This window comes from Paenibacillus eucommiae (assembly GCF_017874215.1).
In the GTDB taxonomy this organism is placed as follows: Bacteria; Bacillota; Bacilli; order Paenibacillales; family NBRC-103111; genus Paenibacillus_AI; species Paenibacillus_AI eucommiae.
The window spans coordinates 1-57,066 of record NZ_JAGGLB010000050.1 but is presented as its reverse complement, the minus strand read 5'-3'; the positions used below and the strand labels follow the sequence as shown (position 1 = coordinate 57,066).

Sequence of the window (57,066 nt, the reverse complement as noted above, 5' to 3'; positions counted from 1 at the left end):
TTCGACGCTCCTTAAACAAAAACTTCCTCTTCTTTCCTCTTTGACTTCTGCTTATCGCGGACAATTTTCCTTTTAGCCTACCTAAGTAGTAACTGAAAAACATCGCTAAAGTAAAAGTTCTTTTCCTCAAAGGTCGCCGCATAGCCTATTTCTCACATGAATGTTTTCATGCCAAAAAAGGCTGCCACGACAACGGATAAACCCGCTTCGGGACAGCCTGATGACAAGCATGTTAAAACCTGGTTCTAGTTGGCGGCAGCGGCTTTCTTGTGATCAGCCATTCGTTCGATGGATGGTGTCATCAGCTCTTTGATTTTATCGAGCAGCTGCTGCTTGGAAATGCCTTTGGCTGCGGCAATTTCTGTGAGAGATTTGCCTGCTTTCAGCTCAGAGATCAGCTGATCTTTGCTGATGCCCAGAAATTGGGCAAGCTCCTCAGAGCTCGGGTGAAAACCGAAGCGCTCACCTCTGGAGCCTTGCTCATGCCTGTTAGGCAGCCCCTTATCATTTAAAAGAAATTTTAAATGAGCAGGCATGCGCTGCTTTATACTTTTGGCTTTATCGGCATCCAGCTTTCCGCTTTTCACTGCGCTGTCGATTTTGTCGTTACGCAGCTTAAGCAGCTTCGCCGTTATATCTGCTTCGCTGATTCCTTTTTCCTTCGCAACATCAACGATGCTTTTCCCTTGCTTCAACGAATCCTCTAATGCCTGCTTATCCATGCCGAGGATTGAAGCAGCTTCGTCCAGAATCGGAAAGCCATGACTGGATTTCCTGTCTTCGTCATTAGCACGGCGCTGCTTATGTAAAGCGTTGCCGGGATCCTGCAAATGCTCACTCGCCTGCTGCTGGGTTTGCACTTTGCTTGCCGCGGCCGCATAGGATTGCTTGGCTGCATAAAGCGAGCTGCCTCCGAGCATTAAGGAGAGAGCGATCGAGCTGATAACCAGCTTTTTGGTGTATGCTGTAGTGTTCATAGAGAGCCTCCTTTCAAGTAAGGGTAGGGTTGTACTCCCGTAGTTTACACAAAAATACTTAATTTTACTTTAAGTAAATATTAAGCTCAGATAAATTTCTTGAATAATGAATAGATCAGGCAGAATCCCGGGCGAGTACATATAGCGGGAGCAGCGTTTCGAATGTATGTTTCACCAGATCCTCAAGTTTGGCACCATCTTGTAAAACTGCATCATCTGCATGGATATTAAGCCCCACCAGAAATTCATTCTTCTTCACATCGCGAAACTTTTGCAGGGACTGTATCCATGCTTGCTTATCCAGCTTACCTACGGAAATCGTATCTTTTTTCATATGATCAAAGGAAAGTACAAAGGAATCCGGCAATGATTTTCTGATAGCAGGCAGTTTTTTCAAATAGGTGTCCGCGATGGCTTGTTTATTTGGCAATTCATAAATAAGCGCGAGCCAAATGAAAACCCGATCGTCAAAAAGTCCAACCTGAAAGTGCGGGAACTGCTTGTAACCCCGTTTATTTGGGCAAATGGCAAGCCACGTATCGACAGGCGGGTTGACCTTTCTTCTGGCATGCTTCGCAATATGAAGGTGCATCTCGCTGCCGGAAAGCAAGGATAATTCATTGCACAGCGCATCACCAAGCACTTTAAATTTGGGTTGAATCCGTTCGCGGATAGCTTCCATTCTTGCATCAAGACCTTCGATATGGAAGGTATCAAAATCTTTTTGTGTAAAGCCTTCAAAGCTCATAGGTTATTCCCTCTCTAACTGTATTGTCCTCGTCTTTATTCTAATGGAATTATGCAAGACCTGCAATTTAGAACGCATTCAGACATGTTTCGACAAAATCTATTATGTTTTTTTGATTAATTTATGGAAAAAAGCAGGAAATTGCTAATTCTCAGAGAATTTTATTTGCAGAGAATAAGATTGCGGAAAGGTAGCGGATAGAATGAAGCATGTAAAGTGGAAACGTATTATTGTACTCGGCACCATCATGATTTTTTGTTTTACAGCAGGAGTTTATGCGCAGAATATCATAGAGCAGGTACGTGCGTATTTGCGAACTGATTTTAACCTAGTGGTAAATGGGGATAAAGTGGTGCTCGGCAATCCGATCCTGATTTACAACGACAGCAGCTACCTGCCTCTTAATGAGCTGGCTGGCTATCTGGGAGCTAATGTAAGCTGGAAGGGAGATACAAAAACCATTTATCTCAACAGCCGGATCAACCCCGAGCAGCCTGTTCAGAATGAAAATGTGGATTATGATGAAATTAAGATGATGAGTCCCTATGCAAGCACGCTCACTTACTTGGGATCAGAATACCCGATGCTCATCAATAGAACGAACAAGATTTACTACCGCTTGAGAGATGTTGACCGAATGGGAATTGATACGAATGGCCTGCGCAAAGCAAGGGAGCTTTATACGCAGGAGCTTTATGTCAGTGAGACGGAGCTGAGCACGCGCTGGAAGGAGAAGCCGAAAATGGGCTATGGTACTCCTGGCGTCGTTGTGGCCGGGGAGAAGGATTTAAAGAAGATTGAAGTACTAAGGTCCCATGTGGAAGCGTTAAGAAATGTTGTAGTAGATAATAAAAGCTTCTATCGCCAGCCTATCATTATCGATGCCCTGCCCGCGGAAAACGAATATCAATATTTGCTGATGCAAAATAATGTTTTGTTTACTATGCACATCAAGCTATCCAAGCAAAAGGATGGGAATTATGCACTTAGCAGCTATTCCATGGAGAATATAGAAATAAAGGTGACCGGCAAATAGTAAAAAGAGATCACGATTTAAATCCTATCAGGTTTTATAATCATGCCTTCGCTCAGGAGCAGCTCCTGGGCGCTTTTCTTTTTTTTGAGAGGATGGAATTTTCCGTGTTTTTTCCAGGTTTTTATTGGGTTCCAAGGCTCCAGGACAAGCCCTGCATATTTTTATATAAGAAGCTTAAAAAAATATCAATAATCCAAGTTGCTAAAACATAGAATTCATAATAAGATAAAGATAAGTCAATAAGTTGTCTGAATATTTAGTTAAATGGTAAAAAAGATCGACAATGAAGGATGATTCAGATTTTCAGATTATGGAGGGGATTGCCGTGAGTAGAAGTCATGAAGTCGAGTATTGCAACCTAGAGTTACGATTTGATCGCCGGCTAATCCGGAATTTCATCAAGGCGCTGATTCAGGAAGGCTATTCCCTTTATTGGAGTGAAAGCGAGCAGCAATTTATTATTTCCATACGTACAGGCCGCAAGCTCATTAAATTAAAGTTTGAACGGATTGGTGAAAAATACAAAATTGTCGGTGATTATTCATTTAAGGATGAGAAGCTTGCAGAAATGATGGAGAAGATGATTGGTGATACCCGCGGACATGCCGTGGTCAAGCGGTTTAAGGACCGTCAAATTTTGATAGAGAACATCATGTTTGGTGAGATCATTCGCATGGTTGAGATAACAGGGATTGAGCACAAGGTACTCTACCAGAAGGAGCCTGTCGTGACGGTTGAAGAGGTTATGCAAGCGTTGCGATCCAAGCGTCCTGACGAACGGATTCCGGTCTTGAGACTTGAGCTGGATTACGAGCTTTCTAATCTGCAGGATGCGATTGTAGCAAATGATGAAGCGGCCGCACAGGCCAGCAAGACGAAGCTATTCGAGTTAAGGCATGAAATGCTTTTATTGGAGATGTGATGATGACCAATCATATAGGCTTTTGAAGAGAGACGTACGTTATACTACGGGCTCTCTTTTTGCATGTAAATCCGGGCGAAAATGTTATTGTTAACGTGTGCATGGATGTGCTATGATAAGTGTAGAGGTGAAGGTATGAGTGTCACGATTAAAGATATTGCCAAGCTCGCAGGCGTTTCCCATACTACGGTTTCCAGGGCGCTTAATGATAGTCCACTAATTAGCATGGAGACAAAGCTGCGGATTCGGGCTATCGCTCAGGAATTGAACTATACACCGAATTTTAGTGCGAAAAGCTTGGTGCTTGACCGTTCGTATAATCTCGGTTTATTTTTTACGACGCTTAGCGAGGGCACCTCAGCAGGCTTTTTTTATGAAGCGATACGCGGTGTCAACACCGTCATAAGAGACCGCTATCATTTGATTGTCAAAGGAATCGACGATTACAGAAGCTTTCAGGCGATAACACGCAAAAGCTTTGACGGCATCGTTGTCGTGAGTCAGAGCAGGGATGATCAGCCATTTATTGACCATGCGGTCGCGGCCCAGATTCCTGTTGCTGTGTTGAACCGTGAGGTTGAAGACAAAGGCATATTGAATATTATGTCGGATGAAGAACAGGGCGCTTTTCAGGCAGCAACCTATTTAATCGATCAGGGACACAGGCGGATCGCCTTGATAGAAGGTAGGAAGGGCTTTAAATCTGCACAAAACAGGAAGGAAGGCTTTCTCCAGGCGATGCGGCAGCGGGGTATAACAGTGAAGAATGAGTACTTGATGCCAGGCATGTATGATCTGCAAAGCGGTTTTATTTCGATGAAACAGCTTCTGGAGCTGGCGGAGCCTCCAACCGCTGTATTTTGCTGCAACGACGAGATGGCGCTTGGAGCGATCAAAGCGATAACGGACAAGGGCTTGCAGGTTCCGAAGGACCTGTCTGTTATGGGATTTGACGATACGGTTTTCTCCGCCTTTGTGACACCTGCACTAACAACGGTGAGACGTCCGATTGAGCTTATTGCCAGAGAAGGCGCGATCCGATTATTAACAAATATCGAGCAGAAGGAGCAGGATCATGAGCCTGTTTATTTGAAAACAGAGCTAATTATCCGCGATTCCGTCCGAAAAATAAATTAGGAGGCAAACAAACGTATGGGCATCATCCAAGAACTGTTAAAAGACATACCCGTTCCACCTGTTATCAAAATCCGTCAAAAATTTGACGCTTCCATCCTTGAGCATCCGGAAGAGATTCTTAAGCTTGAGCTTCAAAAGCCTGGCGCCATGGATCAAATTCGTCCCGGCCAGCAAGTAGCTGTTGCAGTGGGGAGCAGAGGTGTCGCCAATATCGCGCTTTTTACGAAGACAACCATTGATGCGATAAAAGCAGCAGGCGCACACCCGTTTCTAGTGCCTTGCATGGGCAGCCATGGAGGCGCTACAGCTGAAGGGCAGACGGGCGTTCTACATCATCTTGGCATCACAGATGAAGCCATGGGAGCGCCAATCCGTTCGTCTATGGAGGTTATCCAGATCGACAGCTTGTCTAACGGGCTTCCGGTTTATGTGGATAAGATCGCCGCAGAGGCGGATGCCATCGTAGTCATTAACCGGGTCAAGCCTCATACAGCTTTCCGCGGTAAGATCGAGAGCGGAATTATGAAGATGATCGCGATAGGGCTTGGCAAGCAAAAGGGGGCAGAAGCCTGTCATCAGCTAGGTTTTAAATATATGGCCGTTAATGTGCGGCAGATGGCCAATCTGATGATGAAGAAGCTGCCCATTGTTTTTGGCATAGCGCTTGTTGAGAATGCCTACGACCAGACTTGCAGGGTAGAGGTCCTTCCTGCCGATCAGATTGAAGCTCGTGAAGAAGTATTGCTGGAAGAGGCGAAGGCGAGGCTCCCCAAAATTTTATTCGACAACCTCGATGTGCTTGTTATTGATTATATAGGCAAGAACATTAGCGGCGATGGCATGGATCCGAATGTAACGGGGCGATATCCGACGCCTTATGCACATGGAGGTCCTGATGTGGCTAAGATGGTTGTGCTTGATCTAACGGAGGAAACCGACGGAAATGCCAATGGCGTTGGTACTGCTGATTTCACAACCAAACGCCTGGTTGACAAAACAAACCTGGAGGCTACTTATGCCAATGGCTTAACCTCTACCGTCTGTGCTCCAACGAAAATAGCAACAACACTGGACAGCGATCTTCTTGCTATCAAAGCGGCGGTGAAAACCTGCAATATTCTTGATTACACCAAGTGTAAGCTAGTGAGGATTCAAGACACCCTGCATCTGGGGGAAATCGAGATTTCAGTGAATTTACTGGAGGAAGCGCTGGGGCATCCAGATATTGAAGTGCTGACTGAAGCTTATGAGCTATCATTCGATGCAGAAGGGAATATTAGCAAATGATTCTTGCCGTTGATATCGGGACAACCAGCACCAAGACCTTGCTGTTTAACAGAGATGGGAAGGTAACTGCCTCCCACTCCATTGAGTACCCGCTCCTTACTCCTGCTCCTGACAGGGCTGAGCAGGATCCGGAGGAGATTTTTCAGGCTGTTGTTAAGGGGGTAGGGGCAGTTGTACAAAAGTCGGGTTTCCAGCAGCAGCAGCTTTTATGCGTATCATTCAGCTCCGCTATGCACAGCCTGATTGCTGTAGATAGAGACCTAACGCCGCTGACCCCTTGTATCACATGGGCAGATAACCGCAGTGTCGATTATGTCGCAGGACTAAAGTCGAGCGGTTTGGGCCAGGCCATTTACGCCCGTACGGGCACCCCAATACATCCCATGTCACCTCTGCTAAAGCTGATGTGGTTTCAGGACCATGAGCCTGAGCTGATAAAGCGGGCCCACAAATTTATCGGTATTAAGGAATTTGTATTTGCCAAGCTGTTTAACCGTTTTGTGATTGATCATTCACTAGCAAGTGCGACAGGGCTGTTCAACCTGCAGCGGCTAGATTGGGATGAAGAAGCGCTGCATACGGCAGGGGTGAGCCGTGAACAGTTGTCAGAGCCTGTTCCGACCACCTATGCAATCACGGGTCTTGAAGCATCGTATGCGCAGGAGATGGGACTTGCTGCAGCAACGCCATTTATCGTTGGGGCGTCGGATGGAGTACTGGCTAATCTGGGCATTGGAGCCACCGAGCCGGGGACGTATTCGGTCACCATAGGCACCAGCGGGGCCGTTCGTGCTGTTGTGAAAGAGCCGATTACGGATCCGCAGGGCAGACTGTTCTGCTATGCACTCAAAGAGGATTTCTGGGTCGTGGGTGGCCCGATTAATAACGGCGGGATTATGTTTCGCTGGGTGCGCGATCAACTGGCGACGCTGGAAGCAGAGGAGGGACGCCGTCTAGGCATAGATCCTTATGATTATCTGACACAGCTCGCCACTGAAGTGCCTGCGGGATCGGACGGTTTGTTATTCCTGCCGCTCCTTGCCGGTGAGAGAGCCCCATATTGGAATGCCAATGCCCGGGGTGTGTTTTTTGGACTTTCTTTATATCACAACAAGAAGCATATGATCCGTGCTGTTCTAGAGGGTGTAATGTACAGGATTCATTCTGTCGTTTCTGCGCTCGAAGAAATTACACCGCCGGCTAAGGAAGTACGCGCATCCGGGGGATTTGCAAGGTCTGAGTTTTGGCGGCAAGTTTTGGCTGATGTCATCGATACGCCGGTAACCGTGCCGGATTCCATCGAAAGCTCAGGAATTGGAGCTGCTCTGCTCGGTCTGCTGGCTATGGGGGAGATTGAGGATTTCAGTGAAGCCCATAACTGGATTCGCATAGAGGCTTCTCATGAAACGAATCAAGCGAATCATCGCATTTATGAGCAATTGACAACTATTTATAGGAACGTATATGATCATTTGAAAGATGATTTTGATGCAATCTCCTATTTTCAGCAAGCCCATCCCCCAGAGGCAAAGGCAAATTCCAATTCCTAAAACAAAGAGAAAAGGACTGATATTCAATGAACTTATTCGACTTAAAGGGAAAAACAGCGGTTGTCGTAGGTGGAAACAGCACGCTCGGCGGAGCTATGGCCGTTGCGCTGGGTGGTCATGGAGCGGATGTGGCGATTGTTGGCCGTAATCAGGAGAAATGCGAACAGGTCAGGGCACTTGTAGAGGAAGCGGGCGGCAGCGCTAAATGCTTTCAAGCGGACGCCACGAAGCAAGAGGATTTACAGCAGGTGCTGCAGGACATACTTGCTTGGACAGGAAACATTGATATTCTAATGAACTGCCCTGGTAAAAATAGTACGACGCCTTTCTTTGACATTTCCATGGAAGAATGGGATTCTATTATGGAGGTTAATCTTAAGAGCGTCGTCTTAGCCTGCCAAATTTTTGGGAAGCATATGGTTGAGCAGGATAGAGGGGGGAGTATTATTAATATCTCTTCTGTTTCTTCCGATCCGCCGCTCTCGCGCGTATTCACTTATTCCGCTTCCAAAGCAGCTGTAAACAACGTTACGCAGTTTTTGGCACGGGAGTTCGCACCAAGCCGGGTAAGAGTCAATGCCATTATCCCGGGATTTTTTCCTGCTGAGCAGAACCGTAAAATACTGCAGCCTGAGCGCGTCGAATCGATCATGAAGCATACGCCAATGAATCGCTTCGGTGTTCCTGAGGAGCTGCAGGGAGCGGCTGTATTTCTGGCTTCCGAACAGGCTTCCAGCTTCGTCACCGGAGCTATGATCCGGGTGGACGGCGGCTTCGGCGCCATGACGATTTAACATTTATTTTGCACAAGAAAGGGAGTTTAGAGAAATCATGACCAAACAACAAATTGGAGTAGTAGGTCTTGCTGTTATGGGTAAAAACCTCGCGCTTAATATTGAGAGCAGGGGCTTTAGCGTATCTGTGTTTAACCGTTCACCGCAAAAAACCCAGGAGCTTGTAGAAGAATTTCCACAGAAAAAGCTGGTGGGTACATACAGTATAGAAGAGTTTGTGGAATCACTTGAGGTTCCGCGCAAAATTTTAATTATGGTGAAGGCCGGCAATGCCACGGATGATACCATTGATCAATTGATTCCTTTTTTAACCAAAGGAGATATTTTGATCGATGGCGGCAATGCCTTTTTCCCGGACACACAGCGCCGCAACAAGGAGCTTGAGGCGAAGGGCATTCGCTTTATTGGTACTGGCGTTTCGGGCGGAGAGGAAGGCGCCTTGAAGGGACCGTCCATCATGCCGGGCGGCCAACGGGACGCGTATGAGCTTGTAGAGCCGATTCTGACTGCTATTTCTGCGAAAGTGGGCGGTGATCCTTGCTGCACCTATATCGGACCAGATGGAGCAGGACATTACGTGAAGATGGTGCATAATGGTATTGAATACGGGGATATGCAGCTTATTTGTGAAGCTTATCAGCTGTTGAAGGATGTGCTGAATGTTAGCACAGAAGAGCTTTACGATATTTTTACGGAATGGAACAACGGTGAGCTTGACAGCTACCTGATCGAAATCACCAAGGATATTTTTACGAAATACGATGAAGAGACCGGTAAGCCAATGGTCGATGTTATTCTCGATTCCGCAGGCCAAAAGGGTACTGGTAAGTGGACGAGCCAAAGCGCGCTTGATCTTGGGGTGCCATTATCCATCATTACGGAGTCCGTGTTCTCACGCTTCCTCTCCGCTATGAAAGAAGAGCGTGTGGCTGCCAGCAAGGTGCTTGAGGGACCTCAAACCGAGGCTTTCTCTGGTGATCGCGAAGCTTTTATTGAAGCTGTCAGAAAGGCGCTTTACGCCAGCAAAATATGCTCCTATGCACAGGGCTTTGCTCAAATGAGAGCAGCCTCTGAAGAATATAACTGGGACTTGAACTACGGCAGTATCGCTATGATCTTCAGAGGCGGATGCATTATTCGTGCCAGATTCCTGCAAAATATCAAGGAAGCTTATGATCAGGATGCGGGACTTAAGAACTTACTGCTTGATAACTACTTTAAAGAGATTGTTGGCAGCTATCAATCAGCCTGGAGAGAAGTCATCGCGACCGCCGTTACCCGTGGAATTCCGGTTCCCGCTTTCGCATCTGCGCTTGCCTACTATGACAGCTATCGTACGGAAAGATTGCCTGCCAATCTGCTGCAAGCGCAGCGCGATTATTTCGGTGCCCATACTTTCCAGCGTGTAGACAAAGAAGGCTCCTTCCACTACAACTGGCTGGAGCTCGACAACTAATTTCAGCCGGATAAATAGCTAGCTTTGAATACCGTATGCGGCTTCTCGAAGCCACATTTTCAACCGGTCGGCTTCTTGATCGAAGCCGTTTCTGCGGTGAATGAGCATCATCGCCACTTCGGCAAAATAGTGAAAGTTTTTCATTAAGCGTGGCTGAGCAAGACCTAGTAATTGCGGGTCTTCTTCAGCCACCTTTTTCTTAATAAACTCAAGTATCCAGATGACATCATCTTTGCAAAGCTGGTAGCTTGGATGAAGAATTCGTTCTAATCTGCCTTGGTGAGGGCTCTGGTATAGACGAGTTGGGTTCAAAGCTATCATCTCTCCTTATCATACTCGCGATTATTTCCCTATGTTTCATCTTTACTACGTTATCTGTAATTTATTCACAAAAGGTAGCGATTTATTTAAAGGCTGTATTCAGGGAAGAGGAGCTTATGGTATGATATGAAAAGTTTACAACGATAGGTTTGGTGAAAAAACATGGAATCGCACAGGCATAATGTCGTTTTAATCGGATTTATGGGAACAGGGAAATCAACAGTCGGGAAATTTCTGGCCAAGCAGCTTAACTGGAGCTTTACCGATACAGATGCAATGATCGAACAAAAGGAACAGATGACTATTGCCGAGATGTTCGAAGCTCGTGGTGAAGCGTATTTCCGTTCCCTAGAAACTAAGACCATAGAGGAGTTATTGGCCGAAGAGCACCAGGTGCTGGCAACGGGCGGTGGAGCTGTCCTTGCTGAGAAGAACCGCTCCTGCATGTTGAAGAACGGCTTTGTTGTAGCTTTTATTGCATCTCCTGAAGCAATTATTCGTAGAGTAAGCAGCGATCAAAGCCGTCCTCTCCTGCAGGGTAATTTGGACGAGCGTGTTCATTCTCTATTGGAACAGCGTAAACAGGCTTATGATTTTGCTCATATGACGATTGATACTTCCGAGCTGTCACCTGAAAGAATAGCCCGGATTATTATGAAGCGGTTGAAGGCGATACAGTTGAAGGCTATGCCATAATTCAGCACCTATTCAGCCCACTCAAGCATCCCGCCAGTCATATTCTTTAAGCCCTTGTAACCGAGGCTTTCTAGATAATTAAGTGCTTTACCACTGCGATTGCCACTGCGGCATACAAGAATGATTTCTTCTCCGTTTTGCTTAATTTCAGTGTGCCGGTCAGGCAGTTCTCCGAGTGGGATGTGCTGTGCTCCTGCGATCATGCCGGCTGCAACTTCGTCATCTTCACGCACATCAACGATAGTAAGCTCTTCACCTTTGGCAAGGCGGTCTTTAATTTCTTGGGGAAGTATTAGTTCCATGATTGCAAGCCTCCTTCGTCTTTGTCTCAATTTAGGGCCTAGCCCTCTTAAAAGTCTATCATAGGTTTCATTTTGCAGTAAAGCATTCAGCTTCTAGTAAAGCTATCAATCATTGTAATAAACATATACAACAATATCAGGAAGCATATCGTTAATTATATACTTTCTGGCACTTTAGGCAAACGCGTTTGTCCTTAAACAATCGTTCAAAAGAGGATAACGTCAGCCGCTACCTTGGAAGGGAGATACAAGTCATGAAAGCCATAGTAAAACCAAGCAATCAGCTTCAAGGGGAAATCAATGCCCTGTCCTCCAAAAACTATACGACCCGTTATTTGTTAATCGCAGCATTAGCAGAAGGAACCAGCACTATTTATTACCCTGCGCATAGTGAGGATAGCGATGCTATGAGACGCTGCATACGCGATCTTGGGGCTATTGTAGAGGAAGATGAGGAGAAAATTGTAATAACAGGCTTTGGCAAGCACCCTAAGCATGTCTCTGAGCTTAATGTGGGCAATGCCGGAGCTGTTCTTCGATTTTTGATGTCTATAGCGGCATTTTGCCCTGATGTAACCTTTGTCAATACGTATCCACAATCATTAGGTAAACGTCCGCATCATGATTTAATTCAATCTTTGGAACAAATGGGTATTCAGCTACAACATCAGGACGGTCGTTTGCCGATAACTATTAAAGGGGGCAAGCCCCGGGGAGGGAAAATCCAGGTTTCTGGCAACGTCAGCTCCCAATTTCTTAGCTCTTTGCTGTTTATGACGCCACTGCTGGAAGAAGACAGTGAAATCGAAGTACTGCATGATTTGAAGTCGAAGGTCATTATCGGACAAACATTGGAGGTGTTGGAGCAAGCAGGAATTATTATTCATGCCAGCGAAGATTTAATGCATTATAAAATTCCTGGCAGACAAGCCTATCAAGCCAAAGAGTACGTAGTTCAAGGCGATTATCCGGGTTCGGCAGCAATTCTTGCAGCCGCGGCAGTTACAAACTCAGATGTAAAGGTTTTGCGTTTGGAAACCGATAGTAAACAAGGGGAGAAAGCCTGTGTCGATGTTCTCAAGGCTATGAATGTGAATCTGACGCATGAGAACGGAACGGTTCATGTACAGAGCAACGGCACGTTAAAAGCTGGAGAGTTCGATGGGGATCATTTCACGGATGCCGTTCTGGCTATGGTTGCAGCAGCTGTTTTTGCTGAAGGTACATCACGGTTTTACAATGTGGAGAATCTCCGTTACAAAGAATGTGATCGGATCACGGATTTCCTTAACGAGCTTCGCAAGGCAGGTGCCGACGTGGAGGAGCGTCAGAGCGAAATTATCGTTCATGGTCGTCCACAAGGCGTAGAGGGTGGCGTAGAGATTAATGCTCATTTTGACCATCGCGTTATTATGGCATTAAGCGTTGTCGGGCTGCGTTCCGCACAAGGTCTTGTCATTCATGATGCCCATCATGTGGCTAAATCCTACCCGCAATTTTTTGATCATTTAAAATCGATTGGAGCCCATGTTGAACTTGTAGAAGATTAGGGCTTCATAAGGCTTAAAGCATTTAATATTATGAACGGGTGATGCAGCATGACTATACTATGGCAGGGGCTAAAGGTGACTTTCGGCTTTCTTTTGATCGCAGGATTAGTGTTTGCCAGCGGGGTTTTTACGATGCTGTTGTATGCTAAGTTTAAAGGTGAGGACGCCTTCCTGTTTTATCAGAATCCCAATATGCCTCTAGCAGCAGTATCTCAAACGGTTGCACCTTTGCCAGTATCCACATCAGCGCCAACACCTTTGCCAATCAAGAAAAAGCCGGAGTCGGCGATGATCGAAGCTCCAGCCATTATGCAGCATCCTGAGCTTCCTGCAGGCTGCGAAATTACAAGTCTGGCTATGCTGCTGCAGTTTGCAGGCATAGAGAAAAGTAAAATGGAGCTTGCCGCAGAAATGCCAAAGGATGAAACGAAAGCCGTCTTACATGCAAACGGCTCGATTAAGTATTGGGGTAATCCGAATGTTGGTTTTGTGGGAGATGTAACTAGAAAAGGAATGGGCTTCGGGATTTATCACGCAGGTTTATTTCCGCTGCTTAAGAGCTATATGCCCACTGCTGTTGATTTGACTAACAAATCGTTTGAGTCTTACGAGCAGCATGTTGCTGATGGTATTCCAATTGTGGTGTGGACAACAATTAATTATAAGCTCCCTACCAAGATGGTATCCTGGGAAACATCGCTAGGAAAAATCGAAACAACTTTTTCCGAACATGCGGTTCTGTTAGTAGGGTATGATAAAAACAATGTGTACTTGAACGACCCTACTAATGGCAAAAAGGCTTTTGCGGTCAATAAAGAGCAATTTATCCAAACCTGGGAAGCAATGGGGAAACAAGGGATTACCTATAATAAATAGAGGAGGCTTTAATGTGGCACATGAAAATCCGTCTCGGGAATATATTAAACAAATGTTGGCATTAGCTGGGAACATTGCAGTAGTAGGTCTTTCAGATAATCCGGAGAGAACCTCGTATATGGTTGCCAAAGCCATGCAAGATCGCGGTTACCGCATCATTCCTGTTAATCCGAATGCAGATGTGATACTTGGGGAGCCATGCTATCCTTCGTTATCAGCTATTCCGGATCCTGTTGATATTGTCAATGTGTTCCGGCGGGCGGATCAAGTCGTGCCGATAGCCGAAGAAGCGGTGAAGATTAAAGCCAAGGTGTTCTGGCTGCAGCTTGATATTATTAATGAAGAAGCCGCGGCAGTTGCCAAGCAGGGCGGCCTTGATGTCATCATGGACCGCTGCATTAAAGTAGAGGATGCTATTCTAAATCCAAGAAATAAATAAGGATCGATGAAAACCGCCAATGGGGATTCCCAGTGGGCGGTTTTTTTTTTTTTTTGAAAATTACTCCTGAGGAGCGATAAAACAAATTTGACAATTCATCTCCAGCAGCAGCCCGCCCTTCCGCCGAAATGAGCGCTTGTCCCAACGAAATGAGCGTGAGCTCCACGGAAGGGAGTTGAGCTCCACTTAACGATGTTTTTCATTGTTAAAACAAGTGTTTCCAGGTAATACGCCACGTTAATGATGTTTTTCATCGTTAAATGAGGGACGCTACCAACTCTAGGGGTATAAATGGGATTTTAACGATGATTTTCATCGTTAAAGTTCGTTAAAGTAGCAGATCCTCCAGTTGCGCACCTTAGTGGCGTGGACGCCCATCCAACCAGTGCCTGTACCCGCTAGGAAATCTCCACTAACCAAGAGAAAGTCCCTTAAAGATTTATTCCACCCACCACATCCATTCCAATCAAGGGAATAAATCTTTAACAGCGGCTGGAGCCCACAGCCATTCCCTCCGCAACGCTCCAAAATCACGATCACGCATATCAAAGGTCGCCGTAAGGCTTTTATTTTATTCCAGCAGCTACCATAAATAATTAATCGAATAGCCGGAGAGAATATTAGAGTCTTCAAAACGGAGGCGCAAGTATAAAAGAATTTAAAGGAGGATTTACAAGCATGTATAGCAACTCAAACAATTTCGGTTCTTCTTCCTTTGGAATGGGATCCCAAAACCAAGGTTTTCAAAAGTCCTATCAGCCTGTAGGAAACGTTCAATCCTTTTATGGTCAGAACGCGATTCAAGGCAACCAAGGGTACGGACAACAACAACCTTCCCAGTCTTTCCACACAGCAAACTATCGCGGCAACCAAGCTGGCCACGATAATTACCTGCGTTCCGATTCCCAAACTCCTGCACAACAGCAAGGTTTTCAAGGTGGATATTCCTCCTACGGGAACAGCAATGCCAATACTGGGATGAATACTTCCAGTCAATTCGGGTTCTCGCAATCCCCTTATAATTTCCGCAGCAGCAATCAAATGAGCAGCCAAGCTGGAAATCAACAATACAATCAAGCTTCCCCAGAAGCTTTCCACACAGCTAACTACCGCGGCAATCAAATCGGCCACGACAGCTACTTGCGTTCCGACTCGCAAACACCTGCACAACAACAAATGGGTGGTTTTCAAGGCGGATATAACACACAAGGATTCCAAGCTCAACAAGGATTTCAACAAGGATCCCAACAAGGATCTCAACAAGGCTACAACACTGGCATTAATAACAATGCTCAACAATTCGGTTTCAATTCTGCCTATTAAGATCGGCTAGATTGTGAAGAAACCTGAAGAAACGGACTCCTAAAAAAGGGTCCGTTTTTTTATTTTTGACAAAAGTCCAAACAAGCTTTACGATTTGAATAGAGAGGGGGTAGCATTTGTTTGAACTGGATGGGAAATTTGCAGCAGCTTGGTCGTTCCTTAATGCTGCCCACAATAGCGCTGCCTGTTGCCGCTATACTGCTGCGTCTTGGTGATCTTCCCTGGGAGGCCATACATGCATCCAAGCTAGGAGAATTACTTGTACTTGCAGGAAACACTATATTTTATTATCTTCCGATCATTTTTGCTGTGGGAGTAGCGCTGGGCTTGACAGAAAGTGCTGGAATTGCCGGCATGTCTGCTATGCTTGGCTACTTTATGTTTACAAGCCTTGTCCAGCATGAGCTTGGTGATCAGTTTCAGTTAGGTGTATCTGGAGGCATACTGATTGGACTGCTTGCAGCTATCATTCACCATCGGTATAAGGAATTCAAGCTTCCGGAATATATTCAATTCTTCGGCGGACCACGGATCGTCCCCTTTATTATGGGTTTAACTACATTGATCGTTTCCTATATCATGATCGGTGTCGGCCCACTTTTGCAAATAGGGATGGAGAAGTTCTCCGGCTGGCTGCTGGGATTAGGCGGTTTTGGCTCCTTTTTATATGGAATTGCCCATCGTCTGCTTGTTCCTTCAGGCCTGCATCACATTTTAAATAATTTTTTCTGGTTTCAGTTGGGTGAATATGACGCAGGGGACGGAGTTATGGTTTACGGCGATTTACCGCGCTATTTCGCGGGGGACCCGCAAGCGGGTATTTATATGGCCGGCTTATATCCCATCATGATGTTCGCTTTACCGGCGATTGCCTTCGCCATCGTTCATGAAGCGCGAGAAGATTTAAAGCCGAAGATCAAGGCAACCTTTCTTGTTGCAGCATTAGCCTCTTTTTTAACTGGTGTTTCCGAGCCTATTGAGTTTGCTTTTTTATTTGTTGCGCCATATCTGTTTGTCGTCCATGCTATATTGTCTGGTGTGGCAATGTGGATTTCTTATGAGCTGGACATTCATCATGGGTTCTCTTACTCAGCAGGAGCAATTGATTATGTGATTAATGAGCATTTATCTCATAACGGATTGCTGCTGCTTCCAATAGGAGTAGGATTTGGTTTGCTTTATTACTTTTTGTTCCGTTGGGCAATTCGCCGTTTTCGGATACCTACTCCTGGCCGGGAGGAAGGATCTTCTCTGGAGGAATGGGCAGGAGATATTCCGTACCGCTCACCTCTTATTCTTCAGGCTCTCGGAGGTAAGGATAATATCAAAAAGATTGAAGCGTGCATTACCAGATTAAGGCTGACGTTAGTTAACGATCGCCTCTTGGACATCACTGCCCTTAAGCATTTGGGGGCGGTAGGGGTCATCCGCTTAGGGGGTGGCAATGTACAGGTTGTGTTCGGTACTTTCTCGGAGCTTATCCGGGAAGAGATCATGAAGGTTCTACGCAAAGATATAGAGCTGGTGCTATTTCATTCACCCATGCAAGGTCGCATGATTCCAATTGAAGAGGTGCCAGACCGAATTTTTGCATCTAAGCTGGTAGGGAATGGGGTCGCATTCTTTCCGGAGAAAGGGGAACTCGTCTCGCCAGTCGCCGGTAGAATCATGCACATTTATCCGACTAAGCATGCTCTAGGTATCGCTACGGAGGAAGGACTGGAGATTTTGCTGCATATTGGTATTGATACGGCTAATTTGCCGGGGAAATGTTTCACTGCTTTTGTGAAAGAAGGAGACACGGTGGAGCCAGGTCAATTGTTGGTCAAGTTTAATGTTAACAAAATTAGAAAGTTCGCAACCTCACTGGCCACTCCTATGATCGTCACGAACCCAGAGATGGTCCAATCATGGAGCTTTGCTCCGTTCAAATCAGTGAAAAAGGGCCAGAAATCAGTGATGTCCGTTGTCTTGAAAAATCCAAAAGCATCAGGGGGGACTCACGGATGATTAAGGGAATTGGAGCTTCAGCTGGTATCGCCATGGGGAAGGCTTTCATCATTCCAACATGGGAATGGGACTTTCCGGAGAAAATGATTGATGTTACGGATATGGCATATGAATTTGAAAGATTATATGACGGTATCCGTTCTTCCAAGGATGAGCTTGAGCTGATCAAGCAGGAAATCAAAGAGGTAGTAGGTCAGGAGCAGTCCTATATTTTTGACGCTCATCTGGCTATCCTGGAAGATCCGATATTTATGAATGAAATTCAGGGGATCATTGAACGCCAGTATAAAGGCGCGGAAGTAGCTGTCAAAGAAGTCATAGACAAGTTCGTCGGGATGTTCGATCTGATTGACGACGAATATATGAAAGAGCGTGCTCTGGACATTAAGGATGTAGGAAACAGGCTGCTTAAGCATTTGTTAGGTGACCTTGATGAGACCGTACCACCGACAGATTATCCATACATCCTGGTTTCAAAAGAATTGACACCTTCGCAATTAGCGCATTTGGACCCTTCCAAAGTGCTGGGACTTGTTACGATGCTGGGAGGCACACACTCCCATGTTGCTATTATGTCCAGAGCTATGTCCATTCCTTTCGTTCTGGGGCTTGAAGGAAAGCTCTTGAGGCCTATTCAGAACGGCGATTTCCTGATTGTGGACGGTCAAGATGGCACTGTCTATATTAATCCTGATGAAGCGACGATCGAACGCTACAAGGCTACCAAAAACAGCTGGCTGCAGTTCAAAGAGAGTTTGCAAAATATCGCTGACTTGCCACCAATGACATTGGATTCCAAAATTATTCATCTACATGCGAATATCAATTCTGTGAAGGAAATCGGCCAGGTTATGCGCAATGGGGCTTCCGGTGTTGGTTTATTCCGTACCGAATACTTGTACATGGATAGAGAATCATTGCCTAGTGAAGATGAACAGTTCGAGGTTTACAAGCATGCTGCTATCGAGTTAAAGGGTCGTCCTATTGTAATCCGTACTTTAGATATAGGCGGCGACAAGAAGCTTGATTATATGCCGCTGGCTAAGGAGGACAATCCATTTCTCGGGTACAGGGCCATCCGGATTTCATTGAATCGAACGGAGTTGTTTAAAACGCAATTGAAGGCTATCCTTCGCGCAAGCACCTTCGGCCATGTTAAAATCATGTATCCCATGATTACTTCGCTGTATGAGGTTAGGCAGGCTAATGCTTTGTTGGAAGAAGCCAAAAATGAGCTGAGAGCAGAAGGGCGCCCCTTCAACGCGAAGATCGAAGTTGGCGTTACGATTGAAGTTCCGGCTGCTGCGTTAATTGCTGATATTTTGGCGAGTGAAGTCAGCTTTTTGAGCATAGGCACGAATGATCTTGTACAGTATGTGTTGGCTGTGGATAGAATGAATGAGAATATCGCACATATGTACGATCCTTTTCATCCGGCTGTGATTCGGCTCCTTAAGCATATAATCGATTCAGCCCGCAGGGTAGGCATTCCTGTTGGTGTATGCGGTGAGCTTGCCGGTGATATACGGGCTTTACCTATCTGGCTTGGCTTTGGCATTGAGGAGTTGAGCATTTCGGTGCATACACTGCTGCAGGTCAAGCACAGGCTGCTCACCAGTGAATATGCCAAGTGTCATGAGGTTATGGAAGCCGTTCTTGCGTGTAAGACAAGTGAAGAAATAATTGAGCTGCTGGCTAAAACGGAGCAAACAGAAACCATTAGGGGAGGTAATTGAATATGGAATTGTCTGGTAATAAGGTGCTTGCATTTGTTGATGATGAATTTGAAGATTTGGAGATGTGGTATCCGGTTCTCCGTTTAAGAGAAGCGGGAGCAATCGTAGATATTGTAGGACCCAAAGCAAAGACTGTATATCATGGCAAATACGGAGTGCCCATTACAACCGATTTAGCTTTTGATGAAGCCAAGTCATCTGAATATGTAGGCTTGTACGTTCCTGGAGGCTGGGCACCTGATAAGCTTCGCCGCTATGCGGATGTTCTTCGTTTGACTAAGGAGTTCCATGAAGCGAAAAAACCAATTGCTCAAATTTGCCACGCTGGCTGGGTGCTCATATCAGCAAAAATAGTGAATGGATACACCATGACCTCTACTCCTGGAATTCGCGATGATCTGGAAAATGCAGGAGCTACCTGGGTTGATGAAGAGGTTGTTGTCGACCGCAACATTGTGTCCGGGCGCCGCCCGCCCGATTTGCCAGCCTTTACGAAGGAATTTGTTGAGGTTTTAGCTGCTTACCTACGCGCTTAACCCTTTTTTTGCTGCTGGTGACAAAAACTACTATTTTTTTGCGGAAGGAAAAGACGTTTAAAAATAGAATAAGAAGTACATGTGAAATATCATGTAATTGTCACCTGCTATGAAGGAGTGGAACGGATGCAAAAGCAGTGCAAATGTGGCCGTACAATGAACATTCGGCTGCGTACGGTTATTTATCAGAATAAAGTGGACATCGACAATGTCCCTATTTTTTCCTGTGAAGCATGTGGCCGAAGTGAAGTGGTGTCCCATGTAAAACCTGAGTTAACAGCCCTGATCGGGAAGCTTGGAAGCAAGCCGGATAAGCAGCAATACTTTTTCCATGAGCTTTCGGAAGTTGCCTATTTACTGCTTAAGGTTACCGAAAGAGAGCATATGAACGATTCTGTGGAAGAGATTGTATCCGAGAGAATTAACGAGCTGTTGGATATCATGCTGCTAGCTCAATCCCTGGGAGATGGGCCTTGGATGGACGATGCCCGTAAACGGCTTTCACAAATTAGCCAAAATGCCATAACTACTTGATTGTTTTTAGCTAATTACAAATGACAAATTGCCAACAGCTGAGACGAATAAAAATCGACTTAATTGCAAATGTGTATGAAAATAGGGTAGAATTATTTCATAGCCTTTCAATATTGTTGCAAGAAGGCAAAAATTGTCGTATCATAATCGTAATATGATAGGATCGCAGAATATTCTTGGGATATGGAGAGAGAGCCGTGACCGTAACCATTTATGATGTAGCACGTGAAGCAGGGGTTTCGATGGCAACGGTATCTCGGGTTGTAAATAATAATCCGAATGTCAAGCCGCAAACACGCAAGAAGGTATTTGAAGCTATTGAACGTCTCGGATATCGTCCGAACGCAGTAGCGAGAGGACTGGCCAGTAAGAAAACGACAACAGTAGGCGTCGTTATTCCTGATATATCCAACTCGATTTTCGCTGAGGTTGCCCGCGGAATTGAGGATATCGCGAATATGTACCACTACAATATTATCCTGTGTAATGCCGATAAGAAGAAGGAAAAGGAAATTCGTGTTATCAACACTTTGCTTGAGAAGCAGGTGGACGGGCTTCTTTTCATGGGCGGCGTTGTCACGCAGGATCATATTCAAGCTTTTAACACTTCCTCAGTTCCGATTGTTCTGTGTGGAACCAAAGAAGAGGGCAATTCATTCCCTTCGGTTGATATTGATCATGAGATTGCTGCATTTGACGCAGTCAATGTACTTATAAGCCAAGGGCATCGTAATATTGGGATGATATCGGGTACTTTGGAAGACCCAGCTAATGGCTATTCCCGTTATCAAGGCTACAAGAGAGCACTGGAGGAAGCTGGAATACCGATTCGAGACAATTATGTGCGTGTCGGAAATTACCGGTATGAATCAGGTATAGAGGCAACTAAGTATTTCCTATCCCTTGATCCTAAACCTACAGCAATTTTCTCAGCAACTGATGAAATGGCTATTGGAGCCATTCATACGATTCAAGACCATGGTCTTAAGGTACCGGATGATGTGTCCGTAATAAGCGTAGACAATATTCGTATGGCTTCTATGGTAAGGCCTATGCTGACTACTGTAGCGCAGCCTATGTATGATATTGGTGCGGTGTCCATGAGACTTCTGACGAAGCTGATGAATAAAGAAACGATTGATAATAATCAAGTGATTTTACCCCATGAAGTTATTAATCGCAATTCGGTGGCTCATGTTTAATGAGCCATTTTTTTCTTTTTTGTAACGTGTAACCTAGATAAAGAGAGCACCTGGATAAGGAGAGATTAAGCTGATGGGATTGGGATTCGCTAGAATTGCGCTTATTGGAGCTATGAATGAAGAAATAGAGCTTTTGCTGCAGCATATGGAGCACACAAAGCCATCAAGCAAAGCGGGTATAGCTTTTTATGAGGGTACTTTCCTTGGCCGTGAAGTTGTCGTGTGTAAAACGGGCGTAGGCAAGGTAAATGCTGCGATAACGACACAAATACTCATTGATCAATATGGTGTAGATTCGGTTATTTTTACAGGTGTTGCAGGAGCGCTAGATCCTCAGCTAAATATTGGCGATATTGTCATTTCGGATGAATGTATGCAGCATGATATGGACGTGACAGCGCTTGGCTTCAATAAGGGGATTATCCCGTATGCGGACAAATCGATATTTGCTGCTGATGTCAAGCTTGTCGAGCTGGCAGTTGCTTCAGGCAATGAGCTGTTCTCGGAACGAGTGAAGCGGGGGAGAATTTTATCCGGCGACCAATTTATTGCAAATAGGGATGTCGTAGCCGATCTGCATCAGCATTTGGGCGGTGTTTGCGTGGAAATGGAGGGGGCTGCTGTAGCGCAGGTATGCTCCATTAACGAAATTCCTTTCGTTATTATCCGCTCCATGTCTGACAAAGCGGACGGCTCCGCACATGTCAATTTCGCTGAGTTCACGCTGCTTGCAGCTGAGAACTCCTACAAAATTGTCGAGGACATCGTGCGCAAGTTGGAGTAAGTTGATGGCGCGGCTGCAATTGAGAGCTTTTTAGGGAAGTGCGGAGTAAGGGCTTAGCGCATGCGTCCGGAGTAAGGGAGTAGAGTGAGCGTCTGGAGTATGGGCGTAGAGTGGCGTGGGGAGTAAGGGCATGGAGTGAGCGTTTGGAACACGAATGTAGAGCATAAGATGATATCAGTAAAAGAGCTAACCATTCACTGTCGAGGTCGTTTCTCGGCAGTTTTTTTATGGAAAAATAGAGTGGGGAGTTGCATGGAAGATGAAAATGATTTGAAAAGTGTGCTTTGGAGGGATATGAGCCTCCCGCGCCTTCGCTTGGGCTGTTTCCATTACCCAATTAAAAAGAATAAACCAGTGTGATGACCGTAGCAGTATCCTGGTAAAGTAGAAATAGGAAAAGAGAAAGGATGGGGCCGTTGAAATGTGCGTCCCTATAGTTAGTGATGAAAAACATCGCTATTTGGCCAGAATTTTTAGAATTACATCACTTAACGATGAAAAACATCACTAAAGTGGGCGGAAATAGTCTGGCTTCAGGTTATTAGCTCTGTTAAGGATGAAAAACATCGTTAAAGACCTAGCTTTCAAGGAATTCCATCATTTAACGATGAAAAACATCACTGCTGATATAAAAAAATTACTTAAGTATGAGGGCGGCTGAGAATTGGGCGCTTATTATCTGCGGAGCAGCACACAGGATAGTAAAAAGGGATGCGGTTGCAAGCAATATTTATGCTTGTGCCGATCCCTTTTGCACTTCACAGTCATTCCTATGAAAATCAAACGTCACAAACGTCACAAACGTCAATATCATAGAGCCTTGATTATAATTTGCCTAGCTACACGGCATTATTTAAGGTACAACAAGGCAATCTCTTTATTCTGCCTATTTTGATCAGTGATCACTTGGCGCCTGGGCATGGGCTCCCAGTCGCTCACCGGGTCCAGCCATGCCTCAGGCAGCTGGACAGGACTCTCCGGCTGCCAGGCGTCCAGCCACGCCTGGGGCAGCCTCAGCTGCGGATCAGCGTCCAGCTGATGCAATAACGCCTGCTCGCTCATAACGAGCCAGAGCAGGCTCCAGGCCCGCGGTACGACGCGCCAGATGTCGTACCCGCCCCCGCCAAGCGCAATCCAGCGTCCTTCGCACCAGTGGTGCGCAAGACTATGGATTAGCTCTGGCATGGCCTTGTACACGCGCATGGAGCAATGCACATGCGCGAGCGGGTCAAAGGCATGGGCGTCGCAGCCATGCTGGGAGACAATGACATCCGGCTTGAAGTGCGAGATGGCGGATGTCAGTACCTCACCGAAGCATTCCAGCCACGAATCATCCTCCGTATAAGGCTCTACAGGAATGTTCACATTTGTGCCGAATGCATCGCCTTCACCGCGCTCACTGACAGCTCCGGTGCCTGGGAATAAATATTTGCCAGTCTCATGAATGGAGAGCGTGCATACATTGGGATCGGAATAAAAACTCCACTGCACACCGTCACCATGATGCACATCCGTGTCCACATAAAGCACTCTGGCGTCATACTTCTCCCTCAGGTGGGCAATAGTGGCCGAGGCATCGTTGTATACACAAAAGCCAGCTCCTTTATTGCGCATAGCGTGATGCAGACCGCCTCCAAGATGGAGTGCGTGAGGAGCTTCTCCGGACATAACGATGTCCGCCGCGGTAATTGAACCGCCTACGATCGTTGAAGTGATGTCGTGCATACGGGGAAAGTACGGCGTGTCCTCAGTATCAAGCCCGAAGCGATTCGCCTCGTTTAACCACCGCTCCTCTGGAGACGTATAGCTAAGCCCCTTTACAACTTCGATGTAAGAGGAAGTGTGAACCCGCAGCAGCTCCCGCTCCATGGCAGGACGCGGTCTTCTGATGACTGAATCAGGAAGCACTCCTGCCTTTTTTAACAGATCAACGGTTAGCACTAAACGCTGCGGGTCAAAGGGATGCCGATCATTAAATTTGTATTGAATTTCGTTATGATTGTAAATAAATACGGGATCCTTGGTCGTCATTCCCATTTGCTTTTTCCTCCTGTAGCCAACCGTCCGCTTTCTCAGTACATGAAACGCTGGTGAAAACGAATGCGATCGAATTGCTCAACAGATGCGAGCGGCACCTTCTTACCGATGCGGACCATCAGGCAATTTGCGGGATGCGAGCATATTTCCGGATCGTCAGTAGCAAACCAGACCATATCGACGCTTTTCATTAGCTTTTCCATCATCTTCCGGTAGTCCCAAACATTAAGCCCGCTATTTTCTAAGTCCCAGTGCCAGTAATATTCTGTTGTAAAACAAATTACATTCTCCATTTGTTCCTTGAAGAAAGCCAGCTTGATCAGCTTCTTGCCAAGACCCAGATCACGATATTCGTCGGCGACTTCAATGGCTCCAAGCTCAATAAGATCCTCCATCTTACCTTCCGACCATCTCTCTATTTCGTCTGGATAATGAAAGGTTACATAGCCTACAATGGTTGAGCCTTCTCTAGCAAGAATGATCCTGCCCTCGGGCAACCCGGCAATTTCTACCAATGCTTCGTGCTGCTCTTTAGGTCTGCGAAACGCGTCAAGCTGTGCATGCATCGTTAAGCCGCTCAAGCTTTCTGGCGTAACAGGCCCTTCCACCACAATTTCCAAACGTTCGGGGGCAGGGAGGAAGCTGTATTTGTGATACAGTTTATCATGCTGCATAACAGTAGCCCCTCCTTTTAATAGTTTAGGATAACTTACACGTTAGTCATTTCGCCTTAGTAACCCTATGTACACTTATAACAAATTTTTATCCCCTTGAAAAGAAGGAAAAGGGAATAGTCGAAAAATTGAGCATATGCTATAATAGGATTGGCCGTAAAACCATTATATGTTAACGAGCTACAATATGGAATTTGAAAGCGTTTTGAAAATTAGTCAGGAGGATTTAGAAAATGGATCAACTGAATGAGGAAATCATAGAAGCGGTTGCTTCGAATCCTAACATGAAAAGCTATGAAGATGCTCGCGAGAACTTCAATTGGGAAGACGTTGAACGGAACTTTTCCTGGTATGAGACTGGCAAGGTTAACATGGCTTATGAAGCTATCGACCGGCACGCGGATTCCTTAAGAAAAGACAAAATCGCATTGTATTACAGCGACAATCAACGCGAAGAGGCAATCACATTTGCCCAAATGAAAGAGAAATCAAATCAGTTTGGGAATGTATTGCGTAAGCTTGGAGTTGGCAAGGGGGAGCGTGTGTTTATTTTCATGCCCCGCACGCCTGAACTCTACTATTCGCTTCTAGGTATTTTAAAGGTAGGCGCTATTGGAGGTCCCCTTTTCGAAGCCTTTATGGAAACAGCAGTAAAGGACCGCTTGGAAGACAGCTCGGCTGTTGCGATTGTTACGACTCCTAGCCAGCTTTCCCGTATACCAACAAGCGAATTGCCGAACCTGAAACATATTATTCTGGTAGGACAAGATATCGAGCTGGCTGAAGGGCAAGTGGACTTCCACAAAGAAATGGCGACAGCTTCAACCGAGCTGGAGCTGGAGTGGATGGACCGGGAAGACGGGCTGCTCATACATTATACTTCAGGTTCAACAGGCAGGCCTAAGGGTGTTTTTCATGTTCATAACGCAATGGTTCAGCATTATTACACCGGTAAAGTTGTATTGGATCTGAAAGAAGATGACGTATATTGGTGTACAGCTGACCCAGGCTGGGTAACAGGGACTTCTTACGGCATTTTTGCTCCTTGGCTGAATGGGGCGACTAACGTTATTCGCGGCGGCCGGTTCAGTCCGGCTGATTGGTACAGCACGATTGCAAAATACAAAGTTACTGTCTGGTACAGTGCACCTACTGCATTCCGCATGCTTATGGGTGCAGGCGACGACGCGGTTAAAGAATTCGATTTATCCTCGCTTCGTCATGTGCTTAGCGTTGGAGAGCCGCTTAATCCGGAAGTTGTCCGTTGGGGCTTGAAGATCTATGGCCAGCGTATTCATGATACCTGGTGGATGACTGAAACAGGTGCTCAGGTTATTTGTAACTATCCAAGCATGGCCATCCGTCCTGGCTCGATGGGCCGTCCGATACCGGGCGTTGAAGCGACGATTTTGGATGATGCAGGTAACGAGCTTCCTCCTAACCGCATGGGTAACCTGGCTATCAAAACACCATGGCCTTCCCTGATGCGTAAGGTGTGGAATAATCCTGCTAAGTATGAAGAGTATTTCCGTATTCCAGGCTGGTACATTTCGGGAGATTCAGCTTACCGTGATGAAGATGGCTATTTCTGGTTCCAAGGAAGAGTAGATGATGTTATTAACACTGCAGGTGAACGTGTAGGACCTTTTGAGGTAGAGAGCAAGCTTGTCGAGCATCCTGCTGTTGCTGAAGCGGGTGTTATCGGGAAGCCTGATCCTATGCGTGGAGAAATCATTAAAGCATTCATCGCGCTTCGTGAAGGATATACACCTTCAGATGAGCTGAAAGCTGAGATTTCCAAGTTCGTCAAGGAAGGTCTTTCTGCTCATGCCGCACCACGCGAAATTGAGTTCAAGGATAAACTGCCAAAAACCCGCAGTGGTAAGATTATGCGCCGCGTGCTGAAGGCTTGGGAGCTTAACCTGCCTACAGGAGATCTGTCAACGATCGAAGATTAAGAGCGGATTGCAAGTTATCACAAATAAAAAACCCTTTGCCAGACGGATGCATATCCGACTGATAAAGGGTTTTTTTTGATGCTGTGGACGAATGTGCTAGCCTTTAAACTCGTAGACTTGTGACGGGGAGGATTCACCCGAATCACTGATCGCAGTGAGCCTATAAAAGCCTTTGTAGGTAATAGCATAATAATAAAATTCGGTGGCATTTTTAACGGAGCCCAGCTTGTTATAAGTTCCGCCTTCTTTTTCGCTGTAATACAAAATGTATTGCTTGACGTTTTCCTTGCCAGGATTGGCAGACCAGGTGAACATAACACCTGCGCCGTCCTCTTTGGCTTTTAAGCCAGCTGGGGAGGAGGGTTTAGACGCACTGCCTTGCCCCTCCGTTCCTTGATTGCCCCCAGATTCACTGCCGTTACCATTCCCGTTATTGTTATTGTTAGTACCGTTGCCTGACCCATTCTCGGTACCATTACCCTGATTTGGATCTGGCTTGCCAGGTGAGGTTTGATCCTCACCCGGGGGAATATCATCTTCACCGAAACTGCCGTCTGTAAAGGCCTGTTTGCTTGGTGGGGATTCCTTGCCACCCACATCAACAGCAGTAACATAATACCCGTCAATGGTAGAGGCAGAAGTCTGAACGACGAACTTGCTTTCCTGTCCAGCGATGATATTTCCATCTACTCTTTTGAAGCTTCCTAGCCCCTCAGATTTATACAGGCGATAACCAACAACATCTGTACTTGTGCTTGGCTGGAAGGTAATGACTGCCTGGGAGCCTGATTTAGTCGCAATAACCGTTGTAGGCGAATTTGGTGCTTTCCCATCATCGACACGCGGGTCTGTTTCGGATGGTGCATCATCTTGATAGTCTAGCGGTTTGTAGCGATCCAGTGATTTGCGATTTTTCGCTGGAACTTTCTTCATAATTTCCCCAAGTTCCTTCAGCAGTTGAGCAATTGACTTTTGCCGCTTAATGAGCAATTTTTGGGTAACGAATTCTTCAGGTGTCTCAGGATGGGCAATATAATTGAGTCCATTGTAAGTGATAATAGGCATGTTTACCATGACATCATCAACTTCCTTAGGCACAAATTTACTGTTGAAAATGTCTGTGACCAAATGCCCGCTTGATTTTGTCACTGCACTCGGCAGTTTTCCCGAAAGATTCGAAACCGTAGCCGAGACAATGCCCTCTGGTTTAGTGAACTTATCATTAGGGAAAAGCTCGGGCTTTTTCTCAATAGCCATATTCATTACGCTTGCCCAAATATCCTTGGCGTGATTAGTTTGCTTCAGCTTCGAGCTGAGCTTGTGGATAGGCTGGTCATATCCGATCCATACTCCAACTGTAATATCTGGACTAAAGCCTACAAACCAGGCGTCGGCATCTTCCTGTGTCGAACCTGTTTTTCCGGAAATTTCGATTTTGCCATAGGACTTGAATTTTTTCTTCAAGTCGGTTGCTGTTCCCTGTTTAATAACAGTTTTCATCATATCTGTAATCAAATATGACGTTTGCTCCGAGAAGACGGAGGTGGGCTTAACTTCATGCTCGTAAATGATTTTACCATTGGCATCGGTAATCTTACGAATCATAAAGGATTCGTTGTATTTGCCTTGGTTAGGAATCGCTGCGAAGGCATGGGTTAGCTCCTTGACAGAAACTCCATACTTCAGTCCGCCGATAACGCCAGTTTGCGCCTGGTAGTCTTCATCTTGGATCGAATTAATTCCTAGCTTCTTGGCAAACTCCCATGCCTTATCAATACCCACTGTTTCTGTAAACAACTTGATAGCGGGAATATTGTAAGATTGATCTAATGCTCTTCGTGCTGTGATCAAGCCATGGAATTTATTATCCCAGTTTTCGGGAATGTGATAACCTTTTCCACCATCTTTCAGAATGATGGGGACATCGTCAATAACGCTTGCCGGCTGAATAGCGCCGCTATCAAGAGCAGGAATATAAGCTGCGATTGGCTTCATCGTCGAGCCTGGCTGCCTGTAAGCCTGGGTTGCGTGATTGAGCTGCTCCTCAAAGAAGTCGCGGCCTTCAATCATTCCGAGTATAGCTCCTGTCTTACTGTCAAGCATAATCGCGCCAACCTGCTCAGTTCCTTTTACAGGATCTTTCGGAGCAAAGTTGTTCTTATCCTCGGCAATACCACGCATGGAATCATAGATGGTTTTGTCAATTGTTGTGTAAACCTGATAGCCTCCCCGGAGCAGCTGATTTTGCACAGCTTTAAGAGCTTCGTTGTAGAGGGTCGGGTTCTTCTTAGGATCAGCCTCAGGATGCTGCTGCTTCAGCAAAATTTCTGCAGCTTGACGCTCCGTCTCAATCATCAAAAATGGATATGTATTATAGGCTTTTTGAGACGGTTGGGGCATAGAAGCTTTTAGGTCAAAGTTCAAAGCTTCCTGATACTGTGCTTCTGTAATTTTTTGCTCTTCAAGCATCCGCTTGAGCACAAGCCGCTGGCGTACTAAAGCTTTCTGGAAGGCTTCATCATCAAATTTAGGCGTGCTGGTAAAAGCCGAGTAATTAGACGGCTGTTGAGGAATGCCTGCCAGATAAGCAGCCTGGGCAATATTGATTTCATTGAGGTCATTGATGTTAAAAAGGCCTTTTGCTGCTGCTTTGATTCCATAGAGGTTGTAACCGGTTGAGCCGCTGCCGTATGGAATTTTATTCAAATATGCAAGCAAAATTTCATCTTTGGACATCAAACGATCCAATCGCAGTGCGAGCAGGATTTCTCTGGCTTTCCGTCCGTCATCACGATCTAAAGTCAAGAATACACGTCTTGCAAGCTGCTGAGTGATGGTGCTGCCCCCGGTTTGCACATCTTCGTTCATAACCTTTTGAGAAACGGCTCTGACGAGTCCTCTTAAATCAACACCGTTATGATCGTAGAAATCATTGTCTTCAATCGCGAGCACGGCATCAAGCACGACTTGAGGAATATCCTTTAAACCAATAAGGCGTCTGTCTTCCTCGGTTCTTAGCTGCCCAATTACTGAGTCGTCATTGAAATAAGCAAAGCCGGTTTCGGCATTTTCCTGCATTTGCTTCTTAATGGTGTCCATGCTTCGAACAGGATCGCTCTTCACAAGCGCGCTCACATAGCCAAACGCCGTGGCACCACCTAGAATCCCCAGCAATAACACTAGCACGAGGGTCCACTTTAAGGTTAAAAACAATGTTTTAAAGGTAGTTCTAACCCAGGGTTGATTAAGTTTTGAGAAAAATTTCCGCATAAGTTCTATTTTATCCTCCTTACATGACCATTTTATATTATAACATAAACTGTAATGAATTTATAACGACCAAGGAATCATTTCGTATGCGGTTTTGACAAAGGGGATGCTTCAGTAATTCGATGATATATACAGTGAAAGGAGGTGCGAGGCTCTGAAAATTAAGAAAACGCCTTGCGTCGTCCTTTGATGTGCGTGTTCGTGACGTGGGCTCCAGCCGCTGTTAAAGATTTTTCCCTTGAATGAAATAGATGAGGAGGTAGGAACAAATCTTTAAAGGCGGACGCTATCGCTCTTCCTCCCACACCCCTTACCTCTCTTTAGCAACAATCGCACGAACACCAAGCTCAAACGGACTGCCAGCAAGGGTTTTTCTCTTGAGTAGAGGAGATTTCCTATCGGTCGCAGACGCTAGGGATGGAGAGGACGCGCAAATGAGAGGACCAGTGCTTTTAACGATGATTTTCATCGTTAAAAGCACTGGTCCTCTCCACAACCTTGCTTTAACGATGAAAATCATCGTTAAGTGGAGCACCAGATCATTTCGGAGGAGGGCAGATTGCTTCGGGGTATACTCTTCCCTCTTCTATGCTTTATTACTGTAAAACACTTAAACTTTCTTATATTGCAAAAAAAAAACCTTTTGGGAAATTCCCAAAAGGTTTTTTTTTAACGGCTGTAGAACTCGACGATTTGCTTCTCATCAATTTCTTGTGGAAGCTCAGAGCGCTCAGGAAGGCGGATGTATTTACCTTCAAGGGCAGAATCGTTGTATTCCAGGTAAGTTGGAAGATAGTTGCGGTTAGCCAGTGCTTCTTTGATGGAAGACAGGTTCTTGCTTCTTTCACGCAAGCCAAGCGTTTCGCCAGTTGATACGGTATAAGAAGGGATATCTACTTTTTTACCGTTAACTGTTACGTGACCATGAGCTACTAATTGACGAGCTCCTGAACGCGAGTTAGCGAAGCCTAGACGGTAGATCAGGTTGTCCAAACGGCTTTCAAGCAATACCATAAAGTTCTCACCGGAGATACCTTGGATCTTGGAAGCTTTATCAAACAGGTTGCGGAACTGCTTCTCGTTCATGCCGTACATGTGACGAAGCTTTTGCTTTTCTTGTAATTGAATACCGTAACCACTCAGCTTTTTACGTTGTCCGGGACCATGTTGACCTGGAGGGAATGGACGTTTCAATTCTTTTCCGGAACCGCCTAGGGAAATACCCAAACGACGGCTTAATTTAAATTTAGGACCTGTATAACGTGACATGTAGGAAAAACTCCTTCTTTTTCATATATAGGTTGGATGTTCAAGGATGTGTTGGTGAATTCATGTGCCCAATTTTGCTAAAGAATCCTCTGGACTCCCTGGCAAGAGTAGTTCAGCCGCTGTCTTGGCAGGAGCAAAATCAGTGAGGGTGATCACAAGAAACGTTCACCGGAATCATGTTGGTACTCGACTTCTAATTCTATTAAAAACATCTTAAGATGTCAAGTGCCTAACCCATGTCTATCCATTTCCATAAATGAATAAATAGTGCAATGAGCTTAGAAAAATAGTATGATATAGGGGTGTAAATCTACCTAAGCACGCCACTTCAACTTTTATTGATTAAGGAGAAGCTTATGAGCGACCATCTTCATGAGTCCAAACAACCAGAACATATGGAACATGAGCGGCATGGCGAAGACTTTTTGCAGCATGGGCTGGTGTTACCTGTAAAGTCATTGCATAGTGGAGACTCAGACTCGGTTCAACCTTCTCTTCAAGAGGCATTTAGTTTTTGGCTGCAACACTCCCAGCCCCAAAGGATATTCTCCGGAGCGGCTTTTCTTCTTACTAATATGAATTTAGAGGTTATTGATGCAGCCGCAAATGAAGAAATAGGCAAGCTGATTCCCTTAACAAAGGGTTATTCTTGGAAAGATCCCGCTCTGGGGAATCATGCATTTATAGAATGCATGGCTTCTAAGACTTACGGCTTTGTACAATTTGAAGAACATGAACAACAGGGATTGCTGCTGGGAAGTGCCAGCTATGCGGCGTCCGTATATACAGAAACAGGTGAATGTATTGGGCACATAGGTATTATTACCTATGAAAAGTGGAATCCTGACAAGCTAATAAATTTCTGCATGACATGGATGAATTCGTTCAGAAACAGCACGTTACTTTTCGTTGAAAAGCAAGAAAATCTTGTACTGAAGCGTGAGCAGCAAAAAAGAGAGCTGGAAGTCAGGAAAAGAGACATTCTCTTTCAGGCGGCTAAGAAGCTGCACGCCAAAATCGACGTCGATTCCGTTTTAACGGAAGTTATTGAGAGTATGCACAGCGCTTATCCAAATATTCAGATCGACCTCTTTCTTACTCAAGACAGCGAAAGCACAAGCTTGCAAGTTAAGCCGCTGAATTTCCAAACGTTTGAAGGCGATATTTGTACAAAAGCTTTTATAAATGGTTTTTTAATCTTTGAACCAGCGATGCCTGCCGGCCAATCTGGTGCTGGCGGTAAAATAGCTGCCCCTCTTTCTGGAAAGCAAGGTGTGTACGGTATATTGTATTTGCAAATAGAACAGCAGATTGATGCTGCCGACATCCAATTTATTTCTATGCTTGCTGATACTGCAGGTTCTGCTTTTGAAAATGCCAAGCTGTATGAACAATCGAATTTTTTGATTGATGAGCTCAGGCTGATTAATGAAATCACAAAAAGGCTGAATGAAAGTCTTAAACTGGACGAAATTTTTGATTTTGCCTGCTCGGAGCTGCCGCATATTTTCGGTGCGGATTATTGCTGTATTCTTCAAGTGGATGAAGACGAGGAGAAACTGCTGTTGCAAGCAAGCAATGCAGCAGCCTTCTCGGACGAGAAGCTTATTTTGGACCAGGAGTTTTCAGACTTTCTATTTGCAACCAGGGAGCCAATTATCGTCTCTGATTACGGAGTTCATGCTAGAGGCGATATGAAGCTGAAGGCGCTAACTAGAGCACGCTCCCTAATTGCCACCCCAATAAAGGTAAATGGGCACGTAGGGGGCATGATACTGGTTATGCATAGAGAACCTAATTATTTTACTTACGACAACTACAAGCTTCTTCAAGTCTTGTCAGGCCATATCGGATTGGCCATAAAGAACGCTTCCCTTCATGCAGAAGTCAATCGAATGGTGATCACAGATCATTTAACCGGACTTTATGCACGGCATTATCTGGACGAGCAGGCGAATATAAGGCAAAAGACAGACTATTGCGGCTCACTAATCGTTGTGGATATTGATGATTTCAAGCAGGTAAATGATACGCATGGACATCAGGTTGGCGATAAAGTTCTGATTCAAGTAAGCTGCATTATCCAGACGATAATCGGGAAATCCGATATTGCAGCAAGATGGGGCGGCGAGGAGTTAGCTATTTACTTGCCACAGGCAAGCAATAAGTACACACAGGAGATTGCAGAAAAAATTCGGGCCCGTGTGATGAAGGAGACGAACCCCTCGGTGACTGTATCCTGCGGGATATCTGACTGGAGCTGTGAAGAGAAAAAAATAAGTGTGGAAGCCTTATTCTATAGAGCTGACATGGCACTTTATCAAGCTAAGCATGGCGGGCGCAATCAGATCAAAATGGGCTAGCGCTGACTTTGCAGCTGACGGAGCAAGGAAAGGTAGGTTGTTTTTTTTGGCTTTTCTTAAAAAAAGGCGGCTGTTGATAATTTTGGTCGTGCTGGTCCTTCTGGTGGTCCTTATCCATTTTTTATTTTTTACGAGAAACGGAGTCAGGCTGACCCACAGTAATATGCATCAATTAACTGCTTATATAGAGTCATTAGGCTGGTATGGCAAAATCATTGGCATGGTTGCTGTGTTTTTGCAAACCTTTTTTCCTTTTATTCCTTTTGTCCTGGTAGCTGGCACTAATGTAGCTATTTTTGGCTTCAAATTGGGTTTTATCGTAAACTACAGCATGTCGGTTTTAGGGGCTGTCTGCTGCTTTTTATTTGCCAGGTATTATGGTCATGGTTGGGTAGAGAGGAGGCTGCAGCGCTTTCCGGTAATTACTCAGTTTAGCAAGCGAATGGAGTCTCAAGGTTTCTTCTATGTACTCCTGGGTCGTTTGATTCCAGTCATCCCCTCATCGGCCATTAATTTGGCAGCGGGATTGACCCGGATTAAAGTCAGTCAATTTCTATGGGGCACTATAATTGGTAAAATTCCAATTGTTTTTCTTGAATCGATGATTGCCCATGATTTGTTTCATTTCCGCAAATATAAAGACCGCTTGCTGCTGCTGCTCTTGATTTTAGTCATACTGTTGTTGATCGGGAATTGGTTTAAGAAAAGGCTTGCTTCCAAGGCACAAGATGAAGAGCGATAGGGGCTTCCCGCAAAAGAGTCTTTTGCCTGGTTCAATGTGGTAAAATTGTGTTGCACTCGGCGAGCTTCCAAGTTATCATAGAGGGAGTATTGAAGAGCGATTTTAAAGCGAAAATGGAGGAATCCCCATGCCAAGTGCCAATAATGCCGCAATTGTAGAAATTTCACAAACCGCTAACAAATTCAGATCTTCTATCGTGCTGCAGTATGATAATAAGTATATCGACGTGAAGAGCATTCTTGGTCTGTTCACGACACTGCTAAGCTCAAGCAAGTATGATCTTCATGTTCATGGACCGGACGCGGATGAAGCGAAGGTAGCTATGGCAGAAGCATTCGCCAAGCATAATCTTGCCATTAACGTGGTTGCGGAGTAATCAACCCAAGAAGGTATTTCCGGATCTGCTTTCCGGGATACCTTCTTCTCTTGTATATTCATTCGATTTCGCTTAATATAGATCATATAAGGACAGATGACTTAGTATATTGGGGGGAAGTTTGAATGTCTTCATCTGAGCTATTGCTTACTCTTAATAACAAAGCACTTAATCTTCTTCAAGAAGATGCAGATAAAATCGAAAAGCTGATCGAAGTCCAGATGGAAAACTTGACGACTCGTCAATGCCCGCTGTACGAGGAAGTGCTGGATACGCAGATGTACGGTTTATCGAGAGAAGTTGACTTTGCTAAACGGGCGGGACTTATAACAGATTTGGCCGGGAAACAAATTATTAGCAAGCTGGAACGTAATCTTGCAGAGCTATATGAAGCTCTGAATCAAAAAAAGTAACCCAGATGGGTTACTTTTTTTTGTGACATAAATCTGCGTCACCTATACGAGATAGAAGACGATTCCCAGTATGACATAGACAACCAGGAGAAGAACACCTTCGTACCAGCTGGTGGAACCGTCCTGTGAAATCGATTTGGTAATAAGAACGGCAACTGCGATGGCAGCCAGCTCATAAGTGGTAAATACGATGTCCATGGTGTTTCCGAAGAAGAAGCTGATAATGATAAGCACAGGTGCTACGAACAAAGCAATCTGTAAGGAGCTACCAACAGCGATCTCCACTGCTGCCCCCATCTTGTTCTTCATTGCCATCATCACAGCGGCGCTATGCTCGGCAGCATTGCCTATGATCGCGATCAGGAAGGCACCTACGAAGAGCTCTGACAATCCGAATCTATGAGTGATCTCCTCCAGGGTACCTACGAGCCATTCACTGGTGAAGCCGACCATAGCTGTAGCTAAGACGAGGAATATAATGGACGTTCGTTTGGACCAAGCAGGCTCCCCGTGCTGCACGACCTCATCTGCCAGTTCATTTTTATGAGTAACCATAGAGAACAGGAGCCAAAGCAGATAGGCGACAATCAGGATGCCAGCGACAATCATGCTCATGGAGGAGGTTTCTTTAGGAGTGAGGTCTTTAACGAAAACAGCGGGAATGAAGAGCGCCACAATAGCCAGAACCATGAGCGAGGCATTATGCGATGCCAGCGTTTTGTTAAATTTCTGTTCCTTAAATTTCAGTCCACCTAAGAGGATGCTCAGACCGAGAACTAAGAGCAGATTACCGATAATCGCGCCTGTTAAGCTTGCTTTGAGAATATCAAAGAGCCCATCCTTAATTAGAAAGATGGCGATGATCAGCTCTGCCGCATTACCAAACGTAGCGTTCAGGAAGCCGCCTAGACGATCTCCGGCATAGTGAGCTACGCTCTCGGTAGCTTTCCCGAGAAAGCCGGCTGCAAATAAAATCGTGATCGCTGAAAGAACAAACTGAACGATGGTGTTCATATGTGTGTAATGAGCGATACCACTAAGCACAAAACTAATTGCTAACCCGCCGTGTAAAAACTTTGCTTTCAATTTGAACCCTCCGATGGTCATATTCGTCTACTTCATAAATGCATGATTTCAATATAACTAATTTTTACCATAAAGTAAATTGGATAAACCAGAAGGCTTGTTTCTTGCTTTCACAAGAAGAACTTATTACAATATAGCTATATTCAGTTATAGGAGTGATCGTTATGTCCGAAGTCCAGCAAACCGGACTTATCCGAATTTCCGACGATGTAGTATCGACAATTGCAGGTCTCGCAGCACTTGAAACTCCGGGCATAGCTGCTATGTCAGGTGGCATTTCTGAAGGTTTAGCCAAAAGGTTAAGCGGAAAAAATGTACAAAAAGGAGTTTCTGTAGAAGTCGGACACGTAGAAGCGGCGATCGATCTCAGAGTTATTGTGAACTATGGATCACGAATTCAAGATGTGTGTAGGGACCTCCAGGAAAATGTGAGAGAGGCAGTAGAGAATATGACTGGTTTATCGGTCATAGAGGTTAACGTAAAGGTCGAAGGTGTAGCATTCAGAGAAGATGAAATAGAGGACCCCCATCGGGTCAAATAATCGTGCAGCACAAAGAAAAAACCTAATCGATACGATTAGGTTTTTTTCGCTGATTTGTCAGCGGTGCTGCTTTGCTCTCTCGATATGCCCAGTAAAACTCCCATACTAATCAATGTGATCATCATCGAGGTACCTCCGTAGCTGATAAAAGGCAGTGTAACACCTGTCAGCGGTATGGTACCCGTAACGCCACCGATATTAATGACAGCCTGGAACGCTATCATTCCCATGATACCTATACCTGAAAGCATACCGAAGGTTTCCGTACACCGCACAGATATAAGGATACCCCTCCATATAAAGAGCAGGTAGATTAACAGAAATATAGCAATACCAATAAAACCGAGCTCTTCTCCAATAATAGCAAAAATAAAGTCATTGTGAGCTTCCGGTAAGTAATGAAGCTTCTGAATGCCTTGTCCGAAGCCCGCTCCGACAAGACCACCATGTCCAAAAGCATAAAGGGACTGGATAATTTGATAGCCTCCGCCGAGGGGATCATCCCAAGGATTCAAAAACCCCGTTAAGCGGTGAATCCGATAGTCATACTCAAGCGGATCACTGTTAAGTAAAAATAAACTGACTCCAATAGCAGCAATTGCGGCTCCACTTACCCCAAGCAGAAATACATGCTTTAAATTGGATCCGCCAACGGCGATAACAATGACTGCGCAAAACAATACGATCATACAAGAACCAAGATCAGGCTGGAGCATGATCAAAAAACAAACCAGCCCAACGATGCAGAGCGCTGGAAGCAGCCCTTTTTTGAATTGGCGGAATTTATCGCCCTTATTGCTAATTAGAGCTGCCAAATAGAGAATGATACCCAGCTTGGCAAACTCAGAGGGTTGAAGACCAAAGGAGCCGATGTAAAACCAGCTATTGGCTCCTTTGGTGGAAATACCGAAGGGAACCATAGTTAGCATAATAAGGATGACCAAAAAAGCGGGAAGGACCAGCTTTTTCAGCTTTGAATAATGGATGTTCATGCAGAATAACATACCGATCGTGCCGATCACAACAGCAATGGCTTGCTTCTTCGTGAAAAACCAAGGATCTCCCTTGGTGATAGGACTGGTAGCACTTGTCATGGAGCTTGCGCTGAAAACCATGGCTAAACCGAAGCAAACAAGTGAAAATGTCAGGAAGAGTAGCAAAAAATCAGGCGTTCCTCTGCGGGGGACATTCATATCAGCCCCATTATTCCGATAGTAACTGCTGCAGCTGTCCTATTTTTTGCTCAGCTATTTTAGTGACGGAAACAGGAATCGGTACATCATAAGCCAAACCGTGTGGAAAGGTTGTTTTGCCAATGTACGCTTCTTCCAGATAGAGAATGGCATAAGGAGATTCCAGCTTGCCCGATTCAACTCTGGCATTGATGCGGAGAAAATATTCATCCTTTTGCGTTCTATCTTCAATTTTCAAGTCATAAGTCGCGCGATAATACTCCCATTGCCAACGAACAAAGCCGAGCTTTGAAGTTACTTCATCCAGGTGAGCCAAATCGCTTTTCAAACCTTTTAAGTTAGCAGTTTCAATAATCACTGGTAAACGCCTCCATAGTATACGTGTGCATTCATCATTTAATGATATTATGTTTCAACAGGTTCTGCAAGTCGAATGCATGCCTTAAATTAGAACGTTATTGGAATTTTTGCATAACAAATAGCCTCTTGGCAAGTTTGGCTTCTCATTTTATGGCAATTAACAGGTGAAATACGTCACTGGTTTTGTTAAAATATTAGAGAGTATACAATTCGCCAAGCCTTAGACATAGTGGAGGTTTCCATATGATAAAGAATTTTGAAGCAGCATTGGAAGAAATTAATGAAGAGATGATCGGCTGGAGACGTCATTTGCACCAGCATCCTGAAGTATCCTACAAGGAGGTCCGTACGGCTCAATTCGTAGCCGAGCATTTGCAGAGCTGGGGTATAGAGGTGCGGACGAACGTAGGAGGACATGGACTTGTTGGCTTCTTAAAAGGGGGGCAGGATGGACCCACTGTAGCCCTAAGGGCCGATATGGACGCCTTGCCGATTCAGGATGAAAAGCAGTGCGAATATGCATCGAAGGTACCTGGGGTGATGCATGCTTGTGGTCATGATGCACATACCTCAACCCTCCTCGGCATAGCAAAAGCTGCAAGCAGGCTGAAGGGCTCACTCAAGGGCAATTTGATCTTCTTGTTTCAGCATGCGGAAGAAATAACCCCGGGCGGAGCTAAATCCATGATTGAAGCTGGCGCTTTGGCGGGGGCTGATGCAGTTTACGGTGTACATCTTTGGACGCCTTTCCCAGTTGGCCATGTCTATTGTAGGGCTGGAGCGATGATGGCAGCACCTGATGAATTTATTATTAAGATCATTGGAAAAGGGGGTCATGGAGGCCTGCCTCATCAAACGATCGATAGTATTTCGGTGGGGGCTCATCTGGTTGTCAATTTGCAGACAATTGTCAGTCGGATGGTAGATCCTACAGAGCCTAGTGTGGTAAGTGTGGGGTCTTTTCATGCAGGCAGCAGCTTCAATGTAATTGCTGAAACATGCACTATAGTAGGAACTGTGCGCTCATTTGATGCAGACTTGAGGCTCGATATTAAAGAGAAGATGGAACGGATTATTGCTTCCACTTGCGAAATGTTTGGCGCCGATTGGGAGCTGGAATATAAGCTCGGATATCCACCGGTAGTTAACCATGATGAAGAAGCAGCACGGTTTGAGCGGGTAGCGCGTTCGCAGTTTGGGGAAGCACAGGTTCATCATTCGCCACTTATTATGGCTGGTGAGGATTTTGCCTATTATATGCATCATGTGCCGGGGTGCTTTATGTTCGTCGGCGCGGGGAATGAAGAGGCGGGTATCCACCATCCTCATCACCATCCTCAATTCGACATTGATGAGCGTTCGATGCTGCAAGCGGGCAAGCTTCTAATGGGCATGGCACTTGACTACATGGGATGAATGATTTCTGGCATTTCGGAGAATCTAATAGGGGAGGCGGATCATGCTTGATTGCGCCGGATCTGTTCGTTAACTTTGAAGGAGGAATGCCCGAAATGACAGGAAAAATCGTCAAGGATATCATGGCAACAGACTGCGTCACTGTCGGCTTGCAGGATAACGTATTTGAAATTGCACTTAAAATGAAACAGCACGATATAGGTTTCATTCCAGTTGTAGAGGGAAGGAAGCTAATAGGTGTCGTTACGGACCGGGACCTTGTCCTGCGGGGTTATGCCGAGAAGAAATCGGGCTCCGCGGCAGTGCGCGAAGTGATGTCCGATGGAATCGAAACGATTGATTCGCAAACGAAGATTGAGGAAGCTGCCAAAATTATGGCAAAGCAGCAGGTGCGCAGGCTACCTGTAGTCGAGAACGGCGAGCTTGTAGGTATCGTTGCTATCGGTGACCTTGCGGTAAGAGGTAAGTTTGAAGACGAGGCAGGCGAAGCGCTTAGCCAAATTTCTTCAGACAAAAATAATGTGAAGGTCCATTAATCCAACTAGCTTTTACCAGGAAGAATGAACAACACGACTGAAATAAAAGAATGAGCTAAAAAATCAAAGACTTCCCAGACTGCTTTGCTATGCCAAATCAGTGCGGGAGGTCTTTTTTTGTTCAACAACCAGAGGGAATCTGTCAGCAACCCAGTAGCAGCAGCCAGCCCTCCGCCGAAATGAATGTATGTTTCACTTAACGATGTTTTTCATCTTTAAAGCGAGTGTTTCCAAGCGAATCCGCACGTTAATGGTGATTTTTCATCGTTAAAAGAGGTTGGATGGCCCTCTCAGGGTGAATAACAGGGATTTAACGATGTTTATCATCGTTAAATTAAGGTAGTGAAGAGGAAGTGGTGCTTTTAACGATGAAAATTTCGTTAAATCTCATTAAATCTCATTAAATCTCATTAAATCTCCTTAAATCTCATAATCTCATTAAGTAGCAGATCCTCTCCGTTATTCATTCCCAGCGCATTTGCCCAGGGGGAAATCTCTCCAACCAAGAGAAAAACTCTTTGCTGTTGTCCGTTTGAGCTTGGTGTTCGTGTGATATGTGCGATTCATGCGATTGTAGCTGAGCAGAGGGAAGGGCTGTGGGTGGAAGAGCGGTAGCGTCCGCCTTTAAAGATTTGTTCCAACCGCCGTAGCCATTCCATTTCAGGGAACAAATCTTTAACAGCGGCTGGAGTCCACAGCCCTTCCCTTCGCAATGCACCTACGTTATGAACACGAACCTTAAAGGACACCACAAGCCGTCTTCCCAATGATGTCAATATATGCGATAAGAGTGTCAATTTCTAGCAGGATGATGCAGAAATTATATGGTAAACTGGCTTTGTTTGAAAGGGGAGAGACGCTAATGTCTAACAATGACGGAATGAATTATGCACCAAAAGGGAAACCGAATCGTGTTGTGAATAAAGGTGAATTTGTGTTTGCTGCTGTAGGTTTGGATCACGGACATATTTACGGGATGTGCAACGGGCTGATAGAAGCGGGGGCAGATTTGCGGTGGGTGTATGATCCGGATCCGTTGAAGGTGGAAGCGTTTTGCCAGACCTACCCTGAAGTGAGGATTGCTTCGAATGAAGAGGAAGTTTTACAGGATCCGGAAGTGCGCCTTATAGCTGCGGCAGCTATTCCATCCGAAAGAAATGCACTTGGAATGAGAGTGATGAACCATGGGAAGGATTATTTCACCGACAAAGCACCATTCACTTCTCTGGAGCAGCTGGCTGAAGCCAAAAGGAAAGTGGCAGAAACAGGCATGAAGTATGGCGTCTACTACAGTGAAAGATTGCACAACGAGAGCGCTGTATTTGCTGGACAATTGGTGCAGGAAGGGGTCATAGGAAGGGTTATTCAGGTGATCGGGCTGGGCCCGCATCGTTTGAATGCAGCATCCCGCCCCGATTGGTTTTTCAAGCATGAGCGATATGGCGGTATATTATGTGATATTGGAAGTCACCAAATCGAACAATTTTTGTTCTACGCGGGCTGCAAGGACGCTAAAGTAATCAGCAGTAAAGTGGCCAATTATAAGAACAAGGCTTATCCGGAGCTGGAAGACTTTGGTGATGCTTCTCTTATTGGAGATAATGGGGCAACGAATTATTTTCGTGTGGATTGGCTGACACCTGATGGATTAGGCTCATGGGGAGACGGCAGGACTATTATTTTAGGAACGGAAGGCTACATAGAACTCCGAAAGTATATCGACATCGCGCGGGATGCCCTTGGGAATCAGCTTTATCTGGTTAATGGGCAGGGGGAACAGCGTTATAATCTGCAGGGTCAAGTTGGATTTCCCTTTTTTGGCGCATTTATTCTGGATTGCATTCATCGTACGGAACATGCTATGACGCAGGAGCATGCATTTAAAGCAGCAGAGCTCTGTTTGCTGGCACAGAAGCATGCCTTGCATGTAGAAACGGACTGATTATATTTTGATAAGATATTGGGTAATAAAAGAGGGGAGTGCAGCGGGGAAATCCGCCGTACTGCCTTTTTGGCATGCGGGATCATGTTTAAATAAATAGATTTACTTTCATACTAGATAGTAGGAGGGGGTTTAAATGACGTATGATTCGACCCGACCGTTAATTGTGCAAAATGATTTTACTGTTCTGCTTGAGGCTTATCATCAGGATTTTGCTGTTGTTCGCTTATTCCTGGCACAATTTGCTGATCTGATCAAAAGCCCGGATTCACTGCACACCTACCGGATAACACCACTCTCTCTATGGAACGCGGCTTCCGCAGGTATGAAGCTGGAAGAAATGTTGCTGTTTCTGGAAAAGCATGCCAAGTTTGCTCTTCCTCCTGCAGTTGTGCATGGAATGAGAAAATACGTGAAAAATTATGGGCTTTTGAAATTAGTGAATGTTGGGGATGAGCTTCATCTCCTTAGCGAAGATACTGTCGTTTTGAAAGAGCTGGGGGCTCATAAGGCTTTGCAGGACTTATTAGGACAAGCCAGAGGAGAACGGGCAATTGCTGTGTCCCATGCTAACAGGGGGCTATTAAAGCAAGAGCTGATCAAGCTTGGATTACCAGCTTTGGATATGGCCGGCTACCATAGAGGTGAGCCTGTATCCATGGCTCTGCATGAAGCAGAGGGGGGCTTTCGGCTGCGCGGCTATCAGCTTCAAGCAGTTGACTCCTTCTGCCTTGCAGAGAATGAAGGGAGTGGTGTGCTGGTACTCCCCTGCGGGGCTGGAAAAACAATAATAGGTATTGCAGCTATGGCCCGCTTGCAATGTGCTACGTTGATCCTTACGACGAACGTGACTTCTGTCAGACAATGGAAGCGGGAAATTCTTGAAAAAACGAATTTACTGCCGGAGCAGGTGGGCGAATATAACGGAGCACGGAAAGAAGTATTTCCAGTTACTATTGCTACGTATCAGATTTTGACGCATCGCATGTCTAAACAGCTTGATTTTACCCATATGAAGCTATTTGGCCAGAGGGACTGGGGCTTGCTAATCTATGATGAAGTCCATTTGCTGCCCGCACCAGTCTTTCGTAAAACGGCTGATATACAAGCAACCCGGCGATTGGGGCTGACAGCCACATTAATTCGCGAGGATGGCCGGGAAGAGGATGTCTTCTCGTTAATTGGTCCCAAACGCTTTGATGTCCCTTGGAAAGAGCTGGAATCAGAAGGTTGGATAGCACAGGTAGAGTGTCAAGAAATCCGTGTGCCGTTAGCTTCTGAGCTGCGTGAGGCGTATGCAGCATCCGCAGCCAAGCAAAAATTCAGAATCGCAGGAGAGAACGAAGCCAAGCTGCGTGTCATAGAAAAGCTGATCCATCAGCATGCCGCGGAGCCGATATTAATAATCGGGCAATACTTGGATCAATTGCTGTTGATTTCCGAGCAAACCAATGCGCCTATGATCAGCGGAGAAACAGCTCAGGATGAGCGGGAACGGCTGTATTCAGCTTTTAGGAGAGGTGAGATTACTTTATTGATCGTGTCCAAGGTGGCCAATTTTGCCGTCGATCTCCCGGATGCGGCTGTGGCGATTCAGGTTTCCGGCAGTTATGGCTCGAGGCAGGAGGAAGCCCAGAGGCTGGGGAGGATCGTAAGGCCTAAGGCTGGCAGGAACCAGGCGATATTTTACTCCATCATTAGCTCAGCTACGAAGGAGCAGGATTTTGCTTTGAAGCGGCAGCTTTTTCTGGTGGAACAGGGCTATCGGTATGCCGTTGTTGATTGGGAGGAGCTGGCCCTGGAGAAAGGAGATTGCAGATGAAGTACAAGCATGTTTTCGATAAAATGCCGGCATTTATGCTGGAGCAGCTTCAAATTCAGGGCTGGGCCCTTCCATATTTGCAGCAAGGGAGTGAGCTCTCTGAATTGCTAGCGTCAGAGGGAATTATGAGGGAGCTGCAGCACAACAAGCTAAATCGCTCGGAACGTGTGGTTTTGCAGCATATAGTCACTCTGATAGGCAGCGACATGTTCACTCTGGACCAACTGGGAAAACAAGTGGGCATCTATAGATCGGGAGCCGAGCTGCGGGTGGCGCTTGAAGGTCTGAGGAAGTATGGCATTATAGCATCCTTCCGTAAATCATGGGGGGATCTTCTGTATGCCCTGCCCGAGGATGGTTTTGCTGTATGGCAGCAATTGCTGCTTTCAGGAATACAGACTATGACGGAAGCGGAATTGGATGGGCTGGAGAGAACGGAGTCAGAGCTGACAGCCGGGGGATCGAGAGGGATAGCTCAAGAGCTTTTTACACTGCTTGCTTTTGCAGCGCAAGAAGATTTGATTGTAACAGCGAAAGGTCTGCTGCATAAAAAACAGCTGCAAAAGCTGATGGAGCGGCTGCACCTGCCACAGGCAGGCTGTGAAGGCGCAGAGACTACTTATCTGGCTGCAGGAGGGGCTGCCGGGAGCTGGTCCGGTGCGTACGAATTCGGCTTTGCTTTGCTCCTGCATTGCGCTCTGTCTCAAGGACTACTTGTTCAAGAATCCAGTGTGTTTAAACTTAATAAAGAGGCGTTAGCTCTTTGGCTTGAGCTTTCGTTTGAAGAGCAGCAGGTAAGGCTCTACGAGCTTTGGAAGGGGCTTTTTCTTAATGTACCCGTTTGGCTGCAGCACTGCATCGCATGGATTGAGAAGCTGTCCCCAGAGCGGTGGTGCGCGGTAGACGATATCGTGCAATGGTTGCTTTATCATCAAATTCCACAGGATTTTTCAGGGCAAAAAGAGCTTGAAGAAGCATTGCTGCGGCAATGGCTTGTACATCTGCAGGCTTATCGCTGGCTTGACATTGCAGTAGATAAAAAAGGGGAGCTATGGATTCAAAGCTTGATGTCTGAGCGGATGGAAATGAGGCTGGCTGGAACCACAGGATTGACCGCCCAAAAGACGAGTGGACAGATCTCGGAGAAAGGCGCGCTTGCTTTCTATGTACAACCGGATTTCGAGCTTCTTTTGCCGCCATCCGTTCCTTCGGCCATTGAGTGGGAGGTCGCTTCATTTGCAAACCTGAAAAGCTCCGATCAGGTACGCACCTATCAACTAACAAAAGAAAGCTTTCTTCAAGCTTTAGAGCGAGGCGGTGACGGCAAAGCCATCATTGATTTTCTTGAGCGTTATGCGCTGTATGAGATATCACCAGGTGTGCTGCTGACGCTTCACGGGTGGGAGGAGCAGCATGGAAAGCTGGTATTTATGGATGTGACACTGCTGCGGGTACATTCAGTGGAAATAGCAGAGGTCGTTCGCAAAAGCGAGGGCTGCAGCCCCTATATTGCAGAACGTTTAAATGAAGTCGACTTTATTGTTGAAAGAAAGCATGTAAAGCCGTTTGTCGAACAATTAACCCGGATGGGCTATAATCCGAAGAATGCAGTTTCCAAGGAAGAAATTCCAGCCGCGCAAAACCGGTTCAAAGCAAAAGAGCTTCCAAAAACAAGGCTGTTTGATAGCCGGGCACCGTACCCCTTGTATGATTTTGCCCCAATATTAACACGATTTGAAGATTTATATCCGAACTTGCAGGATATTCCAGCTCTTTGGTTGAAGGAATATAGGGACTATCACAGCTCTACCCGCAAGGATATGATCCGTCAGGCCATTGAATGGAGAAGCTCTCTTAAGCTGCGGAAAGAAGGCATGGAGAGAAGCGTTATTCCCCATAGCCTGCTTGAAGATAGAAATGGTTGGACACTTGTTGGCGTAGAAGACAATCAGGAAATTAACCTTCATTCCACTGACTGGGAGGAGATGAAATTACTGCTGCCAGGCATCAATGATCCGTAAGAAAAGGAAGAAATGATTTGTATTCTATGTTATGATGAGAGGGTGTTTATAATAAGATTTTATGTGAAAAGGAAGGGATCCGCTGTATGAGTATAATGGAAGCCGATACGCTGGACATGTCCTCCGTTCTGATACACGCTTATGATATGGGCGATATGATCAAATCCTCTGCCGAGGTGGCAGATTATTTATATTGGAAGGTTGCAGTCGACAGCAGCACAGAAGTAGCGGAGCTGAAAGTTCTGTTTAACAAGAAGAAAGAGCTATTCGAAGAATGCGAACGTTTCGGGCATTATCACCCAAGCTATCATGATGCGTTGGGCCAGGTGAATGAAATACAGGAAAAGCTGAACCGGCTTGAACCTGTGCGCCGCTATAAGGAAGCTGAGGACCGTCTTGATGATTTGCTGTTTACAATCTCCACAACGATTGCTCATGCTGTCTCGGATACGATAAAGGTGCCCAGCAACAATCCTTTACCAACTGGTGGCGGCTGCAGCTCAGGCGGAAGCTGCAGCGGTAAATGCGGCTAAACGAAATGAAGGCGGAACTGGGGGCGGATGCTTCCGACCTCAGTTCCCTGCCAATTGCGCAGTAGCGGATAATGGAATGCGGAGAGGGCTTCCAGCTCAGATAGGCTTAGCAGGTCAAGCTGCAGCAGTGTTTCAACAACTGTAGGGTAAAGAGCTCTTTCACTTCCGTCCTCAACCTTTATGGCTATACCAAGCCCTGCATCAGCTGCAGCGAGCGCAAAGACGCCTTCTGCTCCCATCTTGCCAATGATACGGCCTTGGGTCACCTGAACCAAGCAAGTATCAAATCTGTCACTGCCAGCCAAATAATGAGGATGCTTGCTTATAGCTCTTCGGATCCGGTTGCAGGCGGCTGCGCGCTTTGTGGACAAGTCTCCGGGGCAGCCCAATTTTGCGTAGGCGAGAGCAAGGCTATCAATGCCGATGCCGAATACGGGGACGCCACATCCGTCTATACCCAGCTTGATGTGGGCTCGCTCGACTCCGCTCATTTCGCTGATAATATTCAGCATTTGCTGCTGAACAGGGTGTGCGGCATGTAAATAGTTTTCATGCGACACGTTCATGTGAGCCGCGAGGGTCAACATCCCGCAATGCTTGCCTGAGCAGTTATTATGCAGGGGCGTGGGAGCGGAATGAGCAGCTCTTAGCCGCAAAGCTGTAGGGACATGCCAAGGCTCATGTATGCCGCACTGCAAGTGGTCTGAGTTAAGCTGAAGCTTGGTGAGGATCGATGCTGCCGCGGTCGTATGTTCTGCTTCCCCATTATGTGAAGCACAGAGCAGGGCAATTTCAGCATCGGAGAGCTGGTAATGATCCGCTGCTCCGGATTCAATGACCGGAATAGCTTGAAGCAATTTAGCTGTGGAACGGGCAAAAGTAAGAAAGCCTGCATAGCCAAGCTGCCCCAGCAGCCTTCCTTGATTATTCACAACAGCGATGTGTCCGTGATGGATGCTTTCAGTAAGAGGACCACGGTTGACGTGTACGATGGCTGCCGATGGTTTCATAAATAAGACTCACACTCCAAATCAAGGATTTGTCGAAAAGAGGTAACGGATATGTTCGTCGAAAGAAGCGGAATCATAGTATGGGTAAATGATACGAAAGCAGCCCGAAATTTGGAGCGCTTCGGATCCGTTCATTATATTTCCAAAAAAATGCATTACGTAGCCATGTACGTGCATACGACAAAATTAGAAGAGGCTATGCGAAACATTCAGAAGCTTCCTTACGTTAAGAAGGTAGAGCGCTCTTACCGCAATGAAATTAAAACCGAATACAGCAGTGATGGTCCAGATAAAAGTAAATTTTATACACTTTAATAGCCAGGGGCAATGACAGTGGCTTCGAAAGAAGCCTTGCTCCGCCTTATAAAGAAGCGTTATTTTATCTTTTTGTAATATGTTTTAAATATCAGCGAATTATTTATGAATATTTACATAGAAATTATTCGTTTTATCTAGTAATATAGATAGGACAAGCCATATGTATATAGGTAATTGGCATCATTTTCGCTGGGAGAGGGGTTGTGGATCATGAAAGATAAGATTATGGGCAGATGGAGCACTTACGAACCCTTTTTTGTACCGTTAGGCGATAAAAAAGTGGCGGATATCGTGATCACCAATCACGCACGGCTGAGGTGGGCGGACCGCGTCTCCGGCGAAAAGTCCTCTTTCGAGGAAATATGCAACTTTCTTTGGGATCATCTCAAGAATGACAAGATTGTACCTTATTACAGAAATGAGCAGGATGTTTACCTGGTCGATGAGGATTTGGTAGTGGTTGCCGAATTTGCAAGTTTAGAGAATGAAACCGATATTGTGGGTGATCCGCTCCATAAGATGATCATTGTGACCTTCTTAGGGAAAATGTCGGAAACGATTGAGCTTCGCGATTTGAAATCTTATTATTCCTGGCTCCGCCACTCCCGCAGAATGACATTAATCAAAAACAGCCGTAAACGCAGATAAATAGTGCCATGGAGTATGTGGATATGGGTCCTCATGCTCTTTTTTTTACCTGAATGGACGAAGGCTGTGCTTTTTCATATAATGGTAACCAAGGGTGAATCGGCTGCGGGTCACGATAAAGTCGCGCGCAGCGCTTTAGCCTGTGAATATCAGGTGCGTTCAGCTAAATGCGTGTCTTGATATTTTATAGAAGGGCGGATATCTATGGCACTTAATTTTCACCAATTACATATCTTCTATACCGTTGCTGAAAAGGGAAGCTTCTCCTACGCAGCACAGGCTCTCCATATGACTCAGCCGGCAGTTACGATGCAGGTACAAGCTTTGGAGGATTATTTTGGCATCAAGCTTTTCCATCGCAGCACGAAGAGAATTGAACTGACTGAATCCGGGCGGACATTAATTCCGTATGCCAAACAAAGTGTTGATTTGATTCGCGAGACTGAAATTGCCATGTCCAAATTTACAAAGATGATCGAAGGACGGCTTCAATTGGGAGCCAGCTTAACGATGGGTGAATATATTTTACCGCGACTGCTGGGGCCTTTTAGTAAAGATTATCCAAATATTTCTGTTTCTATGAAGGTTATGAATACAGCACAGATTCTGGACGAGGTTCTTAGCCATCAGCTGAACTTTGGTTTGGTTGAAGCACCTATTCATCATCCTGATATGTATACTGAAGCGGTTCTCAGTGACGAGCTTAAGCTGATCGTTCCCGCTGATCACCCGCTTGCACTTATGGATAGTGTGCGAATGGAGGATACTCTGGAATATCCGTTTGTACTTCGCGAGCAAGGGTCTGGAACCAGAAGGGTAATGGAGGAAGAACTCACTCGTAGACATATAGATTTCAGTTCGATGAAAATTATTATGGAGCTTGGCAGTACGGGAGCGATTAAATCTGCGGTTGAGGCAGGCTTGGGTATCTCTATTTTATCGCAAACTTCCGTGAAGCATGAAGTGACGCTTGGTTTATTCAAGATCATTACCCTGGAGGATATTGCATTTAAGAGAAGCTTTTATGCCATTTATTTAAATTCCACGCTTTTGCCCATTTCTGCGGTGAGCTTTATGACCTTTTTGAGGCAGGATAATTTAAGTCGTTGGCTATAAGTATAAGAGAGGGGCTTTCGAGTTGACCAATTCCATATTTGCGGCGGATTTACATACGCATACCCTTGCATCAGACGGCACACAGTCTGCAGCTGCTAACGTAGCTATGGCCAAACAAGCAGGATTAAGTGCACTTGCAATTACGGACCATGATACCGTTTCAGGCGTGGCTGAGGCTATTGCCGAAGGAAAGCGGTTAGATGTCGAAATTGTACCTGGTGTGGAGATCAGTACGATTGCAGGTGAGCAAGACATTCATGTATTGGGCTATTTTATTGATTATACAGATGCGCAATTTCTGGAAAGACTTGAAAACCTGAGAGAAGTAAGAAATACCCGAAATGAGTTAATGCTGGAGCGCTTGCGGCAGCTTGGTATGAATATCACGATAGCAGATGTGCATCAGGAGGTAGAGGCTACCAAATCTGAAGGGGATACTGTGGGGAGACCGCATATTGCTGCTGTTTTGCTTAAGAAAGGGTACGTGACTTCCATTCGGGAAGCATTTGACCGTTATCTTGGAAGAGATGGTGCTGCATATGTCAACCCGCCGCGAATCGACCCGGCCACGGCTATTAAGTGGATTCATGAAGCAGGGGGCTCGGCAGTATTGGCACATCCGGGTATATATGGGGATGATGCTTTGGTTGAACATATTATTCGTGGTGGCATCGATGGAATCGAGGTTTATCATTCCGATCATACACCAGAAGATGAAGCCCGGTATTTGCAGCTTGCGAACCGTTATGAGCTGTTAATTACAGCGGGATCGGATTTTCACGGGGAACGGGGCGGTGAGATTTTTCATGCTCCCATCGGGTCCCGTAGAGTAAGTACGGATGTGCTGAAGCAGTTAAATAGAAAGGCTGGTGATTAATGTGAAGCATATTCGCAAAGCGATTATTCCTGCTGCCGGTCTCGGAACCCGATTTTTACCGGCAACGAAAGCGCAGCCGAAGGAAATGCTGCCTATTGTCGACAAGCCTGCGATTCAATACATCGTGGAAGAAGCAATCGAATCCGGCATTGAGGATATCATTATTGTCACCGGACGCAACAAAAGGGCAATTGAAGATCACTTTGACAAATCGGTAGAGCTGGAAATGATCCTGGAGGAGAAGGGGAGCCGGGAGCTGCTGCAAATCGTCCAGTCGGTATCCAATTTGGCCGATGTTCATTATATTAGACAAAAGCAGCCTCTTGGCTTGGGACATGCTATCTTGTGCGCCCGCAAATTCATCGGCGATGAGCCTTTTGCCGTGCTGCTTGGGGATGATATTCTACAATCCTCGCCACCAGGCTTGAAACAAATGATGGACGTATTTGAGCAAACACAGACCTCCGTAATTGGGGTTCAGGAAGTAGCTTGGGAAGATGTGAGCAAATACGGCATCGTGTCGCCTGTTGATGGCATGAGCACATTCAAATGGATAGACGATTTGGTGGAAAAGCCGGACCGGGATGAAGCGCCATCGAACCTGGCCGTAATTGGCAGATATATTATTGAGCCGGAAATTTTCGCTATTCTTGAGAGTCTTGAGCCGGGAAGAGGCGGTGAGATCCAGCTAACCGATGCACTTAGAAGCTTAAACAGGCAGCATCGGATGGTTGCTTACCCGGTACAGGCTAAGCGATATGATGTCGGGGATAAGCTAGGTTATATCGAGGCTACAATTGAGCTGGCGCTGAAAAGACCTGAGCTGCAAGAGCAGGTGAAAGCATATATTCAATCTTTGGTTCGAACGTGGAATGACTAACTTGGAATTAACCTGGAATGACTAGATGAAAGCGAACATGTGATTTTATGGATGGCTGGTACAATGGTTGTGCATGATGCGTATAAGGCATCTAACGCATCTATTGCATCTAACATAAAATCCATACCATTGAGTCAAACGCTAACTTTTAATGTAGAGCCAGATAAAGCACAAAAAAAGAGGACCGATTAAAAAAATCTGGTCCTCTTCAGCCTGTAGTTAGCTTTTAATGATGAAAAACATCGTTAAAGGGAGAGGGGGCAAGCCTCAGGCGTGAGCGCAGGTTCTAAACAGGTTTTAAACTGGCCTCTAAGCAGGCTCAAAGCTGGTTCTAATTAGTTGTCATTTGTTTAATTTGCTGTTCGTCCGGAGTGACGTACAGCGTTTTCTGATTCACATAGATGACGAAGCCTGGTTTGGCACCGTTAGGCTTATGCACATGCCGGATTAGCGTATAATCGACGGGTACTTGGCTTGACGCTTTGGCTTGACTGAAATAAGCGGCTAACTGAGCGGCCTCCAGCAAGGTTTCGTCCGAGTAGGAATCGCTGCGGATGACCACATGAGAGCCGGGTATGTCCTTCGTATGCAGCCAGGTATCGGAAGCTGATGCAAGCCGGTTGGTCAGGTATTCATTCTGGGTATTGTTTTTCCCCACATAAATCAAGATTCCCTCTCTAGAGGTAAAGCAGGAGAGCTTCGGCTTGTCCTGTTTTTTCTTTTTGCGCTGTTTTTTGCGGCGATCCTTCACATAGCCCTGTTCCGCAAGCTCGTCGCGGATTTCTTCAATATCCTGCAGGGAAGCCGCGTCCAGCTGCTGCAGAAGTGAGCTTACATAGAGAATTTCCTGGCGGGTCTGTGTCATTTGCTCTTCGACGATCGTCATGCTGCTTTTCATTTTTGTGTATTTTTTATAGAAACGCTGTGCATTTTGGGAGGGGCTCAGCTGGGGATCCAGCGGAATCCTGACATCAGCTTGCTCTTCATCGTAGTAATTGATAGTAATAAGCTCTTTGTCACCTTTGCGAACCTGGTGCAGAGAGGCTGTCAGCAGTTCGCCTAGTATACGATATTGGTCCGCACCTTTGGCTTCCTGCAGGGTTTCCTGCAGCTTTTCCAGCTTTTTTACATTTTTATTTTTTTCATTTTGCAAAAAACGGATTAAATCAGAGACCCTCTGCTTAACGGTATCCCGCTCTGCTTTATTGCCATAGAAGCTCTCCAGACATTCCCCGGCTGTAGCATAATGAGTCACGGTTCCCTGTATATGTGTTAAGGCGGTCATCGCAAAATAAGGCTTGCCGCTTCTTTCGTCCTCTACAATATTAGGCTCATATTTATGCTCTCTGATTTGCCCCATAATGCCGGAGAAGGCTTCCCAAAGCGCAGCAATATCCGCTTCTCCAACGATCAAGTGTGCAGGCTGCCCGCTGCGGTAAATAATCTCCTTGGCTGCCAAAGGGCTCAGTCCGCTAAACGCAGCAACCAGTCGCTGATCAAGCTTATCAGGCTTTCGCTCCACAGGCGGGGCAAATGAAGCTTCGATCTCTTGCTCCAAGGTAAGCTTGGGCAATTCCCGGGTGCCTGGTGCTTCCCAATGCTCCGAAGAGAATGCCTCTCGAAACTCGGATGAGGATACATGCAGTGGGTTTAACTTGTGTTGAGCAGGGGGGGCTGTATAAGTACTGCCTGGCATTACAATGCGATAGGAGCTGATAGCAGGAGTGACATGATGAATACCATCCAGTATCGTTCCGCTATTAGAATCGATCAGAATGATATTGCTGTGGCGGCCCATAATTTCAATTATGATCGTTTTGAGGCTGATATCTCCCAGCTCATCCCGCTGCCGTATATGCAAGTGAATCATCCGCTCCATATCCATTTGTTCAATGGCCTCTATAACCCCATTCTCGCAGTGCTTACGCAAAAGCATGCAGAACATCGGAGCATCCATGGGATTCATAAACTGCTGCTCTGTGAAATGAATGCGCGGATAAGTAGGGTTAGCTGAAAGCAGCAGCTTCAGGTTTTGCCCTTGGGCCCTGATGTGAAGCAGAATCTCGTTCTCGCTGTGCTGATGAATTTTATTGATACGCCCTCCAATACATGCTTTAAGCTCATGCACTACCGCATGCAGGACGAGTCCGTCTAATGCCATTACAAACAACTCCATTCTGTACTCGAATCCTAAGGCTACTGAGCCTTCCAAAAGAGGTACTCTCCAGCACCTTACATTTCGTTATCCTCTATCATGCCACACTTCTAACAAAAATTTAAGCTTCTTTTTTCACTAAAGATGTTTATAGGGATATTTTCCGGCTTGTCTGAATACATTTAGCTTGAGTGCAGGTTGGGGTTTGTCCAGAGCATGTAGAGGCGAACTTATTGTTAAATGATGAAGGTGGGAGGGAGAAGGGCAAATGAGTCAGAGCGAATGGTACCAGATGACACCGGAAGAGGTATTGCAATCTCAACAGGTGAGTGTGGAGCAAGGGTTGTCTTGGGATGAAGCTCGCAGGCGTCAGGAGGAATTAGGTTTAAATGAGCTTATGGAAGGGCAGCGTGTCTCCCCGATTACGTTATTTTTAAATCAATTTAAGGATTTTATGGTGCTGGTTCTTGTAGGAGCCACCCTTATTTCTGGTCTGTTGGGTGAATATCTGGATGCGATAACGATCATTGCTATTATTGTTATGAACAGTGTTCTCGGGTTTGTTCAGGAGTTCAGGGCGGAACGCTCGCTGAGGGCTCTTAAGGAGCTGTCTGCTCCAAATGCTAAAGTGCTCAGAGAGAATACAATCCATCAGATTCCGGCCAAAGAATTAGTGCCTGGAGATATCGTGCTTATAGAAAGCGGGGATCGCATTCCTGCAGATATAAGGTTTCTGGAGGCTAATGGCGTGTATGTGGAAGAATCCGCGCTTACGGGTGAATCTATTCCAGTCAGCAAAATTACGGATGCCTTGCCTTCAGTTGAGGTCACTCTAGGTGACCAGAGAAATCTTGGTTTTATGGGAACTATGCTGGCCAGAGGCAACTCCAAAGCAGTTGTGGTAAGGACAGGAATGACAACAGAAATGGGCAAGATCGCAGATCTGATTCAGAATACAGAATCGATGGAAACTCCTTTGCAGCACCGGCTGGAGCAGTTGGGCAAAATATTAATTATTGTAGCTATCTGTTTGACTGTACTCGTGGTTATCGCAGGTATTTTACACGGACAGCCTCCCTATGGCATGTTTCTTGCAGGAGTCACCTTAGCCGTTGCTGCTATACCGGAAGGCTTGCCAGCTATAGTAACGATTGCTTTGGCGCTCGGCGTGCAGCGAATGATCAAACGCAAGGCGATTGTACGCAAGCTTCCCTCGGTAGAAACGCTGGGCTGTGCATCGGTCATCTGTTCTGACAAAACAGGCACGCTGACACAGAATAAAATGACAGTTACACATCTCTGGGTAAGTGGGCATGTAATGGAAGTAAGCGGCGATGGCTATTCGCCTTATGGAGATATCAAATGCAGGGGAGAAAGCATGGAGGTTTCCAAAAATCCTATGCTCAGCAAGCTCCTGGAGGTCTCAGTGCTTTGCAACAATGCTACCTTGCAGGTTGAAAAAGTGGAAGCCAAGGGCAAAAAGAATAAAAACAGTGATCCGATATCGGACTGGCATATCAATGGGGATCCCACAGAAGGGGCGCTCGTCGTACTCGCGGCGAAATCAGGGCTAACCGCTGAAGCCTTGGCAGATCAGTTTAAGCGCGTTGCAGAGCTGCCTTTTGACTCGGAACGCAAGCGCATGTCGGTCATTGTCAACCATCGGAGCGGCAGGATGATTTGTACAAAAGGGGCGCCGGATGTGCTTCTGCAGCACTGCAGCTATATGATGTGGGACGGCAAGATTATTCCTTTCACACCTACGCTCAAACAAAGGGTCATGGATGCTAATGAGGGAATGGCTAAAAATGCACTGCGTGTGCTGGGGCTCGCTTACCGTGATGTGAAGACGGCAGAACGCATCGAAGAAGACCAGGGAATGGAGAGCGGACTTATTTTCGTTGGGCTCACCGGCATGATAGATCCGCCGCGTAAGGAAGTGCGTGAAGCCATCGCCAAGTGCCGCAAGGCAGGGATCAAAACAGTTATGATAACCGGTGATCATCAAACCACGGCAGAAGCAATTGCCAAGCAACTGGGGATGATTCCGGCAGCGGGCATGAGCCTCAGCGGACAACAAATAGCGCTGATCACCGATGAAGAGCTTGATGCCAAGGTCGATGACATTTATGTATTTGCCCGCGTATCTCCAGAACATAAGCTGAGAATTGTGAAGTCGCTGCAGCGTAAGGGTCATGTGGTGGCGATGACAGGAGATGGCGTCAATGATGCCCCGGCTATCAAAGCTGCTGACATCGGGATTTCTATGGGTATAACAGGCACAGACGTTACTAAGGAAGCTTCTTCATTAATACTAAGTGATGATAACTTTGCTACGATCGTAGCAGCTATTGAGGAAGGAAGAGGAATTTACGAAAATATCCGTAAATTCATCCGCTATCTGCTGGCTTCCAATGTAGGCGAAATTTTAACAATGTTCATAGCGATGATGGCTGGACTTCCGCTCCCGCTCGTACCCATCCAAATCCTATGGGTGAATCTGGTCACAGATGGTCTGCCAGCAATGGCGCTGGGTGTGGATCAGGCTGAGAAGGATCTGATGCAGCATCGCCCGCGGTCTGCGAAAGAAAATATATTTGCCCGCCGCTTGGGCTGGAAAATAATTAGCCGTGGAATCCTCATCGGTATTTGTACGCTTGCCGCCTTCTGGCTGGTGCTGCGCACCAATCCGGGCGATCCGGCACATCTGTTGAAAGCTCAGAGCGTAGCGTTCGCTACCCTCGTGATGGCGCAGCTCATTCATGTGTTTGACTGCCGCAGCTCGCGCTCGATCTTCCACCGAAATCCATTGCAGAACCGTTATTTGGTGCTTGCCGTGCTCTCATCCTTAGGGCTGATGCTGGCTGTAATGTACGTTGAGAAGCTGCAGCCTATCTTCAAAACGGTACCGCTTGGCTGGGAGGAATGGATACTTGTACTCGTAGCCGCGGGAATACCGACGTTCTTAATGGGAGTGGGCAGCCTCATGCACAAGCCATCGAAAAAAAGAACACTCCGTTACAGCTCCAGACCCGTTGCCAGATGAATAAAATAGAAACTAGAGAAGCCGCCCGATTCAGGGCGGCTTCTCTTTGGCAGGATCGGTACTTTTTAGCTGGAATGGAAGGTATGTAGGAGGAAAAACGAGAGTAGCAGCCTAGTCGCAGTCCGCCCACCGTCGAAATGATCTGGTGCTCCACTTAACGATGTTTTTCACATTAAGCATGCATTAAAGCTCACATCGATTTACAAATAATGGATATGGGAAAATCCGGTTCAGATATTTAGGAGTA

General features: G+C 45.9%; 49 protein-coding genes. 36 read left to right on the top strand and 13 right to left on the bottom strand.

The annotated features are described in order from the left end of the window. Positions 1–245 precede the first annotated feature (245 nt). Both J2Z66_RS39300 and J2Z66_RS39295 read right to left on the bottom strand, forming a co-directional pair. Positions 246–977, bottom strand: coding sequence for a hypothetical protein (locus J2Z66_RS39300; protein WP_209979027.1), 732 nt, complete (start codon positions 975–977; stop codon positions 246–248). A 115-nt stretch (positions 978–1,092) separates the two neighbouring features. After that, positions 1,093–1,725 carry a DUF1054 domain-containing protein gene (locus J2Z66_RS39295; protein ID WP_209979025.1) on the bottom strand — a complete coding sequence of 211 codons (633 nt, stop codon included), beginning with the start codon at positions 1,723–1,725 and terminating at the stop codon, positions 1,093–1,095. A gap of 202 nt (positions 1,726–1,927) precedes the next feature. Between J2Z66_RS39295 and J2Z66_RS39290 the strand changes: the two genes are divergently transcribed. From J2Z66_RS39290 to gnd, 7 genes are all read left to right on the top strand, one after another. After that, a complete protein-coding gene (locus J2Z66_RS39290) occupies positions 1,928–2,761 on the top strand; it encodes a stalk domain-containing protein (RefSeq protein WP_209979023.1) in 834 nt (277 codons plus the stop codon). Positions 2,762–3,086: 325 nt separating this feature from the next. Then, positions 3,087–3,683 (top strand): YkzI domain-containing protein, encoded by a 597-nt coding sequence (locus tag J2Z66_RS39285; protein ID WP_209979021.1) that lies wholly within the window; start codon positions 3,087–3,089, stop codon positions 3,681–3,683. A gap of 135 nt (positions 3,684–3,818) precedes the next feature. Next, positions 3,819–4,820 (top strand): LacI family DNA-binding transcriptional regulator, encoded by a 1,002-nt coding sequence (locus J2Z66_RS39280; protein ID WP_209979020.1) that lies wholly within the window; start codon positions 3,819–3,821, stop codon positions 4,818–4,820. 15 nt (positions 4,821–4,835) lie between these two features. After that, the gene (locus J2Z66_RS39275) at positions 4,836–6,107 is read left to right on the top strand and encodes a nickel pincer cofactor-dependent isomerase, group 22 (protein ID WP_209979018.1); all 1,272 of its coding nucleotides are present in this window, start codon (positions 4,836–4,838) and stop codon (positions 6,105–6,107) included. Beyond that, entirely contained in the window at positions 6,104–7,657 is a 1,554-nt protein-coding gene (gntK, locus tag J2Z66_RS39270; protein WP_209979016.1) for a gluconokinase, read from the top strand. Before J2Z66_RS39275 ends, gntK begins: the two co-directional genes overlap by 4 nt. A gap of 26 nt (positions 7,658–7,683) precedes the next feature. Continuing rightward, positions 7,684–8,451 (top strand): SDR family oxidoreductase, encoded by a 768-nt coding sequence (locus J2Z66_RS39265; protein WP_209979013.1) that lies wholly within the window; start codon positions 7,684–7,686, stop codon positions 8,449–8,451. A gap of 37 nt (positions 8,452–8,488) precedes the next feature. Then, positions 8,489–9,907 carry an NADP-dependent phosphogluconate dehydrogenase gene (gnd, locus tag J2Z66_RS39260; RefSeq protein WP_209979010.1) on the top strand — a complete coding sequence of 473 codons (1,419 nt, stop codon included), beginning with the start codon at positions 8,489–8,491 and terminating at the stop codon, positions 9,905–9,907. 18 nt (positions 9,908–9,925) lie between these two features. On the opposite strand, the gene J2Z66_RS39255 is transcribed toward gnd, so the two are convergent. Continuing rightward, positions 9,926–10,219, bottom strand: coding sequence for a hypothetical protein (locus tag J2Z66_RS39255; RefSeq protein ID WP_245376179.1), 294 nt, complete (start codon positions 10,217–10,219; stop codon positions 9,926–9,928). 171 nt (positions 10,220–10,390) lie between these two features. Between J2Z66_RS39255 and J2Z66_RS39250 the strand changes: the two genes are divergently transcribed. Further along, positions 10,391–10,924, top strand: a complete 534-nt coding sequence (locus J2Z66_RS39250) for a shikimate kinase (RefSeq protein WP_209979006.1) — start codon at positions 10,391–10,393, stop codon at positions 10,922–10,924. A gap of 8 nt (positions 10,925–10,932) precedes the next feature. Here J2Z66_RS39250 and J2Z66_RS39245 read toward each other — a convergent pair whose 3' ends face one another. Next, a complete protein-coding gene (locus tag J2Z66_RS39245) occupies positions 10,933–11,226 on the bottom strand; it encodes a rhodanese-like domain-containing protein (protein WP_209979004.1) in 294 nt (97 codons plus the stop codon). A 254-nt stretch (positions 11,227–11,480) separates the two neighbouring features. Here J2Z66_RS39245 and aroA point away from each other — a divergent pair, with 254 nt between their 5' ends. The 10 genes from aroA to J2Z66_RS39195 all read left to right on the top strand — a co-directional run bounded on the left by aroA (position 11,481) and on the right by J2Z66_RS39195 (position 22,216). Continuing rightward, positions 11,481–12,776: a 3-phosphoshikimate 1-carboxyvinyltransferase gene (gene aroA, locus J2Z66_RS39240; protein ID WP_209979002.1), complete on the top strand. Its 1,296-nt coding sequence runs from the start codon at positions 11,481–11,483 to the stop codon at positions 12,774–12,776. Between the two features lie 48 nt (positions 12,777–12,824). Further along, positions 12,825–13,652 carry a C39 family peptidase gene (locus tag J2Z66_RS39235; RefSeq protein ID WP_209979000.1) on the top strand — a complete coding sequence of 276 codons (828 nt, stop codon included), beginning with the start codon at positions 12,825–12,827 and terminating at the stop codon, positions 13,650–13,652. Positions 13,653–13,665: 13 nt separating this feature from the next. Beyond that, entirely contained in the window at positions 13,666–14,091 is a 426-nt protein-coding gene (locus J2Z66_RS39230) for a CoA-binding protein (RefSeq protein WP_209978998.1), read from the top strand. A gap of 678 nt (positions 14,092–14,769) precedes the next feature. Beyond that, positions 14,770–15,414 carry a hypothetical protein gene (locus J2Z66_RS39225; protein ID WP_209978996.1) on the top strand — a complete coding sequence of 215 codons (645 nt, stop codon included), beginning with the start codon at positions 14,770–14,772 and terminating at the stop codon, positions 15,412–15,414. Between the two features lie 120 nt (positions 15,415–15,534). Continuing rightward, positions 15,535–17,424, top strand: a complete 1,890-nt coding sequence (locus tag J2Z66_RS39220) for a glucose PTS transporter subunit IIA (protein ID WP_209978994.1) — start codon at positions 15,535–15,537, stop codon at positions 17,422–17,424. Continuing rightward, complete coding sequence (gene ptsP / locus J2Z66_RS39215; protein ID WP_209978992.1) at positions 17,421–19,160, top strand: phosphoenolpyruvate--protein phosphotransferase; 1,740 nt, start codon at positions 17,421–17,423, stop codon at positions 19,158–19,160. The genes J2Z66_RS39220 and ptsP overlap by 4 nt, the downstream gene beginning before the upstream one ends. 2 nt (positions 19,161–19,162) lie before the next feature. Continuing rightward, positions 19,163–19,696 carry a type 1 glutamine amidotransferase domain-containing protein gene (locus tag J2Z66_RS39210; RefSeq protein WP_209978990.1) on the top strand — a complete coding sequence of 178 codons (534 nt, stop codon included), beginning with the start codon at positions 19,163–19,165 and terminating at the stop codon, positions 19,694–19,696. Positions 19,697–19,822: 126 nt separating this feature from the next. Further along, complete coding sequence (locus J2Z66_RS39205) at positions 19,823–20,230, top strand: hypothetical protein (protein WP_209978988.1); 408 nt, start codon at positions 19,823–19,825, stop codon at positions 20,228–20,230. Between the two features lie 197 nt (positions 20,231–20,427). Further along, positions 20,428–21,432 carry a catabolite control protein A gene (gene ccpA, locus J2Z66_RS39200; protein ID WP_209978986.1) on the top strand — a complete coding sequence of 335 codons (1,005 nt, stop codon included), beginning with the start codon at positions 20,428–20,430 and terminating at the stop codon, positions 21,430–21,432. A gap of 79 nt (positions 21,433–21,511) precedes the next feature. Continuing rightward, positions 21,512–22,216 (top strand): 5'-methylthioadenosine/adenosylhomocysteine nucleosidase, encoded by a 705-nt coding sequence (locus J2Z66_RS39195; protein ID WP_209979034.1) that lies wholly within the window; start codon positions 21,512–21,514, stop codon positions 22,214–22,216. An 849-nt stretch (positions 22,217–23,065) separates the two neighbouring features. Here J2Z66_RS39195 and J2Z66_RS39190 read toward each other — a convergent pair. Continuing rightward, the gene (locus tag J2Z66_RS39190) at positions 23,066–24,247 is read right to left on the bottom strand and encodes an acetoin utilization protein AcuC (RefSeq protein WP_209979032.1); all 1,182 of its coding nucleotides are present in this window, start codon (positions 24,245–24,247) and stop codon (positions 23,066–23,068) included. Between the two features lie 41 nt (positions 24,248–24,288). Continuing rightward, positions 24,289–24,927 carry a GNAT family N-acetyltransferase gene (locus J2Z66_RS39185; RefSeq protein ID WP_209978984.1) on the bottom strand — a complete coding sequence of 213 codons (639 nt, stop codon included), beginning with the start codon at positions 24,925–24,927 and terminating at the stop codon, positions 24,289–24,291. A 233-nt stretch (positions 24,928–25,160) separates the two neighbouring features. Here J2Z66_RS39185 and acsA point away from each other — a divergent pair, with 233 nt between their 5' ends. Further along, on the top strand, positions 25,161–26,885 hold the full coding sequence (acsA, locus tag J2Z66_RS39180; protein WP_209978982.1) for an acetate--CoA ligase: 1,725 nt from the start codon (positions 25,161–25,163) through the stop codon (positions 26,883–26,885). A 96-nt stretch (positions 26,886–26,981) separates the two neighbouring features. On the opposite strand, the gene J2Z66_RS39175 is transcribed toward acsA, so the two are convergent. Together J2Z66_RS39175 and rpsD are read right to left on the bottom strand one after the other, a co-directional pair. Beyond that, positions 26,982–30,071 (bottom strand): transglycosylase domain-containing protein, encoded by a 3,090-nt coding sequence (locus J2Z66_RS39175; protein ID WP_312895005.1) that lies wholly within the window; start codon positions 30,069–30,071, stop codon positions 26,982–26,984. A gap of 753 nt (positions 30,072–30,824) precedes the next feature. Next, positions 30,825–31,424, bottom strand: a complete 600-nt coding sequence (gene rpsD / locus J2Z66_RS39170; RefSeq protein ID WP_209978978.1) for a 30S ribosomal protein S4 — start codon at positions 31,422–31,424, stop codon at positions 30,825–30,827. Between the two features lie 356 nt (positions 31,425–31,780). On the opposite strand from rpsD, the gene J2Z66_RS39165 reads away from it, so the two are divergent. From J2Z66_RS39165 to J2Z66_RS39150, 4 genes are all read left to right on the top strand, one after another. After that, positions 31,781–33,787, top strand: coding sequence for a sensor domain-containing diguanylate cyclase (locus J2Z66_RS39165; protein ID WP_209978976.1), 2,007 nt, complete (start codon positions 31,781–31,783; stop codon positions 33,785–33,787). Between the two features lie 73 nt (positions 33,788–33,860). Beyond that, positions 33,861–34,529, top strand: a complete 669-nt coding sequence (locus J2Z66_RS39160) for a TVP38/TMEM64 family protein (RefSeq protein ID WP_245376178.1) — start codon at positions 33,861–33,863, stop codon at positions 34,527–34,529. Positions 34,530–34,656: 127 nt separating this feature from the next. Beyond that, the gene (locus J2Z66_RS39155) at positions 34,657–34,905 is read left to right on the top strand and encodes an HPr family phosphocarrier protein (protein WP_209978972.1); all 249 of its coding nucleotides are present in this window, start codon (positions 34,657–34,659) and stop codon (positions 34,903–34,905) included. Positions 34,906–35,030: 125 nt separating this feature from the next. Continuing rightward, positions 35,031–35,318, top strand: coding sequence for an Fpa/YlaN family protein (locus J2Z66_RS39150; protein ID WP_209978970.1), 288 nt, complete (start codon positions 35,031–35,033; stop codon positions 35,316–35,318). A gap of 42 nt (positions 35,319–35,360) precedes the next feature. On the opposite strand, the gene cax is transcribed toward J2Z66_RS39150, so the two are convergent. Next, positions 35,361–36,425, bottom strand: coding sequence for a calcium/proton exchanger (cax, locus tag J2Z66_RS39145; RefSeq protein WP_209978967.1), 1,065 nt, complete (start codon positions 36,423–36,425; stop codon positions 35,361–35,363). A gap of 143 nt (positions 36,426–36,568) precedes the next feature. Here cax and J2Z66_RS39140 point away from each other — a divergent pair, with 143 nt between their 5' ends. Then, positions 36,569–36,946, top strand: a complete 378-nt coding sequence (locus J2Z66_RS39140; protein ID WP_209978965.1) for an Asp23/Gls24 family envelope stress response protein — start codon at positions 36,569–36,571, stop codon at positions 36,944–36,946. Positions 36,947–36,981: 35 nt separating this feature from the next. On the opposite strand, the gene ftsW is transcribed toward J2Z66_RS39140, so the two are convergent. Both ftsW and J2Z66_RS39130 read right to left on the bottom strand, forming a co-directional pair. Next, positions 36,982–38,139, bottom strand: a complete 1,158-nt coding sequence (gene ftsW / locus J2Z66_RS39135) for a putative lipid II flippase FtsW (protein ID WP_209978963.1) — start codon at positions 38,137–38,139, stop codon at positions 36,982–36,984. A 10-nt stretch (positions 38,140–38,149) separates the two neighbouring features. Continuing rightward, the gene (locus J2Z66_RS39130) at positions 38,150–38,497 is read right to left on the bottom strand and encodes a YugN family protein (protein ID WP_209978961.1); all 348 of its coding nucleotides are present in this window, start codon (positions 38,495–38,497) and stop codon (positions 38,150–38,152) included. 245 nt (positions 38,498–38,742) lie between these two features. Between J2Z66_RS39130 and J2Z66_RS39125 the strand changes: the two genes are divergently transcribed. The 6 genes from J2Z66_RS39125 (at position 38,743) to J2Z66_RS39100 (ending at position 46,769) form a co-directional block, all read left to right on the top strand. Further along, on the top strand, positions 38,743–39,915 hold the full coding sequence (locus J2Z66_RS39125; RefSeq protein ID WP_209978960.1) for an amidohydrolase: 1,173 nt from the start codon (positions 38,743–38,745) through the stop codon (positions 39,913–39,915). A gap of 95 nt (positions 39,916–40,010) precedes the next feature. After that, on the top strand, positions 40,011–40,451 hold the full coding sequence (locus J2Z66_RS39120) for a CBS domain-containing protein (RefSeq protein ID WP_209978958.1): 441 nt from the start codon (positions 40,011–40,013) through the stop codon (positions 40,449–40,451). 862 nt (positions 40,452–41,313) lie between these two features. Next, on the top strand, positions 41,314–42,393 hold the full coding sequence (locus tag J2Z66_RS39115; RefSeq protein WP_209978955.1) for a Gfo/Idh/MocA family protein: 1,080 nt from the start codon (positions 41,314–41,316) through the stop codon (positions 42,391–42,393). Positions 42,394–42,529: 136 nt separating this feature from the next. Beyond that, entirely contained in the window at positions 42,530–44,215 is a 1,686-nt protein-coding gene (locus J2Z66_RS39110; RefSeq protein ID WP_209978953.1) for a DNA repair helicase XPB, read from the top strand. After that, positions 44,212–46,236: a helicase-associated domain-containing protein gene (locus tag J2Z66_RS39105; protein WP_209978951.1), complete on the top strand. Its 2,025-nt coding sequence runs from the start codon at positions 44,212–44,214 to the stop codon at positions 46,234–46,236. The genes J2Z66_RS39110 and J2Z66_RS39105 overlap by 4 nt, the downstream gene beginning before the upstream one ends. Before the next feature lie 86 nt (positions 46,237–46,322). Beyond that, positions 46,323–46,769, top strand: coding sequence for a YlbF/YmcA family competence regulator (locus tag J2Z66_RS39100; protein WP_209978949.1), 447 nt, complete (start codon positions 46,323–46,325; stop codon positions 46,767–46,769). Here the strand turns inward: J2Z66_RS39100 and J2Z66_RS39095 are convergent. Further along, entirely contained in the window at positions 46,766–47,779 is a 1,014-nt protein-coding gene (locus J2Z66_RS39095) for an asparaginase (protein WP_209978947.1), read from the bottom strand. The genes J2Z66_RS39100 and J2Z66_RS39095 overlap by 4 nt on opposite strands. 51 nt (positions 47,780–47,830) lie before the next feature. Here J2Z66_RS39095 and J2Z66_RS39090 point away from each other — a divergent pair, with 51 nt between their 5' ends. The 5 genes from J2Z66_RS39090 to galU all read left to right on the top strand — a co-directional run bounded on the left by J2Z66_RS39090 (position 47,831) and on the right by galU (position 51,618). Next, positions 47,831–48,094 (top strand): YlbG family protein, encoded by a 264-nt coding sequence (locus J2Z66_RS39090; RefSeq protein ID WP_209978945.1) that lies wholly within the window; start codon positions 47,831–47,833, stop codon positions 48,092–48,094. Between the two features lie 213 nt (positions 48,095–48,307). After that, a complete protein-coding gene (locus tag J2Z66_RS39085; RefSeq protein ID WP_209978942.1) occupies positions 48,308–48,745 on the top strand; it encodes a hypothetical protein in 438 nt (145 codons plus the stop codon). A gap of 204 nt (positions 48,746–48,949) precedes the next feature. Further along, entirely contained in the window at positions 48,950–49,861 is a 912-nt protein-coding gene (locus tag J2Z66_RS39080; RefSeq protein ID WP_209978940.1) for a selenium metabolism-associated LysR family transcriptional regulator, read from the top strand. Positions 49,862–49,883: 22 nt separating this feature from the next. Next, positions 49,884–50,738 carry a PHP domain-containing protein gene (locus tag J2Z66_RS39075; protein ID WP_245376177.1) on the top strand — a complete coding sequence of 285 codons (855 nt, stop codon included), beginning with the start codon at positions 49,884–49,886 and terminating at the stop codon, positions 50,736–50,738. Position 50,739: 1 nt separating this feature from the next. Then, on the top strand, positions 50,740–51,618 hold the full coding sequence (galU, locus tag J2Z66_RS39070) for a UTP--glucose-1-phosphate uridylyltransferase GalU (protein ID WP_209978938.1): 879 nt from the start codon (positions 50,740–50,742) through the stop codon (positions 51,616–51,618). A 331-nt stretch (positions 51,619–51,949) separates the two neighbouring features. On the opposite strand, the gene J2Z66_RS39065 is transcribed toward galU, so the two are convergent. Continuing rightward, positions 51,950–53,779, bottom strand: coding sequence for an Rqc2 family fibronectin-binding protein (locus J2Z66_RS39065; protein ID WP_209978936.1), 1,830 nt, complete (start codon positions 53,777–53,779; stop codon positions 51,950–51,952). 262 nt (positions 53,780–54,041) lie between these two features. Between J2Z66_RS39065 and J2Z66_RS39060 the strand changes: the two genes are divergently transcribed. Then, on the top strand, positions 54,042–56,819 hold the full coding sequence (locus J2Z66_RS39060; protein WP_209978934.1) for a calcium-translocating P-type ATPase, SERCA-type: 2,778 nt from the start codon (positions 54,042–54,044) through the stop codon (positions 56,817–56,819). Positions 56,820–57,066: the final 247 nt, after the last annotated feature.

Coding starts and splice junctions, on each gene's coding strand:
- J2Z66_RS39275 (WP_209979018.1), top strand. CDS start 4,836: ATGGGCATCATCCAAGAACTGTTAAAAGACATACCCGTTCCACCTGTT.
- J2Z66_RS39300 (WP_209979027.1), bottom strand. CDS start 977: ATGAACACTACAGCATACACCAAAAAGCTGGTTATCAGCTCGATCGCT.
- ftsW (WP_209978963.1), bottom strand. CDS start 38,139: ATGAATGTCCCCCGCAGAGGAACGCCTGATTTTTTGCTACTCTTCCTG.
- aroA (WP_209979002.1), top strand. CDS start 11,481: ATGAAAGCCATAGTAAAACCAAGCAATCAGCTTCAAGGGGAAATCAAT.
- J2Z66_RS39250 (WP_209979006.1), top strand. CDS start 10,391: ATGGAATCGCACAGGCATAATGTCGTTTTAATCGGATTTATGGGAACA.
- cax (WP_209978967.1), bottom strand. CDS start 36,425: ATGACCATCGGAGGGTTCAAATTGAAAGCAAAGTTTTTACACGGCGGG.
- J2Z66_RS39185 (WP_209978984.1), bottom strand. CDS start 24,927: ATGCAGCATGATAAACTGTATCACAAATACAGCTTCCTCCCTGCCCCC.
- J2Z66_RS39165 (WP_209978976.1), top strand. CDS start 31,781: ATGAGCGACCATCTTCATGAGTCCAAACAACCAGAACATATGGAACAT.
- J2Z66_RS39125 (WP_209978960.1), top strand. CDS start 38,743: ATGATAAAGAATTTTGAAGCAGCATTGGAAGAAATTAATGAAGAGATG.
- J2Z66_RS39295 (WP_209979025.1), bottom strand. CDS start 1,725: ATGAGCTTTGAAGGCTTTACACAAAAAGATTTTGATACCTTCCATATC.
- gnd (WP_209979010.1), top strand. CDS start 8,489: ATGACCAAACAACAAATTGGAGTAGTAGGTCTTGCTGTTATGGGTAAA.
- J2Z66_RS39140 (WP_209978965.1), top strand. CDS start 36,569: ATGTCCGAAGTCCAGCAAACCGGACTTATCCGAATTTCCGACGATGTA.
- J2Z66_RS39080 (WP_209978940.1), top strand. CDS start 48,950: ATGGCACTTAATTTTCACCAATTACATATCTTCTATACCGTTGCTGAA.
- J2Z66_RS39280 (WP_209979020.1), top strand. CDS start 3,819: ATGAGTGTCACGATTAAAGATATTGCCAAGCTCGCAGGCGTTTCCCAT.
- J2Z66_RS39155 (WP_209978972.1), top strand. CDS start 34,657: ATGCCAAGTGCCAATAATGCCGCAATTGTAGAAATTTCACAAACCGCT.
- J2Z66_RS39110 (WP_209978953.1), top strand. CDS start 42,530: ATGACGTATGATTCGACCCGACCGTTAATTGTGCAAAATGATTTTACT.
- J2Z66_RS39085 (WP_209978942.1), top strand. CDS start 48,308: ATGAAAGATAAGATTATGGGCAGATGGAGCACTTACGAACCCTTTTTT.
- ptsP (WP_209978992.1), top strand. CDS start 17,421: ATGATTAAGGGAATTGGAGCTTCAGCTGGTATCGCCATGGGGAAGGCT.
- J2Z66_RS39190 (WP_209979032.1), bottom strand. CDS start 24,247: ATGACGACCAAGGATCCCGTATTTATTTACAATCATAACGAAATTCAA.
- J2Z66_RS39095 (WP_209978947.1), bottom strand. CDS start 47,779: ATGAAACCATCGGCAGCCATCGTACACGTCAACCGTGGTCCTCTTACT.
- J2Z66_RS39120 (WP_209978958.1), top strand. CDS start 40,011: ATGACAGGAAAAATCGTCAAGGATATCATGGCAACAGACTGCGTCACT.
- J2Z66_RS39090 (WP_209978945.1), top strand. CDS start 47,831: ATGTTCGTCGAAAGAAGCGGAATCATAGTATGGGTAAATGATACGAAA.
- J2Z66_RS39115 (WP_209978955.1), top strand. CDS start 41,314: ATGTCTAACAATGACGGAATGAATTATGCACCAAAAGGGAAACCGAAT.
- rpsD (WP_209978978.1), bottom strand. CDS start 31,424: ATGTCACGTTATACAGGTCCTAAATTTAAATTAAGCCGTCGTTTGGGT.
- gntK (WP_209979016.1), top strand. CDS start 6,104: ATGATTCTTGCCGTTGATATCGGGACAACCAGCACCAAGACCTTGCTG.
- J2Z66_RS39265 (WP_209979013.1), top strand. CDS start 7,684: ATGAACTTATTCGACTTAAAGGGAAAAACAGCGGTTGTCGTAGGTGGA.
- J2Z66_RS39065 (WP_209978936.1), bottom strand. CDS start 53,779: ATGGCATTAGACGGACTCGTCCTGCATGCGGTAGTGCATGAGCTTAAA.
- J2Z66_RS39210 (WP_209978990.1), top strand. CDS start 19,163: ATGGAATTGTCTGGTAATAAGGTGCTTGCATTTGTTGATGATGAATTT.
- J2Z66_RS39290 (WP_209979023.1), top strand. CDS start 1,928: ATGAAGCATGTAAAGTGGAAACGTATTATTGTACTCGGCACCATCATG.
- J2Z66_RS39205 (WP_209978988.1), top strand. CDS start 19,823: ATGCAAAAGCAGTGCAAATGTGGCCGTACAATGAACATTCGGCTGCGT.
- J2Z66_RS39100 (WP_209978949.1), top strand. CDS start 46,323: ATGAGTATAATGGAAGCCGATACGCTGGACATGTCCTCCGTTCTGATA.
- J2Z66_RS39225 (WP_209978996.1), top strand. CDS start 14,770: ATGTATAGCAACTCAAACAATTTCGGTTCTTCTTCCTTTGGAATGGGA.
- J2Z66_RS39235 (WP_209979000.1), top strand. CDS start 12,825: ATGACTATACTATGGCAGGGGCTAAAGGTGACTTTCGGCTTTCTTTTG.
- J2Z66_RS39245 (WP_209979004.1), bottom strand. CDS start 11,226: ATGGAACTAATACTTCCCCAAGAAATTAAAGACCGCCTTGCCAAAGGT.
- J2Z66_RS39060 (WP_209978934.1), top strand. CDS start 54,042: ATGAGTCAGAGCGAATGGTACCAGATGACACCGGAAGAGGTATTGCAA.
- J2Z66_RS39150 (WP_209978970.1), top strand. CDS start 35,031: ATGTCTTCATCTGAGCTATTGCTTACTCTTAATAACAAAGCACTTAAT.
- J2Z66_RS39105 (WP_209978951.1), top strand. CDS start 44,212: ATGAAGTACAAGCATGTTTTCGATAAAATGCCGGCATTTATGCTGGAG.
- acsA (WP_209978982.1), top strand. CDS start 25,161: ATGGATCAACTGAATGAGGAAATCATAGAAGCGGTTGCTTCGAATCCT.